Source organism: Tritonibacter scottomollicae, from assembly GCF_032924845.1.
In the GTDB taxonomy this organism is placed as follows: Bacteria; Pseudomonadota; Alphaproteobacteria; order Rhodobacterales; family Rhodobacteraceae; genus Epibacterium; species Epibacterium scottomollicae.
In genome coordinates this window covers 173,014-230,684 of the sequence record NZ_CP136707.1, presented here as the reverse complement: position 1 = coordinate 230,684, position 57,671 = coordinate 173,014, and the positions used below count along the sequence as shown (strand labels likewise).

The following is a 57,671-nucleotide window of genomic DNA, read 5'->3' as shown; positions in this document are numbered from 1 at the left end:
GATTAGCAGGTTGGGCAATGTTGCTCTTCAAAGTTTTACCACCCTCAATATTCATGGCACTTCCAGCAAGTGCGATGGGCGCAAAATCGCAGGATGCAGGCAAATACGTTCAAGATGCGATTGCGAAAATGACAGCAAAGAACAACTACACTGTAATGCACGCAGCTTCCCAATATGATGGACGCAAACGCCTTTCCAACATCACTGCGAACACGCTGATCATGGTTGGGGCTCTAAATAGAAAAACGCATAAGCGAGCTCGGAAGATGGCTAACGCAATTCCAGAGAGTGAATTTTTGGTCATTCCTGCAGCCAGTCACATCGCCAACCTTGATGCGCCGGATTTTTTCAATGCATCCGTACTCTCATTTCTCAGTTAGGGTCAGGACTCGTTATCCTTCATAGCCAGAAGATGACGAGAGCGGCGAGAGCGATAGCTGACAGGAACACTGTTGGTGATCTGTCGTATCGTGTTGCGACCCTTCTCCAGTCTTTCAGCCTGCCGAACATGATCTCGATCTGGTTGCGGCGTTTGTAACGGCGCTTGTCGTACTTGACAGGGGTTTTACGCTGTTTGCGGCCAGGGATGCACGCCTTTATCCCCTTGTCTTCCAACGCTTCTCTGAACCAGTCAGCGTCATAGCCCCGGTCGCCCAGCGGCCATCCGACCGTCGGCAGACTGCTGCACAGAGCCCGTGCTCCGACGTAATCGCTGACTTGGCCGGCAGTGATGAACAAGTTGAGCGGGCGACCACGGCTGTCGCAGATCGCATGCAGCTTCGTGTTCATCCCGCCTTTTGTGCGACCGATCACCCGCCCGCGCTTGTCTCCAGACCCCCTTTTTTCGCCCGTAGGCTGGAAGCCGTACGGTGCGCTTTGAGATACGTCGCATCGATCATGACAGTTTGTTCTTCGCGATGATCTGCGGCCAGACCGACCAGCATTTGTGCGAAAATGCCCTTATCGCTCCACCGCTTCCAGCGGTTGTACAACGTTTTGTGTGGGCCGTATTCATTGGGTGCATCACGCCACCGCAAGCCATTGCGATTGATGAAGATAATGCCACTTAGGACCCGCCGGTCATCAACTCGCGGCTTGCCGCGAGACTTGGGAAAGAAGCGCTCAAGACGCGCCATCTGCGCATCGCTCAACCAGAAAAGATCAGACATCGTCACCGCCCATTTTTGATGCGGTGAATCACGCAGCCAACCGAAAATCAATGGGTCCTGACCCTAGCAAGCTCACGCTCAATCCCGCCCTGCGCGACTACGTGCAGGATCGGCTGTCCGGCCTCATCGCTACACCAGACGGCATCGCCTTCGATGGGCCTGTTGTGGTATGGAAAGGGCGGCGGGCGGTTCACCGGCAAAGCCGTCGCTGGTCGTCTGCCTGGAGCGCGGAACAGATTGCGCAGCGCCTGAAGGTGGACTTCCCCGAGGATCCGACGATGCGCATCAGTCACGAAGCCATTTACTAGGCTCTCTACATCCAAGGACGCGGCGCGCTGAAGCGAGAGCTCTCCGCGTGTCTGCGGTCCGGCCGCGCTCTCAGATTACCGCGCAAACGCGCACGCAATCGCGGCAAGTCTTTCCTCACTGATGCGTTGATGATCAGCGATCGTCCGGCAGAGATCAGCGACAGGGCGGTTTCAGGTCATTGGGAGGGGGACCTCATTCTCGGACTGGGTAGTTCGGCGATCGGCACGCTGGTTGAACGCACAACCCGCTTCACCATGCTCCTGCACCTGCCACGCATGAAGGGGCACGGGACAGCCAAACCAGTCAAGAACGGACCTGCCTTCGCCGGTCACGGTGCCGAAGCGGTCCGCGATGCCATCGCAAAGACGATCAGTAGCCTGCCTGTCCACCTGCGTCGCTCGCTGACCTGGGACCAAGGCACCGAGATGACCCAACACGCGCAGCTTCGTATCGATACCGGTCTCGAGGTCTACTTCTGCGACCCTCAAAGCCCATGGCAGCGTGGCAGCAATGAGAACACCAACGGTTTGCTCCGCCAGTACTTCCCCAAGGGGACAGACCTCAGCAAACACGGCGTCAACGAGCTAAACGCTGTTGCCCATGCTTTGAATACGCGACCACGCAAAACTCTAGGGTGGAAAACACCAGTTGAAGCTATCGACCAGCTGCTCAAAAACGATAAGATAGAAACTGTTGCGACGACCGGTTGAATCCGCCTTGGCTGCCGCGGTCGGAGTGGTGAACAAGCCCCATCGCCTTTGTCGGCCGCCGCTCGTGAACAGCCTGCTCCAGAGCATCGATAACGAACCCGGCATGCGCCGAGGTGCTGAAACGCCAACCAACGATCTTGCGGGCATAGGCATCGATAACGAAGGCGACATAGGCGAACCACTTTCCAAGTGGCGACATAGGTGAAATCGCTGACCTAAAGCATGTTGGGCGCGGGCACACGGAACTGCCGGTTCACCTTGTCCAGCGGGCATGGCGCCTTCTTGTCGGGAACCGTGCAGCGGGCGACGTCAAAACGTTCCCGCAGCAATTGCCGCCAGACCTTCCGCACGCCATAGACCCGCCAGTTCTCTTCGAAAACACGCAGGATCTCGGGCCGCAATGCCTGGTCACGCCGGGCACGGTCCGACAATCGGGCCGGATCAGCCCGCTTCGCCAGGTGCTCATAATACGTGGAAGGGGCAATCGGCAGGACAGTGCAGATCGGCTCGACCCCATTCTCACCGCGATGCATGTCGATAAAGGACACCATCACTTCGACCGGCGGTCGAGCTCCGCCATCGCAAAATACGCCGATGCCTTGCGGAGGATCTCGTTCGCCTGACGCAGCTCGCGGTTCTCCCGCTCCAGCGCCTTCATCTTGTCGGCGACATCTGTTGGGACGCCCGCCCGCTTGCCGCCGTCGACTTCTGCCTTCTTGACCCACTCATTCAACGTGTGCGCCGAACAGCCGATCTTCGCGGAGATCGACATGATCGCCTGCCAGCGGGAACTATGCTGGCCCTGGTTGTCCAGCACCAGCCGCACCGCACGCTCGCGGACCTCAGGAGAATATTTATTTGTTGTCTTGCTCATTGTGGCTTCATCCTACTCAAGAGTTGAAGCCTCCGGCAAACCCGGGGCGGTTCAGATTGTGTCTTTGGTCCACCTGCGCGGTAATCCACAACAGAACCGGCCCCTGTTCGGTCAGCTTGGATTTCAGGAAGTTCCTGCCGCGCATATCCAGGACAAACGCACCGTTGCGCACCAGCCAATCTGTAGCGGTTTCAAGGCGTTCGATAGTGGATTTTTCCAAGGAGCTGGGGTTTTGCGCATGTATCGTACTGGGTTCCAAGAGGAAGAGTGAAAGGGCCATCTGCCAAAGGCGCCGTTGCTGCATCTAGTTTCCCCAATGTGTTGTAGCGATCAAAGCCAGCGTATTTATGACCCAAAAAACGATCCGGACTGAAAAAGTTGAATGCGACCTTATTGGCAGCTGAGTTGTCAAGGGCTTCGGTTGTCTTGTTATTGACCGCTTCAAACTGGCCAGTTTCCAACGCAGCGAAAGGTTGCGTCGAACTACCGATGCGCGGGGACCGCTCTACCAACGCTGAAACCGGTGACTTTGGTCTCGCAGAACAGGCCCGCCGTGACAAGATACGGCGACTTGTCTGATTGATATGACAACGGCGATTTTAGGTGGTGACACCTTGTTTTGTCCATTGACCTTGCGGACATGGGCGCCATCTGGTTCTGGTCTTCCCATTGGGATGGCGATTGCCAACAAGCCCGTCAGTCGGCCCGCGTTCGCAACGGTGGCGTTCCGCACTTTGGTGGTGCAAGTATAGCCCGAAGGCCACTAAATTAAGGCGATCACATGGAAATCACGCTCGATATGGCTTTGTCCCGCTTCAAAAAGGACCCCGATTATGCGCCTGCCACCCTGTTTTGGAACAAGGCGCATTTCGAAAAGCTGTTAGAAAAGACGGGTTGTCGTCTGCCCACCCAGTACAAAGAACTGTTGGAAACGGCTGGCGAATTTGAACATGGGTTTGGCTATTACTTTCTGGCGACTTGGCCAGACGGCGCACAAACCAAACATGAACTACAGGTGCCGTTCCAACCGTTGCAATCTGTCATCGACAACTTCGAGATATTTCGAAAAGGCCGTGAATTTCCCGACCGCTTTCCCCATGATATGGTGTTTATCGGCACAGCAGACGCAGGCCACACCAACCTTTTGGCCAATGGCACCGACCCAACGGACAATGCCGTATATCTTTGGGAAACGGCCAGTGACCCTTGGGGGACAGGCAACAACACTCAGGGTCTGGCCCGCTGCGCGGATACGTTGTTCGGGTTTCTCTACAACCTTGATGACTGGGACAACCTGTAGCGGTGTTTCAACTCTCGAAAAATGGCACGCGACGTATCGCGATGCCTGGCCTGACATGCTGGTCGAGTTTACCCTCACTCGCAGAGCTTACTGCGCTTGGCCATGATGATATGAAGTTCTTGGGCAGCACGAGACTTGCCGTCGGTGATGGCGCTGCTTAAAACCCTAATATGTTGAAACTGTCCGCTATTTTTTTGTTCTTCTTATCGCGCTTGGCGTTGTGGGAGAGACTATTCTTCCATTCTATGGTGGCGACAGAGAGTTGGCAGCGCGAGTCTCAAAAGTTAGTTTTGTTTTGCTGGGTGGAATTGCCTTTGCTTTTGCTCAACCGGCCATCTGGGGCTGGTTTATTCAGGCGGTACAGAACGCCATTCAGCGCAGCGGGACCAAATCCCGTATGGCGCAAACCATTATGCGGCCCGGACTCAAGTCCACCGCGCGGTCCGCTGGGCTGGGTCTTTGCTGTTTCTTTTTGATTATGACTGCGGTTTTGGCATTTCAGCTTTGGCTGCAACGCTGATAAGATAGGCCTTACTGAGAGTGGCTTTGATGATGTGACCGCCCCCCGACGGCATCAATGTGCCAAGGTGGGTCTGCGATGATCCACAAAGGAGGACGGTCATGTCGGAGATTATCACGGTCGGGCTCGATCTGGCGAAGAATGTGTTCCAGGTGCTTTACGAACGGCTGGGAGAGGTTGGTTACTTCTATGCCATCCGGCTCCCCGCCAATAGTATCCTGCGGGAGAAGATCGAGCATCGGCCGCCCCAGCCCGCGGGGCGACCCTCCCAGACAAAGGTCAAACGGCTCTACGAGGACTTTCAGTATCAGGCGGCGTCCTGGTACAAGCAGCGCCTCGCCATCGCCAAGATCGAATGGCATCTGGGCGAGCTGTTCCCGCGTGTCGGCTTCATCGTCACCAACCAGCCGATGGAGCCGGATTGGGTAGTGCGGTTCTACAACCGGCGCGGCACGGCCGAGCAGCACATCAAGGAAAGCAAGCACTCCTTCCACTGGACGCGGCCTATCATGCCGGGAGTTCCGCGACAACAAGGTGCGGCTGCAACTGCACGCGCTGACCTCCAATCTGGCTACCTTCTTGTGCGGCATTGAGCTACCCAAGGCCATGACCGATTGGTCGTTGACCAGACTGCAGCTCAAGCTGATCAAGGTTGGGGCGCGTGTCGTGCGTCACGCCCGCACCATCACTTTCCAGCTGGCCGATTTTGCCGTCACCGGTGCGATGGTGCGAGCCATCTTCGCCGCAATCCACCGACTGCGAGCTCTCCAGTTATGCGCGTGAAGGCGATCTAGGCGCAAGTTGAACGAAGGCGGCAGGCCACTTGGGGAATATCGGGTAAGATCAAATGGCGGGCATTTGTTCGGGGTTGGACTGTTCTCGCTACTATCGAATCATCTATCCCGTTGTGCAAGCGGGAGAGATGAAATGCCGCCACCACTGGCGGGAAAGACGGACAAAAAACTGCCGCAAAAGCCAGGTTGTGCCCAAAAGACATGCAGCCTCCCACATATTTGCGAAATCTTAAATGGTGCCAGCGCCTTCTATCCTGCAGGTTACGCCACTCCGACAGGATCGCACCATGTTTCGCACCAACACCATAAAGATTTCTCGCAAGCTGCCCCTCTTCTTCGCAGGCTTTTGTGCTGTTACCGGCGCTTTACTGATCGCTGCTTCGCTCTTTGAGTTCAGGGGGTTTGCCAAAGACACCACAGAGCGCCAAATGGCGTCCTTGCTGGCAGACAGAAGCGCGTCAATCCGCCGAATGATGAGCGGGGTAGAGGCAGATCTGGTGTCGCTGGCGCGCTCGCCTGCCACAACCTCAGCCCTTGCTGCCTTTGAAGAGAGCTGGTCCGCGTTGGGACCTGACGCGGGCACCACGCTGCAGCGCGCCTATATCGCGGACAACAGCCACCCGGTGGGTGAGAAGCATAAATTACTGCGAGCGGACGGAGACGCGGCCTATCATGACGCCCATGAAACCTTTCATACCGGGCTTCGCACGCTGATCGAGACCAAGGGCTACTATGATGCTTTTCTGATCAGCCCGGCGGGCGACATTGTCTACTCCGTTTTCAAGGAAATGGACTACGCCACAAATCTGATCGATGGCAGTTATGCGAATTCCAACCTGGCGGACGCATTCCGTGCGGCGAATGCAGCAGAGGTCGGCGAGGTGATCTTTGCCGATATGCAACCCTATGCCCCCAGCAATGGAGCGGCAGCCGCCTTCCTGGCCACCCCGGTTTCGGCCCAGGATGGAACACCGCTCGGTGTGGTTGCAGTGCAGGTGCCAGTTGATCTTTTGGGTCTGATCACCAACAACGCCGACGGCCTTGGCGAAACCGCGCAGGTCTACCTTCTGGGCGCAGACCGGAAAACGCGGACCACATCTCGGTTTGAAAACGGTTTCCAAGTTCTCGAGGCGCTGCCGGACAATGAACAGGTGGCGCTGGCGCTCGATGGCGAGCGCCATTTTCTGGACGCTGCAACCGGGATCTCGGGTCATCCGGTTTATGCCTATTCGCAGCCTCTCGGTCTGGACGTCGCCAACTGGGCCTTGGTTGTGGAACAAGACGTCACTGACATCATGGCGCCATTGCGCCAGAAAGCCTGGATGCTGGCTCTGATCGGGTTGGCAATATGTGGGGTGATGTCCATTTTCGGCTGGCGTATCGCGCGCTCGATCACCCAACCGCTGCATCATATTTCCACGGGTATGAACACGGTGGCTGCTGGCGATCTCTCAACCGAAGTTGCCGAGGCGCAGCGTGGCGACGAGATTGGCGACATCGGCAAGGCGCTGCTGTCGCTGCAGGATGACTTGCGCGTGGCGCGCACCGCCGAAGAGGGCCGCGCCGAACAGCAGCGCGAGCAGGAGGTCGTCGTGGAAAATCTCAGCACAGGTCTTCTGCGCCTGTCACAGGGGGATTTCTCGGCCACGATAGATACGCCCTTCTCCGGAGAGCACGAGAAACTGCGTACCGATTTCAACACGACCGTGACCAAGCTCAACGATACACTTGGTCAGGTGGTGACCGCGATCGAGCGCATTCGCAACGGCGCGGCGGAGATCAATCAGTCATCGGATGATCTGTCGCATCGCACCGAAAGTCAGGCTGCCACACTGGAAGAAACAGCCGCTGCGCTGGAAGAGATCACCGCCAGCGTCAAATCAGCAGCCGACGGCGCGCGCAGCGTCGAACAGATCACAGGAGAGGCCAAGCAAGAGGCCGAAGTGAGCGGTCAGGTGGTGCAGAATGCGGTCACCGCCATGACCGAGATCGAGCAGTCCTCCAAGAAGATCGAACAGATCATTTCTGTGATCGACGACATCGCCTTTCAGACCAACCTGCTGGCGCTCAACGCCGGGGTCGAGGCGGCCCGGGCGGGCGAGGCCGGGCGCGGCTTTGCCGTGGTCGCGAGCGAAGTGCGCGGTCTGGCACAGCGGTCTTCCGATGCCGCGATGGAGATCAAGGCGCTGATCGGTGAAAGCTCCAAGCAGGTCGATCAAGGCGTCGATCTGGTCGGTAAGGCCGGCGAGGCGCTTGAGACGATCACAACGCGGGTGAACCATATCTCGCAGCTGATTTCTGGCATTGCCGAGGGCGCGGCGGAGCAGTCAAACGGTATCGAAGAGATCAACACAGGCATGGTGCAGCTGGATCAGGTGACGCAGCAGAATGCCGCCATGGTCGAAGAAGCCTCCGCGGCCTGCCAGATGCTGGACAGCGACGCATCCGAACTGGGCGGCGTGGTGGCGAACTTCCGGCTTGCGGGCAAACCAGTGGCCTCCACTGCGCGTACGTCCCCCCCGGCCCCAACCGCCCATGCCGACGACAGCTGGGACGTTGACGAGGGCTGGGACACCTCGGACAACAGCAGTGATGCAACGCCCAGCAAACCGACGGCCCACGGCAGCGAGGGCAGTGCGGCGCTCAACTACTACGAAGACTTCTAGGGCTCCGGGCTGGACCAGCCCTCTGCGGTCCACTGCATTCAGGATCTTGGACGTTTGACATCGAGGGTGTCGGGTTCGGTGGCATTTCGGGGTCTGTTCCGGCTAGGGGCAGGATGACATCTCTCATGAGCGTTTTTGATTTTCCCGGCACGATAAGACTACCCCGCTGGCGCGAGATGGTCAAAATCTGTAGCCTGTACAGGCGCTGGAGACGGCAGGCCGAACCGATGGTTGTCATTCTCTCATCCGCGGATTGGATACCGCCTGACCAAATTCGATACGGGTGACCTCTCTCTAAGACCGGATATTTGTCCCAAAGCGTAGACTGAGGATTTCCCTATCCATGGCCGCCATCTCCAGCGTGCTGCACAGGCAGTCTGAGTTGGCGTTCAAGCTGTGAGTGGTGTCTTTCGCGCGATATCCCAAATGAACCCAGCCAGTTCCCGGGCGATTGCGGCCAACACTCTGGGCTGCGATTTGCCTGTCCGGCTCAGGTCGCGATACCGTTTGCAAAGCCGCGTCTGAGCTTTCCAGCCAATATCCTTGATCTCCTGCGGCAGATGCGCTGAGCGCTTCAGATACGGATGTCCTTCTTTGGGAGGATGTCGGTATGACCACCCAGCCGGAACAGACCCCATTTCGGCCGATATCTACGGAGTTCGTGAGGGTGGAGAACTTGAAGAGGAGAAAGTTCCAATCGAAGATCAGTGACCTGCTCCCCGTGGAGTCCGCGATTTGAAGTTAGCCTGTTCAGTTTTTGGTCCACTATTGACCGTTGGTGATACTCCCACGGTGTAAGCCCGTCGAGGCTCGTGTGTGGGCGGTGGTGATTGTAGTCGTCGCGCCAAGCAGAGATCAGATCCCGGGCGTGGCGCAAGTTGGCGAACAAATGCTCGTTGAGGCACTCGGTCTTAGGTAGCAAATGCACCAAATGATTGACTGGCAAGATGGATGAGAAGAATATGTGAACATTCACGGTTTTGGATGTTCATATGGCGCAACATTTTCTCTTGTCGGCCGCTGCTCGGACTTTGTCTCTCAAATCGATCTTCTCCGAAGGGGAAGAGGCGGCATACCGTCGGTTCTGCCAACTGCGCTGGCCGGAGACCGATGGCGAGCCGATCTGCCCTGCATGCGGATGTGTTGATGTTTACGACCTGACGACCAGGCGCCGTTTCAAGTGCGCGGCCTGCCATCGGCAATTCAGCGTAACGTCAGGCACGATCTTCGCCTCCCGGAAGCTCGCCTTCGTCGATCTCCTGGGCGCGATCTGTCTGTTCGTGAACGCGGCGAAGGGACTGTCCGCGGTTCAGATGTCACGTGATCTGGATGTGCAGTACAAGACGGCATTCGTGCTCATGCACAAGCTCAGGGAGGCAATGAAGGCGGAGACCCGGGACGCCCGTCTGGACGGCGAGGTCGAGGTTGATGGCGCGGCGTTCGGTGGCCATGTCCGGCCTGCCAATTTAAAGGAGGAGCGTGTCGACCGGCGGCGGCGCGTCAACCGGAGTGGGAAGCGCCGGGTGGTTGTCGTGCTCCGCCAGCGTGGCGGCCGAACGGTGACGAGAATCTTTCTTCGGGAGGCGCAGGGCGTCGAGTTTGCAAGGGAAAGGATCGCCCCAGACACCGTTGTCTCGGCCGATGAAGTCGCGCATTGGGATCTTCTGGAAACAGACTTTGACATGCAAAGGATCAATCATTCAGAAGGTTACAGCGTCGGAGGAGCTCATACCAACCTTGCCGAGAGCTTCTTCTCGCGGCTTAGGCGGATGATTGGCGGACAACATCTGAAAGTCGAAGGAAGGTATCTCGATGCATACGCGGCCCATGCAGCCTGGCTCGAGGATCATCGAGAGGAGAGCAATGGCCACCTGGCGGATTGCTTGATCGGCGGCTCATATGCCTTAATCTGGCCCAGTATCTCGGCCCGCTTCTCTGTTAGGGTATGAATAATCAATGGCTTTGGCATGCACCCATTCCACACGAGAACACGCTGGCCATCCAGACGGCAACTTGGTGCATTTGCTACCTAAGACCGGAGGCACTCGTCGCGCAGACGGCCGTTGAAGCTTTCCACGAAGCCGTTCTGCATGGGTTTGCCTGGTGCGATGTAGTGCCACTCGACCTTCCGGTCTTCCTGCCATCTCAGGATGGCGTTCGATGTCAGCTCCGTTCCGTAACACCTTCGGAATGACGCTGTTTCAGAGGCTATGATTGCCTGCGCAGCCCTTACAAAGCGCAGCAGGTGATCATAGCCGTGTCTCAGGCCTCTACAGTGGTTTTTGCAACAAACCACACCGCAAGGGAGACCGACTATGACCGATAACACCATTGCACAGGACGAGCCTATTTTGGTGGCGATTGATATCGCAAAAGCCCGACATGAAGTTTTGATCGCTGTTCCGGGTAAGAAGCGCCGCCGCCGTCTGACAGTTCCTTCAGCCTCTCTCGCAGCTCGGTGTCCGCAGGTCTGGTTGATCCGCGCCGATAGACGCGCGGATCGATCCCGGCCAGGGCGCAGGCCCGCCGCTGGTTGTAGCTCTTCTCTGTCATGGCCCAGTCCACGGCTTTCCGCCTTGCACCGGGCTTCAGAAGTTTTTTCCCAGCATCTCCTTCAGCATGGCGACATCGAGCATCTGCTCTGCCAGCATCTTTTTCAGCTTTGCATTCTCAACCTCCAGCGCCTTCAGCCGTTTGGCCTCCGACACTTCCATGCCGCCATACTTCGAGCGCCACTTAATGGGATGGATGTCTCTCCCGCAATCAGCAACGCTGCGGGTGTGACGCAGTAGAATGGAGAGAGATATGACAGTCGCATTCATTGGAATTGATTTGGCCAAGAACGTGTTCCAGTTGCATGGAGTCGACGCTAACGGACAGGCCGTATTGAAACGCCGCCTCCGCCGAGAAGGATTACTCGCCGAGATTGCTGAACTGGAGCCCTGTGTCATTGGTGTCGAAGCCTGCACAGGGGCATTTTATTGGCAGAGGCAGTTCGAGGCGCTTGGCCATACGGTCAAGGTGATCGCGCCGCAGTATGTCAAGCCCTTCGTCAAGCATCAAAAGAACGATCAGAACGATGCCGAGGCCATCTGTACCGCCTTGATGCTTCCGAACATGAAGTTCGTGCCGACCAAATCAGAAGAACAACAGGATATTCAGGCCCTGCATCGGGCGCGCCGCCGCCTCGTCAATCACAGGACCGCACTCGTGAGCCAAATGCGGGGCCTGCTGTTAGACCGCGGCATACCTATCGCTTTATCGATCGGACGGGCACGGCGGGCCATCCCAGAGATACTTGAGAACCAGACGAACGGGCTGAGCGCAATGAGCCGAGAGATCATTGGCGACTTGTTCGACTTCTTGGGACAGATTGATGCTCAGATCACAACCTTCGACCGCCGCATTGATGCAGTGTTCAAGTCCAATGAGGATTGCCGCCGGATCGCACGCATCTGCGGTGTCGGCCCAAAGACAGCGACCGCTGTTGTCGCAGCCGTGGGCGATGGCCGTGAGTTCAAGAACGGCCGACATCTGGCCGCATGGATGGGGCTGATTCCACGGCAGCACTCAAGCGGCGACAAGAGGCTACTCATGGGGATCAGCAAACGCGGAGACAGACATCTCCGAACCCTTCTGATCCATGGTGCCCGATCAGTAGTCCGTGTAGCGCAGCGAAAGACGGACCCCTTCAGTCAATGGGTCAACAGCCTTCGCGAACGACGCGGTATGAACCGCGCTATCGTCGCCGTGGCCAACAAAAACGCCCGGATCATCTGGGCCATGCTGAACAGAAACGAAGAGTTCCGCGCCCACGCTTAAGCGCGCAACAAGGATTGCAAGAAGATCAATGAAATGAACCGACCGGCAAACTCCGGTGTGTGAGGAACCTGGCTTTTATAATGGCCTGCTGAGGCCGACCATTTGTTGAGGCTCACCACGCGGAATTCCCATTTGGGCGCACCATCGAAGGGTGACGCCGGATAGATGTTTGCAACCTGGGACCTGGCGGTGGAACAGATCAGCGAAAATCTTGCAAAGGGAGAGACATCCATAGATGTAAAACGTGCCATCGCTGATGCCGTGCTTCCGGCAGAGCTCTTTGGCGCCCATCCCGGCTTGGTGCTCCTTCAGGATCCCAATGATCTGCTCTTCGCTGAAACGGCTCTTCCGCATCGTCTGTCTCCTCGTTTGGAGAACAGGCTAACTTCAAACCGCGGACTTTTCAGGGGAGCAGGTCAGAAGTATTGGAAAGACAATAGTACTTCTGATGAAGACACCCAGAATGAACTATCCCGACAGCTTGCTGAGTATGCGCTGAACAACCAACAAGCTGCGGAATTCAATGCGTTGGCGAAGAACTTTGCTCGATATGCATCAAATGAGTATCGGGTGCGTTGCAATCGGATTTTTGAGTTGGTGAAGAAAAGATCATAAATACAAGCAATACGCTCATGATTTGACTTTTGCTGCCGCCGCAATTCTATGATGCCAACCGGTTTTCATCAGAATTTTCCTTAGGAATGCTTACTGTAAACCGGCTTCCAAGACCCATCGATGAGGAGAGGCCAACGTGGCCGCCCCAATTTTCAACAGTTTTCTTGATGAAGGCCAAACCTAAGCCACTTCCCGCATTTTTCGTCGAGAGCCTTTGGAATGGTTCAAAAATAACCGATTGATATTCTTCAGGAATGCCAACCCCGTCATCAGTGACGTGGATGTATACTGATCCGCTGTCTTCTGCCGCGGTGATCTCGATAGTTCCATTTGTGTTACCGTGATGCTTGATCGCATTCCCGACCAGATTCCTCATCACTGCTTCGAACGCGATGGGATCAACGTTTATGGCGGGCATCGCGGTGGGCTTGGCGATCACAAATGCTTCAGGCGGACGGAGAACCTCCAGCACTCGCTCCAGCCTCTCAACTGGGTCAATCAATTGACGTTGCCCATCTTGCGCTCCGGTGGAAGCATACAAGAGCAGATCATCCACGAGATCCTTCATTAACACTGCTTCTTCCCGGATTAGATCTAGGTATTCACCGACCTGGTCGGGAACACGAATGCCAGCTTCAGAAAGGTCCTCTTGTACGAAATCAACAAGTGGATAGATCCGTGAAAGCGGGCTTCTGAGGTCATGTGCCGCGATTGATGCAAAGGTTTCCAGCTGCTCGTTGGAGTACTGAAGTACTTGTGCTTGTTCACGAATTGTGTCTTGCAAGGTTGCCTGCGCAGTCACGTCAACACGGATCGATGCGAAATATTCATCGCCTAAAGGGAAGTCGCGCGCTTCATATACCAATCCGTTGTTTGCCTTAACCGTTCGCCAGTTGTCATTTCCTTGCTCAACTGCGCTTATTATCTCCTCGACGAATTCCGCAATAGATTTACCGTGGGACGCGAGTGTCGCCAGTTCGGTTTGGTACGAGTGCGAGATCAACTCGCTCATCGTTGCGCCTGAATCCGCCTCATGCACGAGACTAGGGAACGCTCGTGCAAATCCAGCGTTTCGGTGAATCGCGCGCATATCTTTGTCATAGATGACGATTGCGCCATTTATTTCATCCAAGGCGCGAATAAGGAGGTCATTTGCTTTGTTGGCTTTCAAGATGCGCGCCGCCTCTCGCCGATATTGATAGATCCTCCAAGACATAAATCCTATGATTGAACCGCAGAACACCGCCGCTACAAGTGCAAACCAAAAGCCCGCTTTTTCGTACAGGTAGGTTTCTCGACCGAACCATTTCTCGCGCAGCGATGCGACCCTCTTGGGAGGAAGAGCATTCAGCAAAGCTTCGTCAAGCACCGAAACCAGATCGGGGCGCGCATTCGAAACAAGAAGACCGTAGGGCATGGACACCAAGCTGGGGGACAGCGGGACTGCAAGATCCGAAGCCTTCGCGCGGCGTAACCTTGCAGTGAAAGCTGCCTTAGCGGACACTACCGCATCGATTTCACCTACCAATAGTGGAACGATCAGATCGTCAGTCTCTTGGTACTCTACAATCTCTACGAATGGGATCATTTTGGCTGCTGTGATACCCGCACTGCCCTTGACCACTCCAACTCGCCTGCCAGCCAAGTCGAAGTTTTCAGAAGCGTCACTACCTCTAAGGATGAAAGCGGCTAGTTCAAAATTGCCAATATGGCGGGTGGCAAGAGCGCGCTCCAGTCGGTCGGGTGTTGTCGCCAAGAAGGTTGTTAGATCTGCTTCACCTGCTTCAAGCATTTCCAGAGTTCTGGCGGGGTTAACTGAATAAACGAACTCAGTTTCATGTCCTGCGGCCTTCAGAACATGGCGCACCACATCGACCGCGAAGCCCTCAGCTTCTCCCGCCGCATTCGTGAAGCTATATGGGTGAAAGTCACCGTAGGTGACTTTAAGGTTTTCTGCCTTGGACGCGGGTGTCGTGACCAAAGCAGCCAGCACTACATTTGCTAAGGTGAGCAACATACTTCGAACGGAAAGATTCTGACGCATTCATCACCTAAAACCTTAGTGTATTCAAACGGGTACAGATGGGTTGTAAACTTGGGGTTAACGGCGTTCAAGGAGTGCACTGCTTTGGCAGGACTTTTCGCACGTTGGCATGAGTGGTTGCCACATATGTGATCGTCTGGCGAAGATGCTCTGGTAATCCCTCAATCTTAAGGGGGTGCGGAGGTAGAATTTTCTCGGCAGGATGAACGAGGGAATTCCGATGAAGAAGACCCGTATCACAGGAGCCCAGATGATAGGCGCGCTGCGCCAGATGGAGGGCGGTCTGCCTGCAGCCGAGCTGTGCCGAGAGCACGGCATGAGCAGCGCCACGCTGTACAAATCGTGGGCCAAGTATGGCGGGATGGATGCCAGCTTCATCACCGATATGAAGACTATGGCCGAGGAGATGCGGGCCTTGGCGCAATTGCAGCGAAAGAGCGCTCAGTCCGCGTCCCCACCGTTCGAAAGTGGTTGGCAGCTGCATGTGCGGCGAAGGTCAGCTCTTAGTCGTGCGATTGCGGCATGCACCGCTCGCCATGTCGCCAGATCTGCCAAGTTTGCAAAGGGCGCTATCTGCGCTTCGCTGCCCCAGGTGCTGACCGCAGCATCAGCCAGGGCCGCCACCGCTTGCTGAACGGCGGCTTTCGGGAAATCTGTCGCGACTGCAGCAATGCCCCCGCTGCCCCTTGCATAAATGTCGCGTTTGGGCTGGCCTGATGTCATCTGGCACCGGGCACGAGGTGCGGTATCCCTGCAACTCGGCGCCGCGCCGCCGCAAGTCGGCAGTCGAGACCTTTGCGGTCATTGCTCGACATTTACATTGCAGGTAAAAGCTCCGGCATTGAGATCAGTTGAAGGCTAAACGTATGAAAGCCCTATCCATTGTTGCCCCCAGTGGAGCCAGAATTGCGCGTGGCGAAAAAACACTAGAGGTTCGGCGATGGTTTCCAGATCTTCAGCCTGACGAAGATCTCCTGATCGTTGAAAATTCTCGTTTTCTGCACATGGACGGCGAAGTGGATCAAGATGGGAAAGCGGTTGCCATCGTGAGGGTTGCTTCTGTGAGGCCCTTCTGCAGCACAGACATCGCAGCGGCTTGCGCCAGCTACTACGAAGACGGCTGGCTGGCATGGGAACTCACGAACATACGCCCGGTATCATACTTGCTACCCGTGCTCGCGGCGAGGGGAATCTATGAAGTGCCCATCGATCTGCAAATGCTGTGAACGCCCACTTCGCCCCGCTGCGTACAACTTCAGACGGCTAAAGACTTCGTCACGCGGCGAAAGATGGCTTCGTCCGCTTCCCTTCCGTTCGACAGTGGTTGGTGGCTGCATCTGCAGCGAAGGTCTGTTCCCTCCATTGCTCGTGCAGCATGAGACCGTTGCCCAGGTGGCAGATCCTGAGACTTTGCAAATGTCGCTACCTGCGCTTTGCTGACATCTGAGCTGAGCGCGGCATCGCCCTGGTCATCGGAGCTGTTTGAAGGTCCGCTCTCAGGAGATCGTTCGCGCTTGCAGCAAAGGTATCGCTACACCTTGTATGCATGTCGTATTCGGGCTGGATACGGTCATCGATGCGGGTATCAGCACTAGCGGTTCAGTCCCAAACCTGTGAACTCAGTTTTCAATATTGTATGACCGCAACACGGAGGCGGGGCTGATGGCCCCGCCGCTTCTGTTTTGTGGGCCAGCGGGATTTGGACAAGCCACACGCCCCTGGCCGTCAGGGAGAGGGCGCTGCCCTCCCCCTCGGGCAATCCGATTAGACCGGGCCGTGTCCTCGGCTGCGCCTGCGGGCCGCACCAACCCGGTCGAATAGCATTGCCTCGCCCCCTCCCGCGTTCGCCACGTGGCAGATTGGCAGGAACAGGCGGCTTCGCCGACTGAACCTGCAAATCAGCCCTGATTTTCCAAAAGGAAGGTCAGATCAACGAAACAAGCCACACGGCAAAAACAGTGGATTGGGTCAGTTTATGACGCCTAGGTCAATTTCGTCTGACGTTCAACATCCGCTGTGGGACGTCGAACACCTTTGACTCAATCAACGGCCAAAACCTGAGGGAACGGTAGGGCTGCGTCTTCCAATTCTGACCCAAACGTCAAGCATTTCTGACCCAGAAGACTGCGTATATCGATAAGCTCGTTTACCTGCGCCAGAAACTAGCGGCCCAGAGCCGCCTTCTACCTACCACGCCGCTTCCGCGCCGCAGCTTCACCAAACCGGCCGTTCGTCTATGGCGCAGCATTTTCGGAGGACGAAGGTCGGTGAAGCGGGACGGAGTGAACTTTCGCTGCGGTTGCGCCAATGTCCGTAAAGGAGAATCAGCACCAGCGACTACACCCGCACTCGTTGCTTCTTGCGCCAAGCAGCGGGGGTCATTCCATAGATTTTTCGAAACTGGCGGATGAAATGGGTCGTGTCCTGCCATCCGATGTGTGGGGCAATTTGATCGACGGGCATGTCCGTGTGTTGCAAGAGCTGCGCGGCCTTGGCGACGCGGGCGGACGTGATCCAAGTGCCGACCGTAAAACCGGTTTCGGATTTGACGACAGCCGCGACATGAGGCGCGGTGCGGCCAACCGCCGACGCCACATCGCTGAGGGAGATAGGGGAAAGGCTGTGTCGTTGAATGTAGCGCAGCGCTGTGGCGACCAGTGGTGAGCGCTGCCTATCCTCATCTGTATTTGGCATCGCCCGCGAGACCTCTGACAGGATGAGAGTAATCAGGCTGCGTTGCACCTCTGCGGTGAGCTCGGATTGGTCTTCCGCCTCTTGCGCCAAGGTTTCGAACCAGCGCAGCAAACGCGTCTGTGCCACTTCTTCCAAATGAAAAACGGGGGACGCCCCGAGGCGCACCTCAGCAAATGGCCGCATGATGGCCTGTGCCTCGTCAAACCCAAAGCCCCCTGCGGAAAATCCCAAGAGCCAATAGTCAAGGTCTTCGCCAGCCAGGGGCCGATGCGGCACACCGGCAGGAACAATCGTTACGCTTCCTGCCAAGGACAACGTTTCGTATTTCTGCTCCATGGTGAACCAACCCGCAAGGGTAAACATCAACCCGTGATCGGCATGCACGGCGACGGGTGTCGGGTGTGTGCTGACGCCCTTTTCGTGAATCACATAGCAGGAGGGATGCGGCGGTTCGGGTTGCTGAAAGCCTGTCACACGAAATTCCGAAAATCATAAGATCAGCCGATAGTATACAAATCCACGCTCTCAAGCAACACCGCTTGAGGGCCTATGTTGAGGCCAACGAAACCTTCAATATGACTGGAGTGAGACATGGCAAACCCGCACTACGACCTCATCATTATCGGTGGTGGGCCCGCCGGACAATCCGCCGCTTTGATTGCCGGGCGCACCCGCATGAAAACCGCATTTATCAATGCAGAAAACCCCCGTAATTTTGTGACCACGGCCTCGCACGGGTTTTTAACCCGCGATGGCGCACACCCGAGCGAGCTGTTGGCGGTGGCCAAAGATCAGCTGCGAAAATACCCGACCGTGGACTACATCGCCGACAGTGTTTCGGACGTCGCTCGTTTAGCCGAAGAGTTTTCCGCGACGACAGCGCAGGGCACCACAATGACCGCACCTCGCATGTTGATTGCGACAGGTCACCGGGACAACCTCGACCAGTTGGACCTACCTGGCATCGAGGACGTCTACGGAAAATCGGTTTACCCATGCCCGTTCTGCGATGGATACGAGCATGCGGACGCGGCGCTGGCCATTTTCGGCCACGGTGCAATCAAGCATTTCGTGCCGATGATGCGGATTTGGTCGCGCAATATGATCGTGTTCACCAACGGCAATTCGCTCGACGCCAAGGTAAAGGCAGAATTGCAAACCAAGGGTGTTCCGATCGAAGAGGGCAAGGTTGCGAACCTGCGGTCGACAGGCGGCTCGCTCACCCATGTCGTCTTGGACGACGGGCGCGAAATTGCGCGTCAAAGCGGGTTTGTCGTTGAGGAGTTCTCGTCGCCCGCGACCGATTTTGCCGAACGTTTGGGGGTTATCGCACAAGAAGAAAACGATTGGGGCATGTCTGAACTTGCAGCTGCGCCAGGCACCACCAATATCCCAGGTCTCTACGTTGTTGGGGATGCGCGGACGGGTTTTGCGGGCATTGCGGCGGCGGTCTCGGAGGGCGGGTTCTGCGTGGAGATGATGGCCCACGAGGTTGCGATGGAACGTTGGGCGGCCCTGCCGGAGGACTCAAAATGAAGGATAAGACAAAGACGCTGTGGGAAAAGCAGGATCAGCACAAGGGCGACCGTTGGCGGCTGTTTCAGGCGGTGAACGCCGCGCTGCCCGCCCGCCATGTGCTTTATGCGGGCAGCTACGTCGATGTTGCGCCCTCATTCGTTTACGACGACGTCACCTATGCGGACATGGACAAGCGGGCGGCGGCGTTCTTTGCCGATAACGAGGGAGTGCGGCAGATCATCTGCGATCATGGCGGCAACGTCGGTGGGCGGTTCGTGTTCGCGCATGGGGACTATCGGTCCTTGGATTTGGAGCCGGAGAGCTTTGATTTGCTGATCTCGCTCTATGCGGGGTTCATCTCAGAACCCTGCGGCCACTTTCTGCGCATCGGCGGGCATTTGCTGGTGAATTCAAGCCATGGCGACGCAGCGCTTGCAGCGCTCGACCCACGGTTCAAGCTGAAAGCGGTCGTCACGTCTGCAAACGGACGCTACCGGGTCACCGACCAGAACCTCGACGGCTACATGGTGCCGAAGAAAGAGCAAACGATTACACGCGAAAGCTTGATGAAATCAGCGCGAGGCATTGCCTATACCAAATCCCCATTTGCCTACATGTTCGAAAGGGTGCTGTGACGCGCACTCGAAGAGCGCACGGCGAAAGCCGCCGTTGGCCGCGTTGCAGAAAATATGCAAAGAGGGCTCCAAGCCGACTTGCGGCGGTGCGGCTGCAAGGGTGCAGCGGATCCGCACCACATTCAAGCTGCCAGATGACGCCAGCAGCCCAATCACGACATTCGTTCTGCTCTTGCATCCGGTGGCCCTGCCTACTGGCAGGGCGGATTGCGGTCATTCTCTGCACTTGCGAAAGCTTTGGTTCGACAAGGTGGAAGCGGCCATTCAAGCCCAGCGTGAGCGAAACCCAGATGCTGCGCAGCGCATCAAGGTCGGCTGAGCGCAGGAAAGCGACCTTTGCAAAGTCTGGGGGTCTGCCACCAGGGCGGCGGTCCAATGCTGCACGAGCAATGGAAAGAACAGACCTTCGCCGCAGGTGCATCCACCAATCATCATCGAATGGAAGGGCGCGGGACAAAGTTGCCATTGCGTAAAAATCCAATCTGCCGCTTTATGTCCTAATGGAAAATGCAGAAGACATCATAACTACAGTGCTCAGACGCATCCCACTGCCCGAAAACGAGTTCGCGCCAGAATGTAGGTTTTGGCTCACGCTTTATCTTGAAGGCAACCCAATTGCCTACGTGCAGGCAAAGCCTCCACTGCATGCTCTGGGATGGTTAAACCTTTGTGAAAACGACGACTTTGCAGGGTTCGTGTATCCCAAAAAGAAAGTTCTCAATGCTCCAGCTCAAATTGCCGATGCTTTAAGGGACGCCTTGTCAGTCTGCAAAAAAATGGGCATGAAAATTGGCTTGGTTGATGCTGACACAGAATTTGAACCAATTATTTCGAGCTTCCATAATCTCTATAAATCATCGTAGCTGTATATGCTGAAAGATGTAGATTTGGGCTCTGAGCCGCCTTGCGGCGGTGCGGCAGCACTGTTGCAGCAAAACAGCGCTCGGTCCTACCCGCCTGATGACGGCAGCCAGCCCTTTATGGACATTCGTTCTGCACCTGCATCGGATGAGCCCGCCAGCAGGCCGGGCGGGAACCGGAAGTTCGCTGCGCATGCAATCTGCTGAGGCGTCAAGTTAAGAAGGAGACATTCAACCTGACGTGCTCCCCGAGCATGCGAAGGCCGCGTTGCTTGTCCCAATTGTCAAAATTTTTGCTGGCCGCGCATTTGCTATACGTGCATTGAAGAAGCATCTTCAATTTCAAGTTGCCTGTTGCGCGGCGGCTAGCTAGAGGTTTGCAATGATTGGCGTGCAACTGCTCCTTGCGACGGGTGGCCAGATGTACTCCCAGATCTGTTGACCCTTGGGGGCTGAATTGTGAGTCAAGCTAGCTATGATTTTAGTGACAGATTGGCGGCACTGCGAGGCCGCGCACAATCTTTTCGAATTGCTCAGCGCAGCTACATACCCAGTGAATTGAGCTACTTGATCCTCGTGCCAACACTTAGATGCAATTTGGCCTGCTCTTACTGCCAGGTGTCGCGTGTTGCTGAAAGAGCTAGTGGCTTCGATTGGAGTGAAGAAACGCTCAACTCGGTTCTTGAGTTCATTCAAGCCTTAAGAGTGCCAAGGCTTAAGGTGGAGTTCCAGGGGGGCGAGCCGCTTTTGGCACTTTCTCTTCTAAGGCGCGTCAGGGAATTCTGCCGAGCCAACCTCGCTGAGGTCGAATTTGTTATCTGTACGAACCTACAGTCCATTTCTCAGGAAGCTTTCGAGTTTCTGAGCCATGCGGACGTGACCATCAGCACTTCCTTCGATGGCACGCAGGACCTCCACAGAAAGCAGCGCATGAGTTCTGACGAGGAAATGCAAGGTTTCCTTAGCAATGTTCGTCGGTTTTTAGCGAGGTACGGGCCAAATAAGCTTTCTGCATTGCCAACACTTGACCCAGAGTGCCTTCCTAGTGCTGATGAGTTGCTCGACGGCTATTTTGAATGGGGGATGAGCTCCATCTTCCTCCGGCCTGTGGCGAACTATGGATTTGCCAGGAAGGCGCATGATGCCCAAGTAATCTCGGACAACTGGTATCAATTTCACCAGGAAGTTGTGGCTGAGATGATCCAACGCAATTTCCAAAGGGGTACACACTTCGAGGACTATTATCTTTCACTTTGCCTTCGTCGGATGCTTCGTTCTGACGTCAACGGACATGTTGACCTGAGGAACCCGAACCTTCTGGGCAAGGATTACATCGTGATAGACTATGATGGTACGTTTTATCCGACAGATGAGGCCCGGATGCTTACCCGAACAGGGCAAATTGACCTGTCTGTTGGCCATGTAAGCGGGGGTGTTGACCAAAACAAACTGAACACATTGAACGCATACTCCTCGAATTTTGGCGATCCGGATTGCGACAGCTGTAGGCACCAAGCGTATTGCGGCCGTGATGTGATTGATGACTTGAGTAGGTATGGCCGGATTGACCTGCCAAGATCTGAAACTGAGTTCTGTAAACGCCATCTGTACATGTTTGGGCTGGTGGAAGACCTGCTTCAGAGTCCTGATCCTGCTGTCCACCACTCCTTGGCTCTCTGGGCTGGGATCCCAGACTGGGATCCCATTTTGTCTAAGGTCACCCAATGATCGCGCTTCGACTCGCAGCAAAAGGGCACCTGGAGGGTGAAACCCTGGTTGCTCGCCTCGTTACGACGCCTAAAGACGACCGCGCTTCCTTTCTGGGGCGTGACTACCAATTGACATCCCAGGAAGACGCATGGGCGTATTATTCTCGTGACGATCACGCCATTGCTCTAAGGGGAAAGGCCGAGGATCTTGACGGTGACGTGATTATGCTGCCGCCGAACGCGTCGAGCGCACACCGGCTAATCCGAGCCAACTCGCAGCACAATTCTCTTTTGATCACTGAACAGTGCGACCAGCTTTGCGTAATGTGCAGTCAGCCACCTAAGACCAAGCACACAGATATGTTCGCCGCATTTATGCTGGCGTGCGTAATGGCTCCCCAAGATGCCGTCATTGGTATTACGGGCGGTGAGCCGATGCTTTTTAAGGAACAGCTTTTTGCCCTCTTGATGCAAGTCCATGCTGAGCGTCCTGATCTTACTTTCCATGTTCTGACAAACGGTCAGCATTTTGAGCCGGAAGACGTCGAGACACTCAAATCGCCAGCCTTCAACAATGTGCTTTGGGCCATTCCTGTTTTTGCCGATGCACCGGAGGTTCATGACAGGATTGTTGGTAAGGCCGGGGCCTTTGAGCGGCTTCTTAAGACCTTTGAGCTGCTCTCTCACACGTCTGCCCAGATTGAGATTAGAACCGTGGTCATGCAAAGCAATCAGGCGCATCTAGCTGCGTTGGCTGGCTTCTTGACGACCTACATCCCGTTCGCCACGCAATGGTCAATCATGCAGATGGAAAAGATTGGCTATGGGCGGATGAACTGGCGGAAAGAATTCTTCGACACGTCCACTGATTTTGCGATGACGGCCCGGGCTTTGTGTATCGCTCATGGCCGAGGCCTAGATGCACGTCTTTTCAATTTCCCGCTTTGTACGGTGCCCAGTGCCTATCAAAGGTATGCGGTAGCATCGATTTCAGATTGGAAGTGCAAGTTTGAAGATTTTTGCGAGGGTTGCGGCCTTCGTGATCAATGTGGAGGCTTTTTTGAATGGTACGACGTAGGGTCCGGTTTCAAGGCGATAGGCTACTATGAAAAAGCGTAGATACCTGATCCCAACGCTTGCTGCCGCAGGCTTTTTGCCTACGAATTCTGCAGACGCAGCCATCGCGGCCGGTCTGTCATCAAATCCGTTCGGCACCGACAGCGATTTCAATCAGAGGCTTGAGCTGGAGCACAAATACACACTCGCAGGCCATAGAAGCCACAGCAGTCACAGCAGTCACAGAAGCCACCGATCATCTTCCTCCGGCGGTTATACTACCACCCGGCCGGCAGCACCGGTGCAGCCGCGGTCCAACAGCACCAGCCCCAGAACGGTGTTGCCCTCTCTTCCGAACGCTCGGGCGGTAGCCCCTTTGCCCGGAAACTCAGAAAAGTTCAAACAAATAGCGATGCGTGTGCAGCTCGCCCTGATTTCCTATGGGTACTACAATGGCGCAGTAGACGGGGTGATCGGAAAACAATCAAAGGCTGCTCTTTCCAGGTTTCAAAGCGACTATAGTCTGAAAGTCACTGGAACTATCACTCCAGAGGTGTTGAATGCTCTTGGAATTGCTGCTCAATAAGCGTTTCCTATCGGGGATAGTCACGGGTTGCATTCTAGCGATTCCTACGGCATGGCTGGCAGAACCGTTCTATAAAGGCGCTGTAATCTCCATCTATTCAGATGAGTTTGCCAGGCTCACCTTTCAATGCGACCAAGCCATGCGGGAGCATTGGATAGGGAAAATGACCGTGGCGGACGATCCGTCTCCAAGCGCGATTTCCGCACTTAAGGCCGCAGAAATTGCTCTTCTGGATTGCCAGGACTATGACTTGCTCCAAAAGAAGCTCCTTCGCTTGGGACTCAGCGATTCTGAAATTGGCGAACTTGTACTGCAAGCCGCTGAAAAAAAACCGGAAGGCCTGAGAACAGTGATTGGAATTCATGAAATTCGTTATTAGTTCGTTCCTTATCGCTTGTGCGATTAGCACTTCTGTTGCTGCTAGCGACTTGCGTTCAAGTGTCGTTCGGGAAGCTGCAATCGAAGCTGGGCTGGTACCGTCTTCAGCTACACGTCCAAAGACCGATCCTGATCTCGTTTCAGTGGGTAAACTAGCGTTTGAAGCCACGGAGCTTTCGGCAGGCCAAAATATTGCTTGTGCGACATGTCACCGGGACCGTTTTGGATCCGCTGATGGGATTCCAAATGCAGTAGGCATCGGGGGCGATGGAGCTGGTGACATCCGGGTTGCTTCAGGGGGCCGCACTGTCCCCAGAAACACTCTTCCGTTTTGGGGAGTTGGCGGCATCGGCTACGACACCTTCTTTTGGGACGGTAAGGTTTCCGGGCGCGGTGACGACCTCATTAGCCAGTTCGGCGCCCATGCGCTCTCAAGTGATCCGTTGGTGGTTGCCGCAATGATTCCCCCTGTAGAAGTCGATGAAATGGTGGGAGATATTGGTCACCTGACCACTGAGACCGTCGGATCCGCCACTTTCATCTACAACCAGCTTGTTGAGCAGCTAGCTGCTGATCCGGATATCGCAGACGCGGCCCTTAGAGCATTCGGCACTTCTGCCAAGGATCTCAAGTTTGAAAACTATGCTGAAGCCATCGCTGAGTTTATTCGTTTCAACTTTGCAGTCCAGGATACCCGATTTCATGAATTCGTTTTCGGGAAAGGGAAACTCACCGAAGATGAGCTGAATGGCGGGTTGATTTTTTATGGGAAGGGTCGCTGTTCGATGTGCCACAACGGCCCATACTTCAGTGATTTCAACTTCCATTCAATTCCCTCACCCAGCGCGAGTTTTGGAAAAAATGGCTTCGGCATCGACTATGGACGCTTTAACGTAACTAACGATCCAAATGACCGTGGAAAATTTCGGACGCCTCCGCTTTTCAACGTCTTGAGAACAGCTCCATATGGCCACTCTGGAGCATATTCTGAGGTATCCGATATCATCCTGGCTCACAGCGATCCTCTAGCCGTTCTGAACTTCCAGGAACTTTCCAGCCCTCAAAGGCAGGACGTATATCAACAGTTGCGTCATTGGCTTGAAGAGCCCGTCAGCCAAAGCGCGTTGACATTAAAAGAACTGGATCAGTTGATATCGTTTTTGGCAACACTGGAGTTCGATTCCAAACGGGAAGTTAGAAGCCCTTGATCAGCACCTTAACGGACGATCGTGCCTGCCGCTGAATGAAAGAAGGACCCAGACGGCTTTTCAAGTGTTTCGGTTGCGTAGCTTGCGATACACCATGCCCCCGCGCTGTCGCAGCCACCTGGCGATGCCCCACGAAGCTCTCCTCCACGATCCGGATTTTGTCGGCATCGCTCCAGTGCCGCCGACGCGGTGTATCTGCGGAAGAAAGGACTTCGACCTCGGGTCTGTACTTTTGGTCGGCCAAAAGTTCGGACTTATCATCAGCGCTGAAATCTCGTCAGGCGGCCTCCGCCGGAGGCATACCTGCGAGTTCGACCTGATCTTGATTTGCGCTTGCAGCGAATGTCATCTCTGACGGACCGCACCGCAACAAAGGTGATCAAGGCCGGACGACAGCTCTGGGCCGCTAGTGGCAGCACCCTAGATAGTTTTCTCCAAAGCGGCTGAATGCGGCTTCCGCTAGCTGGTCATCTACTTGTTCGTCAATATACAGTCCCCAAGGAAATACATCCACCAGGGCAGGATCGTAATTCGCGTCCTGCTCCGGTTTATTCATCGATAGAAATGAATAGCGTATGTATGCCCACATCTCAAATTCGAGTGGAACTTCCAGCCCGTGGTATGTCGTGTCTGAAGGGTCATCCCAAACGATTGTCTTTGGCTGAGGAAGCAAGGACTCGCGTAGCATAGTAGCGCAGGTATGTGCGACCAGATCAGCCAACTGAACTCCCACCAGTAGCCTAGAGTCCTGCTCAAAAGCGAAGTTGCATCTTTTTAGAGCTGGTATTTTAGATGCCTGCTTCTGCCCTGCACCAGCCGAGGAAAACAAACCTTCATCGAACGCAACTTCGTGATCTTGGTCGTTAAGTGTGGGATGATCAAGAGCGGCGCTCAAGAGCTTCAGGGCTGCTGGGCCAAGCCGCTTATCATCTTCAACAACACAGATAGCGATTTTGCAGTTCCATTGGATAAACTGTTTGAGCTCTGCGCGGAGATCTTGGAGCGCTTGGTTACCGTGCATCTTCATCGACGCTTTGAATTCGAAAGCAACTGGGTCGTATCCATGTCTCAGGTAAATCTGAGACACTTCTTTGGTCGGATCGTTCGGACAAATCACAAAGGTTGCGAGTGAGAAACCGTGTTTATGATGCTTGCTGTCGTCGAGGTAGAAGTATGCCATTTCACATAGATAGGAACATGATGCCTATTGCGAAAGTGGACACACAACATGTTTTTGAAAAGGAGCTTCTTACCTGTAGTGAACGTCGGCTATGCGTGGTGCGATTGCAGCAATCCGAAGGTTAGGCCAACGTCCGGAAAGGGCCGTCCTTGATCATAGTGCAGGCGACGCGCCGCGACTTTGCAAAGGTCGCTATCTGCGCTTTGCTGACATCTGAGCTGAGCGCGGCATCGCCCTGGTTATCGGAGCCGTTCGAAGGTCCGCTCTCAGGAGATCGTTCGCGCTTGCAGCAAAGGTATCGCTGCACCTTGCATGAGTGTCGTATTCGGGCTGGCTACGGTCATCGATGCGGGTATCAGCACTAGCGGTTCCGTCCGAAACCTGTGAACTCAGTTTTCAATATTGAATGACCGCAACAAGGAGGCGGGGCTGATGGCCCCGCCGCTTTTATTTTGCGGGCCAGCGGGATTTGGACAAGCCAAACGCCCCTGGCCGTCAGGGAGAGGGCGCTGCCCTCCCCCTCGGGCAATCCGATTAGACCGGGCCGTGTCCTCGGCTACGCCTGCGGGCCGCACCAACCCGGTCGAATAGCATTGCCTCGCCCCCTCCCGCGTTCGCCACGTGGCAGATCAGCAGGAACAGGCGGCTTCGCCGACTGAACCTGCAAATCAGCCCTGATTTTCCGAATGGAAGGTCAGATCAACGCAACAAGCCACACGGCAAAAACAGCGGATTGGGTCAGTTTATGACGCCGAGGTCAATTTCGTCCGACGTTCAACATCCGCTGCAGGGCCGTGGGTCGGGCTTCGCCCTCTCCACTCTGTTCCGCCGAAAACATGGTTTTCGTCAAATCAGATTGGCGAGGCCAAGCCCAACTGCGGAAGGAAGGCACCAAGCCCCACCGCGTCACCACAAAGGATTTGGATATGAACATGCAGAACACCGAAGCTAAAATGTACATCGGTCAGCCTCTTGTCTTCGGGGACATGGCAAACCCGCAAAAAGCAGGATGGATCGTAGAAATTTCGCCTGAAACTGGCCGGGTCTTCACCATTGGCGCGGGCGGCATGACAAAGCAAGTTTGGCGCGTCAGCATTGTTTGGGAGGACTCTACACTTTCAAAAGTGGGTGACGAGATCGCGAGCCCATGGATTGAGAAGGCCGCAATTCTTGGGGTTGAAGCGAAAGGCGCGGATGAGGTCGCCGAACTTCAGGCGATTGCACTGGAAGCGCAGGAACGCCAACGCCAGCAAGTGGCAAAGGAGCGAGAAGATCGCGAGCAAGAAATCTCGGATTGGCGCGACAGCATCCGTGCCAAGGTTCCAGCAGACGCGAAAGCCGTGATCGTCGCTGAATTTGAGAAAAACGAGTCCGACAGCATGACGGATTATTTCGCGACCAGCACCAGCAAAACTGTGATTTTGGCCTTTTCTCGAAACACCCGCGACATGTTCCCAGAAATGCGGAAGGCAGCGCGCAACTATGAGCAGACCGCATATCTTGCTGATGCCGAGTCCGACGCAGAGCACCGCGAAAAGTACAGCATGGGGGCGGGATACTATCTCAAGGCCTCGCATCACTACTCCGACGGTTGGAAGATCAGCAAACGCCGGATCACAGGGCCGAGCGATGACCCAGCGGCGTATATCCCGTTTGGCGAGTGGTCTGTGCCGGATGGCGCCCCCTTTGTTTCGGGACCTAGCAACAAAGCAACGCCAAAGACCGATGGCGACAGCCATGCGAAGGATGCGGGCGGTTTCACTATCGAAGAACACATGCACACGAAACGCCACTTTCAAATGTGGGTCGTAAGTCCAAAGGAACGCGCGAGCCGGGAGGTTTTCTCAATGTGGCTTGAAAAGGCCAAAGAGCGGAAGGGCTGGTATTCTCGCAAGTGGGGAAACACTCCTGCCGGTTTCGCGTTCAAGTGCCCGGAAGAGGCCCAGACCTTTGCGGACGAGCTGACGAAGTGAGAATCGGCCGAAAGTGGTGGTGCTCAGGCTGCAAGGCCTGGCACCCGATTAGCCGCGACATCGAAGGGCAGACGCAGACCGGGCACTGGTGCGCGGCGTCTATCAAAAAAGCCCTCAAAGAACGTCGCAACGACATTCCATATACACATGAGGCCGAGCATGAACGCCCATAACTCCCCAGTAAGTGACTTTGATGTGCCTGCAATGCAGCGCAGCTTGCGTGAGGTTGTCGAAGAGTATGACCAGAAAGCAAAGCGCATTCCTGAAGAATTACAGTGTTTCAAAGATGCGATCACTGCACTTGAACTGTCCTCATGCATTGAGGGCGTGTTTGGTGGTAGCATTTGGTCTAATGGTCGCTATGGGTCTGCACCTTCTGTGCGTGAAGCGATCATTCAAGATGCTCTCCTAAAATCTGCATGGCAACATGTCTATCGTGGCTTGAACGTCAACCGCATTGCGAGTGCAAAGGACCGGAAGCGCTTCGAGATGTCTATGGAGAACCCGCCAGAGTTCACCATGGAGAACATTGGCGCGACATTTGAGGACTACTGGATAAACCAGCGGCATCACATCCTTAAAGGGCTGGCTGAGTGCTTCTGCGATCTCGATCCGGCCTATCGCAGCCATACTAAGGTTAAAATCGGCGTCGAAGGACTACCGAAACGCATCATAATCCAATCAACAACAAGCTATGGCTCCTGGGGGTGGGAGCGTACGCGAGACACGTTGAACGCTCTCAATGTGTTTCGGGATAAACCTCACATCGAACAGCAAGAATATTACGAGCTTCTGGATGCGGCAGAGGAGCATGGCGCCAGCTATCACGACGGAATCGAGATCCGCCGCTTTCAGAATGGGAACGCTCATCTTCACTTTGATCCGGAGACGCTGAGAGAAATCAATCTCGCACTGGCCGAATTCTACGGTGACACGCTTCCAGACAGTCCGGAGGCGGCACAAAAACCGAGACCTGGAACGGCAGTTTCAAAGGATCTTGCATATTACCCGACACCGAGACCGGTTATCGAAGAGGTTATGCGCCGGCTGTATTTAGACGGAGATCTGACAATTCTGGAGCCCTCCTGCGGTTGCGGTCGCATCATGCATGCGATCAGAGAAAAAAATCCCTGCGCGCGTGTCACTGGTGTTGAGTATCATGGCGGCCGAGCCATGGAGTGCAGAGCAAAGGGCCATCATGTCCATAAGGCAAACTTTCTGGAAACAGCAGCAAACCCGATTTTTGATGTGGTGTTTATGAACCCGCCGTTTAACGGACAGCATTGGCGCAAGCATCTCGATCATGCTCGGAAGTTCCTGAAAGCGCGCCGCAACGGTGATGAAACTGACGGGGTTTTGGCCTGCATCCTGCCTGCAAGTGCGCTCTATGACGGCCACCTAAAGGATCTAGGTTTGACATCGCCCCGCGATCACGGATGGTACGATTTGCCGGTGGCCAGCTTCGCAGAAAGCGGAACCAACATTCCAACCGGGTTTCTTATTATCGGCCCCGATTGATTGAGGATCTGAATTTTCCTTTGTGGTGAAGGAACCAACTGGCCCCGCTTCGGTGGGGCCGTTTTTTTGCCTTCTAGAGAGGGCTGCGCGACAGATGGTGACCGGTGTTCCCGTGAAACGCCAGGGCGCTCCACGAGATCACCGGCCCTGCGCTGCCGCGCAGCCTTACGCTTCGCGTAACTGTCCTATTGCGACTTCAGCTGAACTAACAAGGACGAGCTTCAGTATCCAAAATGCTTGTGTCCCTTTATTAGAGAAAACCGCTGACAAAACAGGTCGCGGCCTTCTGGTCAGCCAAGATCTCTGCAACATCAATACCTCGGCTTCATCGGTGCCACCTTGCGTTTCAAACAGTGAGGATCGAAAGAGTTGAACTGTGTACACGTCTAGTGTACACTTCAAGTGTCCATCATGGCTTAATGTCATGGGACGGAGTGAGAACTAGCCAAACAACGTGAAGGACCGAAGCAATGGATACAACACTCAAAATAACCGCAAGGATCGAACATGCAGATCGACTACGACCCCAAAAAACGGGACAGCAACCTTGAAAAACACGGCGTAGACTTCCTCGTTGCTGCTCTCATCTTTGAGAACAAAACACTCACCAAGGAAGACACACGCAAAGACTATGGAGAACAGCGGTTCATATCGCTTGGGAGCGTAGACGGCGACGTCTACTCCGTAACTCATACCGAAAGAGACGGTCGGATACGCTTAATCTCAGCGTGGAAAGGCGGTCGAAAGGAACATGACGAATATCAAAAACATATCGCTCGATGATATCAGAGCAATGAAAGACAGTGGGCAGCTCAAGGATACTCCTGAAGATGCACCCACTAAAGACATGCCAGATGGATTCTGGGATGACGCTAAAGTCGTAAAGCGTACAAAAAAGAAATCTGTTCACCTGCGCATCGATCCTGATGTGCTGGAGTTCTTTCAGGCTGATGGACCAGGACACCTCACACGCATGAACGATGTCTTGAGATCCTACATGATCGCAAAAAAAGAGAAGAGCCACCACCAACATAGTGGTGATTAAATTCCGCAAACGTCAGTCGTCGTGTCGAATAGATACGGCAAATCCTCATCATGGATGAGGACCGGGCCCTAGTCTGACACCGGCAGAGCCGGCGCCAGACCTGAGCCGATATTTCCTGAACTCCTGAGGCCCAGGTGCGACGCAGACTGTCTCAAAGAGCCAGCCCGCGCCGCGGCCTCATCTCGCTCAGAAAACATAGTCTCAGCCCTGCGGGACGGTCTTCCCTCGCCTTCAGCTCGGCCTTTTGCGGCGCCACGTCTGCAAATGCTGTGCTTGGGGCCGTCCGTATGCGGTTGATGAGTCCCCTGCCCTTCTAAAGTCCTATGAAAGCGGTATATCGGCCTCCAGAAGCTCTCGTTCAGCTCTGAGGATAAATCTTCCCACAGGCTGCTCACATCCCTTCGCTCTATGATGGGCGCGGGCAGCTCGCAGCATGCAAGGTCCACATCGGCTCCTGAGCCTCATGCGGACTGGAAAGTTTTAACCTTAGAGTCAGTTGAGAGCCGCGCTTAACGCGCGGCTCGCTTTGTTTCAGGTGACAGAGCAGGGGATCGACGGGCTGCGCCCGCTCACCCCAGCCCTGACATCTTTCATTTGTTTATCCGCCCAACATCCCTGCATCGGAAAGTCAAAAGACAAGCGCCGCCTGCGGCGTCGTCTCCACCGAGGGCCGTGTCCTCGCGCTGCGCGCTGCGGGCCGCACCACCCCTCGGTTCCGATCCTTTGACTGTCCGCTGCAGGGCCGTGGGTCGGGCTTCGCCCTCTCCACTCTGTTCCGCCGAAAACATGGTTTTCGTCAAATCAGATTGGCGAGGCCAAGCCCAACTGCGGAAGGAAGGCACCAAGCCCCCACCGCGTCACCACAAAGGAGGCCAAAAATGGCTGAAATTCAAAATATCGAAAACACAGAGGCGGCAATCGAAGCAGCACGCACCGCACTGATCGCAGAGCAAAACGACCTGTTCCGCACCAGCTGGGCGATGGACCCATCAGTTCCGGGGCAGATCGTCATGACGCAGGGTGTCGCGGCGCTGTCTCCCGAAGCCCTGAACGCTATCGGTGTTTCAGTGATCGCATTCGACGAGTTCACCGAAGAAAACGACCCATACGGCACCCGAGATTTTGGGGTCATCAAGGTCTTGAACGATGGTGAAGAGGTGCCCCTGTACTGGAAAATCGACCTCTACGATACGAGCTACGGCTACGGGTCCGATGACTGCGCTGACCCCACCAAGACGCGCCGCGTTATGACCCTCCTTCTCCCCTCAGAATACTGAGTTCGGTTGCGGGGTATCCTCCCTGGCCCGCGCCGAGGCTGGCCTGTCGAGCAGGCCCACAGGGAGGGGCGGTCAACGCCTCTCCCGACAACACCAGTACACCGAAAGGGGGTGAGACAGATGGACAATGAAACGATGAAGCGCCGAATTGCCGAGGCTTGGGCGCTAGTCAGGAAGGGCGATCAATTTGGGATAGGCCGCCGCTTCCTGATGCAAAACGGGGCCAGATAAGGCCACACGCCTCAGCCCAAAAGGGCTGGGGCACCAATAACACGATACTTCACCACGTTACAAGGATAAGACCCATGACCAAACAGACCGAAATCATCGCAGCAGAGGCTCGTTTCCCGCTCACATCCCTGATCCTGTCGCCAATGAATCCGCGTCAGAACGTACCAGAGGCCGACATTATCGAACTGGCGGAAAGCATCTGGACCGCTGGCTTGATCCAGAACCTTTCTGGCCTGTCTGATGGGAACGGCGGTGCTGAAATTGTTGCAGGTGGTCGTCGCCTTCGCGCCCTGCAGTATCTTTCCGAGCAGCATCCCGACATGTCGGCAACCAAGCCCGAGCTGGCGAACCCGCTTGTGAATATCGCTCCTGATCGCGCCACCGCCGAGATTTGGGCACACACAGAAAACATCGCCCGCAAGGATCTGGAAGCCGTCGATGAGATCCGCGCCTATGGCAAAATGGAGACCGGAGGGGCATCGGTTTCCACCATCGCCCGCGCCTTTGCCGTGACTGAGAAACATGTTTATCGCCGCCTTGCCCTGTCTGGACTGCCCGAGGCGGTACTGGATGCCCTCGGTGCTGGTGAAATCAGCCTCAGCTCCGCTGCATGTTTCACCATCAGCGATGACGAGGACCGAAGCCTTGAAGTGCTGGAACAGGTTCGCGGGCGTAGTCACTATTCCGACCACCAAATCAAAAACCTGCTGAAACCCGATAGCGTCAAAGGCACCGACCGCCGTATTAAGTTCGTCGGAGTGGACGCTTACAAAGAAGCCGGTGGGCGTTTGAGCGGCGATCTATTCAGCGAGGTGACGCTGTTTGATGATCCTGCGCTTTTGGAAACGCTGTTTATCGCAAATCTGGAAGAGACCGCAGAGGAACTGCGCGCAACGGAGGGATGGAAGTGGGTCGAAATCTCAACCGACAACTACATCGGGTATTGGGATATGGATCAGCGTAAGATTTCCAATTTGCGCCCGGTGGCCGGTGAGCTGACGGACGAGCAGGCAGAGCGGTGCGAAGAACTTGAGTACAAGCTGGAATTCAACGCCGATGAAATCACTGATGAGGAACAATCCGAACTGGATGGATTTGAAGCTATCCTGAAAACTGATTTCACTGCCGACCAGAAAGAGCATGCTGGTTTGATCGTGTTTCTGAACCATGACGGGGAAGTCGATAGCTTCAAGGGACTGGTATTGCCCGAAGACAAGGCGGCAGCGGTGGAAGCAGGCGTGTTGAGCAAAGATGCTGTTGGCAAAGCAGATGCGCCCAAATCGCCCATATCTCAGAAACTCGCGGATGATCTGTCTCGTGTCGTCACCGGAGCGCGGCAGCACGCAGCATTGCGCGATCCTGATCTGATCCTTGCGCTGCTGGCATTCCAACTGTCATGTGGGTCATATTTCGCTGATCCGATCGGGCTGTCGAAGCAGGACGTGCCGAATTTCCCGTCAACCGAAGGTGCTGGCTACGTTCTGGATGAGCGACTGACAACGGCCTCTTACCTGTCGGAGGATCGGGTCACGAACCGCGATGATGAAGTGAAGAAATTCCAGACTTTCCGCAAGAAGGGAAAGGAGTTCATCGAGGCTGAGTTGGTTCGTCATTTGGCGGCGCTCATGAAGGGCGGAAACATGGAAATGCGGGCGCTGGTTGACCGGGAGGTGAAAACCGACATCCGCGAAAACTGGACACCGAACGCGGAAAACTTCTTCAAGCGCGTTTGTTGGTCCCTACCTCAATGCCCTCTGGTGCGATCTGCTTGACCTGAAACAGGACGACGAAAAGGCCAAGGCCTTCGCCAAATTGACCAAAGGTAAAAAGGTCGAGGCACTGGAAAAGTTGTTCGCGGACCCAGAAGCGCGAAAGGCGCAGGGTGTGACCAAGAAGCAAGCGGCGAAAATCGCCAAATGGCTCCCCGAAGGCATGAAGTGATCCAGAGGCGGGGCGCACAAGCGCCCTGCCCTACCGATGAGACTAGCGAAAACCCTCGCGCCATGATTGAATCGAAACATGAACCGGAGGCCATGCCATGACGAAAAAGAGCGAAAACATTGCCCGCGTATGGCGTTCGGCACAGCTGTTCATCGGGTTCCACCGTGATCAAAATGGGCGAAAGCGTGAGGTCGCAAAAGTCTGGTCCCCAAAGAACGCTAACGCCAGCATCCATGCAGATCCGTCAGAGCAGGAGGCGTTCTTGGTTGTCAAAGCAGCTGATGAGAGCGCACCGCGTGACGTTCAGATCAAACTACGACAGGAGCAAATTGTATTGCGCCGAGATCCTGGCATCGGCTGGGATGGCATCATCGCCGAAGAAGACGGCTTAACGGTATCCGTCAACGGTATGAGAATTCAGATCAAGGCAGACGGGTCAGTTACCCATGCCACCGATCACGGCATAACCTATCTGGAGGCAGATGGCAGCGTGCTGAAGAAGACAAGCAGTGTTGAAGCGATGATGTCCGGTGATGGCGTCGAAATGAGCCGACGCACAGAAACGACGATTGCTGCAATCCGACATGATGGTGTAATTGCCAAGGCGAGAGATCCAGAGCGGATCCCACCTGAGTAGAGTTTTCCTTTGTGGTGAAGGAATTAACTGGCCCCGCTTCGGTGGGGCCTTTCTTATGTGGACAACTGTCAAGTGCAGCTGGCAATGCTGCGAGTGCTCAACCCAGCTCCCAATGGCGGCTTGGAGCCCGAAGTGACCGATGCTGCGCAATGCACGGATGACCGCTATGCTGGACTTTGGCGAAGCTGAACTCTCGTCTGGGTCTTGAGCCACTTGCGGATACGGCTACGCGCGTTTGCATAAGGCGATGACGTGTTGAACTGGATCATCCGACCCTTCGGCCATTTGCCATGCCACGGCCCGCCATAGAGTTCATTATCCGAACGTGCCGAGATTGTTTCGACGAGGTTTTCCTTGGCTTTTTTCAAGCGGTCCAAAAGGTCGTGGTAGTCGACGCCATCGCAGTCTTTGTAAAATTTCTGCGCGAGCTGTCCCAGCTCATTCCACTTAAAACCCGTTGCGGGAAAATCGACATCCTGTCCTTTGTCATCCTGATCCAGCCAACTCAAAACAAGCTCGTTCCAGCCAATGAGATAAGACACAAGATCGGCGGCACTCATGGTTGTTCCTTTTACGTGACCTTCGAGTGAGCATTCTCGCGCACGATCCTTCGGCACCTTCAACAAGTCGACTATCAACTTGTCAAACGTCTCAGAAATTGCATCTAGCAACTCTGACTTTGAGGCTGGAATTGCCATAATATTCTCCTTCATCGCAAAGAGAATATAAGCTTTCTCAATTGGTCAAGAGGGGACGTCTAGCGGCAAGTTGGGTTGTATCAGCCGATGACCTCGTAACGAGTACCCAGTCTCGAACTGGCACACTATACAATCACGCCGTCCCCGCCAAAAGGATCGTTTGACGAACGATTCTTGCTAGAGCAGACATTGGCGCACGTTCAGGCAAAGTCCGAAAAGTCCGCACTGCCGACCTTGCCTATAGCCACAAAAACCCATCCTGCGTGCGTGTCACGCCACAGAATTGAGGCCATGCCAGAGCTATTACCGGCTTGCGTAAGCCTTTTCTTATTCGTGCCTGTCAAGATGCAGGATCACCAAGTACCGCTTTCGGTACGCGCCGGTAGATGAGGGTGCCGCCCTTTTCTACTGTCGGTTATCCCGACCAGGCCCCGCGCGCGGCACCCTCCATTGACACGGGCGGTATCTCTACCGCCATGCGCCAAAGCTTGATCGCGAGCTTGCGGGCGACGGCCACGATGGCCTTCTGCCCGATCCCATGCTTCGCAAAATGTCGATTGTAGAGTTCCTTCGCTTCGGGGTCTCGCCACGTCCATTGCCATGCGGCTTCGATGAGGATGCCGCGTAAGCGTTTCTGACCCACGGGTCTGATCCTGGCCCGGGCTTGACTGCCACCACTCTGGCTGACCACAGGTGCGAGACCGAGATAGGAGGTCACTTCCTCGGGGCGGTTGAACCGTTCGGGAGAGAACAGCTCGGCCAAGAAGTTCGATGCGGCGGTCTCGCCGACCCCGACGACAGATGTCAGGTGCGCGAACCGCTCTGCGTGCATCCGTTTCGTTGCCGTCCTGATCTCGGCGCGCAGCATCTTGTCTTCGGAAAGCAAGAAAAGGTACTCACGCACCATCGAGGCCAGCGACATGCGATGTTCCGGCGGCATATCCAATGCCGACAGGTCTGCCGAAGCGGCCAGAGACCACTTCTGGATACTCTGCGGTTCGCCGATGCCGGACGCGAGCAGGAAGCCCTTGATCTTCTGCTTGATCTTGCCCCGGCTCTCCGCGACACGCTTCCGCCGCCGCACGAGCGCCCGGTAGCCTTCCTGTTCGACGGTTGGAATGGCGACGGAATGCAGCAATCCCCGCGCGAAGTAGGTCGCCAGCTTCACCGCATCCAGCCGATCGTTCTTCGCCGCCGCTGCGTAGCCGCGCGGGATGCGCGAGGCGGCGATCACCGATACCTTAAATCCTGCGGCCATCAATGTGCGGGCCAAGGCGAAGCCGGTTGGCCCGGTCTCATAGACGATATGCTCGATGGAGCAGCCCAGGCCCGAAAGCTGCGCGGCGAGCGCCGCCTCTCCGGCTGGACAGGTATAGCTCTCGACCTGACCGTCTTGCGACGAGAACAGGGCGACGGAATAGGTCTTTTTGTGAACGTCGAGACCGACGACGACAGGTTGATCCTCGACGGCTTCCGCGAAGCGGGCGAGGCGCGTTGCTTTCTTGACCATGCTGGAATCTCCTCTGTTCGAAGAACTCCGGCATTGCAGCAGCCACGTGCAACGCCGTCCAGCATGGTATTTTCTTTGCCCCCTGCCCTGCCCTCTGGTGTCACTGGACGACAGGACCTGAAGGCCCTGGCGACCAGGACTGGCGCTATTCGCGCCAAAGCCGCTGCGCGACCCATAACACATAACATTTACGGGTTATGTGTTATTATCTGCGGCGACCGTCAATTTCATCTAACGGAGGGACCTCGATCCCACCAGCTCGTAAGCAATCATATAGAAGCTCTTTTTGCGTTATACCTCTAGAAGCGGCTTCCTTGACGAACGCTTCCTTGATCGGGAGTGGAACGTTCGAGAAAGCAAATTGAACACGTTGAGCGTACTTCAAAGATCCAGACTTAGCTCGATGCGGACTTGGAAGCGAAGACGACAGCTGCCTGAGTTTATGATCCTCTGGCTGAGGTTGCGTTACATCATCAACGTCAAGATTGACTTTAAGCTTTGCCATTATGCCCTCCGTAATAGTCCAACAAACCTTTGATCTGAAGCTCTGCAAGAACGCTCTGTGCTGATCGCTTCGCCGAGCCTTCTGGCCCACGGCCTGTACTCATCATTTCCTTGAACCCGGTGCGATGTGCACACATCGCGTTCAGGCGAGGTACTTCCTGCTCTTCAAGGGATGCCAAAATCGCTTCGGTTATGTTGGTATTGGGATCAACATCCATCATCACAACATACGCGCCAATGTCTTTGTCCATCGAATCTGCGACACCGTGAACATGGCGATATGTTTTGATCGCGCCTTTCGCATCAGATTCATTCGCCTTTGATGGAATGAGCACGAGACCAGCCGCGTTGATCGCATAGACAGCCATAGCCGACTTAAAACCAGCCGTGTCAACTAGGATGACATCGTATGCTGGAGAGGCCTTCTTTAGAGCTCTGATCGTAGGGATGAGTTTCTCGTCGTTGTCCTCAAAAATCCAATCAAGGTCTATTTCTTCCTTCTTGGCCCAGTCTTCGAGGTTGTGCTGAGGATCAGTATCAATAACCGCCACCCTGGCACCATCAGCTACCATCAACGATGCAAGGGTGATTAATAGGGTGGTTTTGCCTGCTCCACCTTTTTCTTGAACTACGCTTATCACTTGGGTCACTGCTCTCTCCCGTATCAATCTTACTTCAACTAACCTGTTATAGGTTATGGGTAAAGCGTTATGTGTTATGGGGGTTGCTAGGTGCTGGGATGTGCTAGGTAGTGGCGCTAACTATTTGATATATCAGTAGTCGTTTATCTACGGCTCAACAGTTAACAGTGAACAGTTAACAGTGAACAGTTATGTGGTATCCGAATAAGGTCGGGTATTTGTGTGTTGTAGATCATAGTTACGGGTTATGGGTTATGAGTTACAGGTTAAGAGTTAAGGGTTATGTGGTGGTGGAGTGCCCCCACTGAAGTGGTCCATCTTTTGGGATAGGAATATCCCGTTTTCAGGAGGACGACGAGATGGCAGGCAAACGAGAGAAGCCCGAGGACATCGTGTTGAAGCTGCGACAGGTTGAGGTGCTGCAAGGGCAAGGGAGCTCGGTTCAGGAAGCCGTTCGGCAAATCGGTGTGACGGTTCAGACTTACTACCGGTGGCGCAAGCAATATGGCGGGATGAGCCGCGATCAGCTCAAGCGGCTGAAGGAGTTGGAGACCGAGAATAGCCGGCTCCGTCGCGCCGTGTCTGATCTTACCTTGGACAAGATGATCCTTGCCGAGGCCGCACGGGGAAACTTCTAAGCCCTTCCCGCCGCAGGCAATGCATTGACCATGTGCGGCAAACCCTCAGCGTATCGGAGCGCAGGGTCTGCCGCACATTGGGTCAGCATCGCTCGACGCAGCGCAAAGTGCCTTGTGGCCGACCGGATGAAGCCCGGCTGACCGAGGATATCATTGCGCTGGCCGAAGAGTATGGGCGCTATGGATACCGCACGATCACAGGAATGCTGAACAACAGCGGCTGGCACGTAAATCACAAGCGTGTCGAACGGATCTGGCGGCAGGAAGGGCTGAAAGTCCCGCAGAAACAGCCCAAGAAGGGCCGGCTCTGGCTGAACGACGGTTCGTGCGTGAGGCTGCGGCCAGAACGCCCGAACCACGTTTGGTCCTATGACTTCGTTCAGGATCGCACGCATGACGGACGGGTCTTCCGCACCCTGAACATCATAGATGAGTTCACGAAGGAGGCGCTGGTGATCAAAGTCAAACGCAAGCTCAACTCAGTTGACGTGGTCGATGCCCTGACCGACCTGTTTATCCTGCGCGGCCCGCCGGAATACATCAGATCGGACAATGGAGCCGAGTTCATTGCCAAGAAGGTGCGCGCCTGGATCGGTGCCGTGGGCGCGAAGACCGCATTCATTGCCCCGGGATCACCTTGGGAGAACGGCTACTGCGAGAGCTTCAACGCCCGCTTCCGGGATGAGTTACTAAACGGCGAGGTCTTCACCACGCTGCGTGAAGCACAGATCCTCATCGAACGCTGGCGTCGCCACTACAAAACGGTTAGGCCCCACAGCGCCTTAGGATACCGGCCCCCAGCGCCCAAAAGCATCGTCCCGATAGACCAAAGACCGACGATGCATTAACATTCAAATTGGACCACTCGATGGGGGCACATCAGTGGAGGTGTGTGGTAGGGGAGGTATGTGTTGCGTGGTAATGGCTATTGAGAGCGCATCCCATGTAAACATGGGACCACTCACTACTCAGCACCGCAAGCGGTGCTTCCCCGAACCGAACATGCGGCACTCCCTGGGCCAATAGCCTAGCATCTGTCCCATCCGGGCCAGCTGATAGGCTTTGGACCATGGTCGTTTCCGAATGTCCGGATCGGCCCTGCGGGTGACGATCACTTGCGCGGCGCTTCAGATCTATTCTTGGCTCTGTCCATGGGCGGGGGAGGGGGAACACAAATGGCGGGGTCGCAGCCGGCAACATCCTTGTTTGGGATAGTGTCCAGATTTCTCCATGAGTATTGGAGCTGGCTAAGATCGGGGTAAGGTTGCCCGTGATCTGTCGGTAGCTTGGAGACTTGGCGGCCGCGGTCCTAGAACGTCTTGCCGGCCCTTCATCACTGCGCACTTTCAGGCTGTAGCCATGTCGATCCTCGCAAGGCCGTGTTTCTCTCTGATGAACATAAGCGGGCAGTCGGGGATGGTCGCTTTACTTCAACTGGAAATTTCCCCTGTGCCTGCGGCCCATTCCTCGCGCACCAAATTTCCAGCTGACATCCCCTTGGAGCCCGCTTCCGCAATGTTCATCGAAACACTCAAGGCGAGGATCAAATCATGGCTACTCAAACTCTGAAACTGAACGTCAAATCCGGCGAAAAAGATGGCAAGACATTCTGGGACCGCTGCGGTGCCCTATTCGTCCGGACCGATGAACAGGGCAACATCACCTCGATCAGCGTCAAGCACAGCATGTTCCCCAACGTTGATATGGTCGCTTTCCCAAACAAGGATGACGTCACCGAATGAGCTACGGCACGGGCGGCTTTGGTCGTCCGTTCGTCTGATCCGGGCCGTTGCGAAGATCTAAGAAGATCCGCGCCTGCGGCGCGGATCACATCATCCAGTAGGGCAGGGGGCATCTTAGTGGGACGCGCCATAGGCACGTCCGTATGAAGGCGGGGTTCCCCGCCTCTTTCCAAGTGGTGGGTCCTCGCCGTGCTCGCTTCCTTCACAGCCCTGAGGGGGCTGTTTCGTGCAGCTGCGCGCGGGTCCGGTCCCGCTTCGCGCACTTGGAAATTCACCACTCCAGTTCGGCACTTGCCAAGGTTTCAGGATCAGGCGCCTGCGGCGCATGACCAGAAACCTGCCGCAATTTTACGGTGCCACACGATAACGGAGAGACAGAATGACAACCTACCGCCTTGGATCGTCTTCGATGGTTCACACACCCGGCATTATTGCTTGGGCCATCAATGGCTACGCATTCGAAGACGACCAACCCCAGCTGCTGAAGACACTCTGCAATACTTGGTCCGGTATTCCAGAAGAGGCATTCAAGCAGCTCTTGGCCAAGGAAGTGCCATACACAATCGAAGATGAGACTGTGGTGTTCAGCGCCGAGGTAGACCAATGACGACGCCACATTGGGAAACACACCTCTATACCTTCGCGGTCGCTCTCACGGCTGGTGATGTGATCAAACCCGAAAATCTGGCAGGGACGCGCAAAAAAGCACTCCACCACGGGCACACCGAGGGGGAATGCCAGATCGTCGAGAAGAATCCAGAGCGATACGTGCGGACCGGGAAGCTAGGGTCAGGACCCATTGATTTTCGGTTGGCTGCGTGATTCACCGCATCAAAAATGGGCGGTGACGATGTCTGATCTTTTCTGGTTGAGCGATGCGCAGATGGCGCGTCTTGAGCGCTTCTTTCCCAAGTCTCACGGCAAGCCGCGAGTTGATGACCGGCGGGTCCTAAGTGGCATTATCTTCATCAATCGCAATGGCTTGCGGTGGCGTGATGCACCGAAGGAATACGGCCCACACAAAACGTTGTACAACCGCTGGAAGCGGTGGAGCGATAAGGGCATTTTCGCACAAATGCTGGTCGGTCTGGCCGCAGATCATCGCGAAGAACAAACTGTCATGATCGATGCGACGTATCTCAAAGCGCACCGTACGGCTTCCAGCCTACGGGCGAAAAAGGGGGCCTGGAGACAAGCGCGGGCGGGTGATCGGTCGCACAAAAGGCGGGATGAACACGAAGCTGCATGCGATCTGCGACAGCCGTGGTCGCCCGCTCAACTTGTTCATCACTGCCGGCCAAGTCAGCGATTACGTCGGAGCACGGGCTCTGTGCAGCAGCCTGCCGACGGTCGGATGGCTGCTGGGCGACCGGGGCTATGACGCTGACTGGTTGCGTTAATGGCGAGCTCGTCATTACAGCAGTTATCACGAGGACCGGATAATGCGAAGTACGTTGGCCCCACCCTTATTTTCCAGGATGTTCATAGCTTTTTTGCTGCACATTATTCGGATAAGATAGTTTGACACTTAGCCAGCGCACTGTCACCAAGATCTCTAGATTGCAGACCTACGCTGCGCTCGGACTGAACCGGAAAATTGCGGACGTACCTGCCATTCGTTTTTCGCCCCTCGCTAACGCAGCATTCGTTCGCAATCGCGGCACGCTCGTCGCTGCGTTGCAACCAAGGTCACCAGAGCGGTCGTTAAAAGCTCTGCTGAGCCACGAAATTCAAGCCATGCTTTCGGCTTAGGTGGTTCTAACGATTCAGTCGCGGACGAAGCCGACCTTGGCAACTTCCCATCCGCCGGCTGCATTTTCTTTTTTGCGGCAACCGCCGAGAAACACATCCTTGGTGAGATGTAGACCTTTGCTGCGGGCGAGGCGCGATATAGAGATGAAGACCGCAGTCGGCATTCGGGATGTGGATGTTGATACCCCTCTCCCAAGTCCCAGTAGATCCGATTCAATTAAGGAAGCAAAGAAATTGCAGGACGCGGATCCCTAAAAACCTAACGGGACACGCGCCCCTAGCGTGTCCACCTGGTTACGCGCTTGGCCGTGCCGCCCATCGACAAGAGGTTGCCTGACATGATCCCGTACATGGTCGCTTGATCGAGTACAAAGAGGTAGACCTCAAAATCGACCTGCCCTTCGGCGTCCTCGAATGTGCCCGAGACCTGAAGTTGAGGCAACATTTGCCCTGTTCCGCAGCCTGCTACGATGGCCAGCTCTTCATCGGTGATAATTTCAGGATGCTCGCCGAACCAAGCTTCGCCCTGGTCCAGAATGGTCTGGCTTGGCGCGTCCAACACAAATCGGGCGTCTTCGATAAAATCCATATCGTAGGTTCCAGGCGCGGCGCCGCCCGTGACCGCAAGGCCGTTTTCTGTCGGAACAATCTTGGCTGACGTGCTGTTTCCAGAGGGAAGCGGCATAGTGCGCCCATTGAAGCTAAGCGTGCCAAATCCGTTAGACACCTGCCAATCGCCAATGAGAGAGATCTTGAGTTCTTCACTGCTGATGCCACAGGCTGCAGCAGGTGTTGAGAGGTGAACAATCAGGCCGATGGCGGCCAAGACATTTCGGATCATAAAAGGTCCTTTCAGTTTTTAGTGTAGCTGCCTTCAATGGTCGCAAGGCAAGTCGTCGTGGCGCCCGCAACTGCGGCAAGGGCCGGAGCAAGGTCCATTTGAATTTGCGCCCAAACGTCTATTTGCCGGTCTGACTTTGCGTTGAGCGCTATGGTGACCACCAAAGAGACACCTGACCCAGCAGCCTGCACGCCCGTCGTATAAGGCTCTGATTGAAATCCATTGGTGCCAACGGGCGTCCAAGAATAAAGCCCGTAATCGGGATTAAGATCGGCAGGCACCCAGCCGGGTTCGCTGAAAACGATGTCTCTGGCCCCTGACTTACCAAGCTGCGCTGACGCCAGTTCTGCAATGCCAGGTGGGCAGCCGACGGCATCGGACCGTGACAGTGCGATGCTCCAAATCCCATGGGCTGGCTGTAAGAAATCTGGTTGTGTGCCAGAGAAAATATTCGGAACGGATAGACCTTCATTTTCCGCGAAGGTCATATCATTCCCGGTCTCCGCCACGTCGCTTTCACTAAAGTCAATATCTTCGCGCAGGTCTTCAGTCTCGGCTTCGTCAAACACCAAGTCCTCTTGGTTGTCCTCGGCGTCGCTCTCGTCAAAGACCAGATCATCGTGACGGTTTTCGATCATGCCATCACCATCGTGAATAATCTCGTAGTCCGCGAGATCGGCCCAGACCGGCTTGACGGTTCCAGTACGTTCATTGCGGGCGACAAATTTAGGTGGGCCAAATGTATCAAAAGCATCGGCCCCGCCGAGCAACTCTGTCAGCTGAGCGTCGCCAAGATAGTCACCCGTGAACGCCAGCTGCCCATCAGTTTCAGTGTAGAGCGGCACATTTTGTGCAATCACGGCTATCGGGGAACAGACCACCAAGCTTGCGATAATCCAAGCGCTTTTCATATCTCTCGTCCTCAATAGAGGTTCACAAGAACGGCACGGCCGTTGGCAGGGTTTGCGATATTGCCGACCCAAACGTCGCTGGTGCCATCCCAACCACCGGGACGAGCCAGCAGCAAGAATAGGGTACCGTCACCCACGGGAATTTCGCCGTCAATCGCATTTACAATCAGATTTTGATCCCAGATGAGCCCCAGTTGAGTTTGCACAATACCGCTTTCATCCAAACCAAATTGGTCGGGGTTGTCCAAGTGGATCGATGCAGAGACGGTCTCGGCACGCTCAATAGGCTCGTCGAATTTAATGAGCCCAACGCGGACACCCAAATTCCGGTCTTCGACTGTCCAGCTGCGCCCGATGGGCAACCAACCCTCGGGTTTGGGAAAATCCCCATTCAGGCTGTTACGTATCAGTTCATAGTCTGTCTGATCTTTCAGAACGTCCGATGTCTCGCGGCACAACAGACCCTGTTGGATCTCTTCGCAGGGGCCAAGCTGTGCATCCCATTGCCGTGGGTTCAGCACGATGCTAAACGCACCGCCTGTTGCGCGCGCCATTTGCATCGTGGGGTGATCAGCCTGTGCACCAGAGGCGGTCGTATAGTAAAATGGTTCTTCGCTGGCCCAGCCGGATGGCATCATCCATTCGAGGCCAACGCGCCGATCAGCGACGCGGCAAGCTGCGTCTTCCTCGCAGGTTTTCCACGCCACAAAGCTCAGCGATTGTGGCCCTGTTTCGGCAGCGTGCTCCTGGGCACTGAGCATCGTTTCGCTGGGTTCTCCGCCCGTTGAGTGATTGCCCATGTCTTGCGCGGAGGCGGGCAGAATATCGACCAATCCAAGGTGAATATCGGATCCATCTTGCCGCACCAATTGGACCCTGAAGGCGCCTTCGGAAATCTGGGACGGCACGGCGACAAGGCCGCTTTGTGGCACTGCAAGCAATTGTGTGTCTTGCCCATCCAGACCAATGAACATCACCTGATCTCCCGATTCCGCGGGGCCTTCGAGCAAAAACGCCCCTGATACCCCAGGGCTCAGTGGCTCTACGATCTGTGAGAGTGCAAAGCTCGGTGGGGCAGTCAGCTCTTCAGTTTGGGCCGCGTTTGCCTGTGGCGCGCTGTCTTCAATTGTTGCGACAAGCTGCACAGGGAACCGGCCAAGATTTTCTCCAAGGTCATAGCTGTCGCCCATGATCACGACCTCATAGGCTCCAACGGGCAAATCGAATTCCCAAGGATAGAAGGCATGTTCCGTGGTCTCGGGGTCGCTACCAAAGCGGTAGGTGAAAGTAATGTTCTCGTCAAAGGTGGTGGCACCGTCTGGGAACAACATGACGCTGTAGGTCGCGTTTTGTTGCAAGGGTTCGCGACTGCGCAGTTGGAAGGCAATAGTACCGTCCGTCGTGAAGGCATCCGCGCCTATGAACTCAAAGGTGGCATTACTGGCCGCAAAAGGTATGGAAATTTCTTGCTGGATCTCCGTGAGGTTCACAGCGATTTCGCCAGCGCCGCCGTCTCCTGCTGCAGTAAATGTCCAGTCGCCTCGGGGAAGATCAAGGGTCACGCCTGAAATGATCTGATCCGCACCTTCCAAAACGCCCAGATCCCACGTCTCTCCGGTTCCTGCGCCCGCTGCCGACAAGCGGACAGTTGCCGGACGTGCACTTCCATCTGCAACTGCAATGTTGAGGTTAACTTCGGTCGTTCCTGTCTCTGTATCGGCCGGAGCTGTGGTCACATCCCGGCCCGTCACCTCAGTCAGCGCCGTGGTGAGAGTAGCCGCATCACGCGCATCCACGTAGGTGCCGCCTGTGTTTTGCGCGAGGCATTGCAATTGCGCCCTATCGGCCTCTTCCTGAATGTCAAAGCCGATCACATGGGCCGTGAAATCGACGCCAAGTTGTTCAAGCTCTGCACCAACCGCACAGGGATCCAGATCGCAGGTTTCTTTGCCATCTGACAAAAGAACGACGGTGGCCGCGTTTTCGGTAAAGCGCAGCGTCTCGGCGGCCAAGCGCACTGCCTGACTCAATGGGGTTTTGCCCCGCGGGGAAAGGTCCGTAACAACATCTGCCAAGGATGCGGCTCCCTCGATCGAAGGCTCTGCCAGCAGCTCAATATCGCCGCAATCACCCTTGCGGCGATGGCCATAGGCAATCAGCCCGACCGCCCGATCACCTGAAGTCCAGTCTTGGGACATGTCCGCAAAGACGGCACGGGCAATTTCGATCTTGGCTATGCCGTCAACTTGACCCCACATCGATCCCGAGGCATCAAAAACCACCATCAGATCATCAGGTTGTGCGTCCTGAGCAAACGCCCCCGGCGCGCAAACGATGCCCATGACGGCTGCCGTATTGCAGAAAAAGTGGCGTATCTTCCGCCCGTAAAACGCAAGCTTCATCGTATTATCCCAGCACATTCTAAGCGGAATGTTCGGGATAAACGGTCACCTTGCAATACATTGAAAGTGATATATCAATAATCTCATGAACAGAGAGCTACTTGAAGCGGCCTACCGGTTGGAAACCCGAAAATCGGTTTCCGAAACCTGGGCCGTAATCGTTGACGTCTTGGCGACACACAATATCGACCGCATCTTATATGCGGTGCGAGACGAAGGCGTGGTTCCAAATTGGTTTGTTCTGTCCAACCTACCCAATCAATGGCCATTGGCCGAGACAACGAACGCCGATTTTCATGAACCATTTGTGACCTATTGCTGTGCGACGTTTGAGGTCACCAAGCTTGGCGTCGTGTTTCTGGACCAAAATGAAGGATATATCGATGACTATACCCGCGAATATTTGTCCAAATTAGTCCGGTTTGACTGGCAGGCGGGATTGGGCATTCCATGCTCTCTTGTCGGCTCTGGACGGTACGGCGGCTTTGTGGTTGGGAACAACATGGCACGGCATGGCTTTGAGCGCAGCGTCATGCCATTGGCGGACCAGTTACAGACTTTCTGTTTGATAGCACACCGCAAAATCGAAAGCTGCCGGCGGCTCGATGGCGGCCCATCCACGCACCGGCGCCTCAGCGCGCGTGAATACCAGGTGCTGGAGCTGATCTCAAGCGGCCATCGCCCCAAAACGATTGCAGAGCTGCTTGAGTTGAGCTTGTCCAGCGTCCGCCTTTATATAAAGAATGCACGCCTCAAACTGGGGGTTGCAACCAACGAAGAAGCGGTGGTCCGCTTTCTGCAAGACCACAGATGACGTGATTTCTTAAGTTCGCCTCGGTTCGGTGCTCATCGTATGTTAGCAGACTTTCACCAGATGTCAGCAAAGTCCCACAACCTGTGTATGCGCCTCGCCCGAGTCTATGCTGGGGCTTGTATGAATGACTGGTTTTCTAGCTGCGTAGTAGCATCAGAATTTTCGCTCATGGAGCATCTGTGACGCTGCGAGCGCACGCAGCGTGAATTTGCTAGGTCTTCTGTGGGCTCTTTGTCCTCTTTCGCAAAGATCTGGGAAAAGCTGCTCTGGCGTAGTTTGTAAAGCCTCGGCCAAAGCCTGCTCGATCTTTGCAGACCGGCACATTCTCTTGCCCACCAAGGTGACAGCAGAGTCAGTCACGCCCAATTCGCGGGCGATCTTTGCGAGAGAGCTTCCCCGGACTCGAAGATCACTGCCGACATTGAAGGCAAAAAGCCGCGTTTGACAGCTTGAATGTCCGGTTCCGGGAAGTCGAGGCGCGATTTGTGCATGTGCGGCAACGAGAGCCAACCTTGCTTCGCATCGGTCACTTTGGGCTGGCGTCCTCTGAGGACCGGGAACATGTGAGCGCACGCTGCAACTCTGCTGGTGCATCGCCGCAAGCCAGAAACGAGCCCATTTTACCGGATGCTGCGCTTTGCATGAAAGTCTACTTTTGCAATCATCAGCGCTGGGTTAAATGATTGGGGAAACCGATAAGGATAATATTGTGGTCCTTCTTACGTCAAAACATCTCGTCGATTCCGACTTCAATAGTGCAACCGTACAACTCATTCATGCTGACTGGGCCAAATGCATCGGTCGCGATGTTTCAGATTATGAAGGGATGTTCCAAGACCACTTAGTCAACCTGCGTGCTGTTCTGGGGTCTGAGCCTGCGCCCAGGCCAAGGGGTCTTTTCAACAGGCTTTTCGGTAGCTCCAACGTTGACGGAAACAGCACCGACGTGTCGGTCTACCGCTTTGCGATCTGCTTCGCCTCTGGCAAGTACCTGACTGGCCACGGTGCACGGCAAGCGACGCAACAGCAGCTTAACCTGATCCACGCTGAACACCTGAAGTTGATCCGCGCCCTGTTGGATGTGCCCGACCGGGTCATGACAAACACGCCCTTGCCGGGCGCTAAAGGCACCCTTGGCGAGGTGGCTGGGGCCGCGCTGCTCAGCTACTTCCATCATACGGATTTTGGCCCCCAGGGCAGACGCCTGAGGGCGGAGGCCGCACACCTAGTTCCGAAGCTGTTGAGGCGCTTTGCTTACCTCGACTCCAACTTGATCGTCTCGATCCTAGGGGATCATCCCAGTCTCGTCGATGAGGCCGGGAGTTTGATCCAAGATATTTTCCGAGATCCCGGCCACGATCCCGAACGCGGTCCCTATGGTTGGATCGGGCAAAACATGACAGGTTTTTACGCGTTGCGCGAAGATCCGTTTCAGAAGTACGGTCCAAAGATTATGGCGCATGTGTTGGCGGACGCGGCAGTCTGGCCGCGTGAAAACCTTTCCAACCTAGCACGGGTTTTTGCCTTTGATCCTTTGGACCTGACAATCGGCACGGCAGAAGAAGAGGCTCAAAAGGCGCTGGACGGCATCGCACGTGAAGAGGCCAGAATTGCCGAGGGCTTTGACGGGCCGGACAATTCGATCTCCCCTCAGCAGGCAGAGCAATTCAGCCGCGAAAGACTTAAAGCGGCGAAGGCGCGGCTCAAACAGATTGAAACCGGATTTGACTCGGTCCGAGCGGAGCATTTCACCGCCGCTGCCAAGCACCTCGCCAAAGCCAACGGCGCGCGTAAAACGGTAGAGATAATCGCAAGGGCCTTGCCCGTGGACCTTGCCGCGCCCCTGAAGGAGGCTTTGGCGAAGGCTGACGCCATCAAGATGCAACCGGTTGCCTTTCCAATGCCCAAGGCGTCTGACAACCGCTTCAAAGATATTGGCTTGAAGTTCATGGTGATTGACGAATTGATGTATGTCCAAAAGCGCCTGCTCCCGCTCTTTGACATCCGGCAATTTGCAGAAGAATGGACGAAACGCGAAATCTCCATTGAGGATGATGGCTACGACGTTATCCCTGAAGCCATGACCTACTTCAAAAACCTCGCGATTCCAGGTGAGTTGCTCTCCCATGTCGAGGTGTTGACCCAAAAATCGGGCCTTGATGGGGGGGGAGGTGGCGTGATCGAGCAGATGGTGCCCTTCTGGGATCCAGGGGGCGGTGATGGCCCGGTTCCAGTTACAAACAAGGCTGCGGTCGACCTAGACCTATTGCCAAATCTCACATGCATCGTCGGGCTAGAACATGAGGTTAATGAACCGAAACCCCGAAAGTTGCTGCAAGAATTGGAAAAGCGAGGGATCAACACAATCCCTGAAAGTCTTGCCATCTGGGGCAAGGATTAAGACTGATCCCCGTAAGCAGCCATTGGAGCAACCGCAGCGAAATGGCGCTTTGTCCGCATCCCGTCCGTTCGATGATGGTTAGTGGCTGCACTTGCGGCGAAGGTCTGCTCCATCCGTTGCTCGTGTAGCATGGGACCGCCGCCTGGCTGGCAGATTCCACTACTTTGCAAAGGTTGCTATCTCCGCGTCGCTGACGTCTACACTGATCGCAGTATCGCCTGGATCAATTTTACAGGCTTGAAGGTCCGCTTTCGGGAGGCTTTCGCGCTCGCAGCGGCGCTTGCGCTGCGCCCTGCCTGAATGTCGTGATTGGGCTGCGAGCGACCCGGGCCAAGGTGAACCCAACCGGCATCAAGTCCGAACTGGCAGGCGAAGGTTGATCACTAGCGTCACCCACCGCCTCAGTGCAACACTCACAACCAGCTTCAACATGCTTGTCCCATCATTGCCGCGGCGCCAACTATAGCCTTGAGGCGTGTTCGCTCGAAAGGATGCTCCATTAGCAAGGGCTTCATCAAGGTTACGGTCCCCGGTCATCTTGATATCGACAACATTTGGACGCCCTAAATGCATATATTGTGCCATGTAAAGTTGTGAGGTACTTCTCAATGGTTAGTGCAACAGCCTCCTTCAAAGGATGTCGCTGGAGCAGTCGTCAGCCTGCCTTGTGCATCATGGGTGACTTCGTTCTTAGATAAATCTGTTCCGGAAAAACACATTGGAAAGCGCCATGCCTGCAGTTTATAGAGGATGTCCAGATCATCCTGCGGCAAGGCAAAGACCACCCCTTTGGCGGTTTTATATGACGGAATAAACCGTTCTGATGACAGCAGTACAATCTGTTTGCCATCATCTTGCGGTGTGCTGATATGGAAACGGCAACCGCGCAGCGGGGTTACCCAGTCTTGTGCGGTGATATGGGTGACCCAATAGACAATTTTTTGATCGTTCAGGGTTTCGCGGTAGATGGCTTCGATATCGTAGTTATATCCGCCTGCTTTGATACGGAACTGGGCAATTGTGTCTTTGGTATCCACCTGCGGGGTAACCCACAAAAGAACCGGCCCCTGTTCAGTCAGCTTGGATTTCAGGAATTCCTTGCCGCGCATATCCAGGACAAACGCACCGTTGCGCACCAGCCAATCTGTAGCGATTTCAAGACGTTCGATAGTGGATTTTTCCAAGGAGCTGGGGTTTTGCGCATGTATCGTACTGGGTACCAAGAGGAAGAGTGATAGGGCCATCTGCCAAAGGCGCCGTTGCTGCATCTAGTTTCCCCAATGTGTTGTAGCGATCAAAGTCAGCGTATTTATGACCCAAAAAACGATCCGGACTGAAAACGTTGAATGCGACCTTATTGGCACCTTAGTCGTCAAGGGCTTCGGTTGTCTTGTTATTGACCGCTTCAAACTGGCCAGTTTCCAACGCAGCGAAAGGTTGCGTCGAACTACCGATGCGCGGGGACCGCTCTACCGACGCTGAAACCGGTGACTTTGGTCTTGCAGAACAGGCCCGCCGTGACAAGATACAGCGACTTGTCTGATTGATATGACAACGGCGATTTTAGGTGGTGACACCTTGTTCTGTCCATTGACCCTGCGGACATGGGCGCCATCTGGTTCTGGTCTTCCCATTGGGATGGCGATTGCCAACAAGACCGTCAGTCGGCCCGCGTTCGCAACGGTGGCGTTCCGCACTTTGGTGGTGCAAGTATAGCCCGAAGGCCACTAAATTAAGGCGATCACATGGAAATCACGCTCGATATGGCTTTGTCCCGCTTCAAAAAGGACCCCGATTATGCGCCTGCCACCCTGTTTTGGAACAAGGCGCATTTCGAAAAGCTGTTAGAAAAGACGGGTTGTCGTCTGCCCACCCAGTACAAAGAGCTGTTGGAAACGGCTGGCGAATTTGAACATGGGTTTGGCTATTACTTTCTGGCGACTTGGCCAGACGGCGCACAGACCAAACATGAACTACAGGTGCCGTTCCAACCGTTGCAATCTGTCATCGACAACTTCGAGATATTTCGAAAAGGCCGTGAATTTCCCGACCGCTTTCCCCATGATATGGTGTTTATCGGCACAGCAGACGCAGGCCACACCAACCTTTTGGCCAATGGCACCGACCCAACGGACAATGCCGTATATCTTTGGGAAACGGCCAGTGACCCTTGGGGGACAGGCAACAACACTCAGGGTCTGGCCCGCTGCGCGGATACGTTGTTCGGGTTTCTCTACAACCTTGATGACTGGGACAACCTGTAGCGGTGTTTCAACTCTCGAAAAATGGCACGCGACGTATCGCGATGCCTGGCCTGACATGCTGGTCGAGTTTACCCTCACTCGCAGAGCTTACTGCGCTTGGCCATGATGATATGAAGTTCTTGGGCAGCACGAGACTTGCCGTCGGTGATGGCGCTGCTTAAAACCCTAATATGTTGAAACTGTCCGCTATTTTTTTTGTTCTTCTTATCGCGCTTGGCGTTGTGGGAGAGACTATTCTTCCATTCTATGGTGGCGACAGAGAGTTGGCAGCGCGAGTCTCAAAAGTTAGTTTTGTTTTGCTGGGTGGAATTGCCTTTGCTTTTGCTCAACCGGCCATCTGGGGCTGGTTTATTCAGGCGGTACAGAACGCCATTCAGCGCAGCGGGACCAAATCCCGTATGGCGCAAACCATTATGCGGCCCGGACTCAAGTCCACCGCGCGGTCCGCTGGGCTGGGTCTTTGCTGTTTCTTTTTGATTATGACTGCGGTTTTGGCATTTCAGCTTTGGCTGCAACGCTGATAAGACAGGCCTTACTGAGAGGGCTAAACCGAATATCATGGCCTCAGCCCAAATCGATCTCACTACCCGCGCAAACTTGATGTGACTGGGTACCTTTGGTTGGCGCAGACGGTGGAGCATTTCAGCCTCTCCGTATTTTTGAATGCATCTAAGAAGCTACTACTTTCGATGTCATCAGCGCCAGCCTTAACGAGCAAATTTTCGATTGCTCACCATTTGGCCTAAGCGAAACTTACAAAATAAGAAGGTCATCCCGCCGAATAGCCCTAATCCGCCACCAGCGCTGATCAGCTTAATGTACTCGAGCACGCGTGACCCGGAGAACCAAGTCGAGAAAAATACGACGAACAATCCGGCACCCAGAAAAAATCCCACCATAGCCGCCAAGTGGTAACTGACCATGTTATGGTGGGTCGCAACAGCGTAAACTGCCAAGACCGGAACGGCGCTAGCGGTGGTTACAAGCCCAAAAATCGTGCCAGTCTGCACCATAAACGCGGTAAAGCCTATGTCCCGCGGCGACCCAAGCGCCGCGACAATTGACCACAATGTTGCAACGGCTAGGCAAGCCAGTAAAAAAGCAATAACCGTAACAACTGCCTTCATGGAGGGCGACTCCTGTTAAGAGCAAAATGGTGCTAATAAGATTTTTGCTCGGATAAATAGCATAATGATCCTTTATCGCGTGGTGGTCAAACACGTTAGATGCAACTGGTCGCCTCCTGCTCAACATTCAGGGCGCTATCCATTCAGCGGCTGCTAGCTCATGATTTTTTGGCGCTAGAACTGCTTTGTTGGCCCAACTGGACCGAACGTGCATATTTGGGCGTCTTGGAGAACAATAGGGGAACGCAACTGAGTATTGGGCAAAACACCTATGAAGTCTAGTGTCTTGGCCCGAACCGCATGTTGAACTCTCGCAAATGCTCCTGTGTCAATTTTACTATTGATCTCTATGATGGCCATCCCTTGGTAAATTTCGCCCTGCAACAGAACCTTTAAGTTGCTGGAATCAATGCCAAAATGTGAACCATCTTTTGCCGCAGCGATTTGGCTTTCGATCAAGGGAAGTCCATCTCTGATCTGGTAGCTTAAGTGCCATCTATCTGCCTCCTAAGCTGCGCAACAAAACGCTCAAAGTACATAGCATGGTAAACTGAGGTGGAAAATCAGATAAGCCTTTGTATCTTCAATTCCTTGGCTACCGCACGGTCTGCTTTGGGCTGTGACCGACCTCGTGCGTCTGCAGCATCCCACCTGCTGGGGGATGGCGGCTGAGGGCTCTTTCGTTGGATTTGCTGCGCTTTGCGCGAACGGCGGTTGTTTACAGGATCAGTCGAGGGCAATTTGCTTTCGAACTTTAGCTAGGGGCTTCTTGGTTGGGTTAACCAACCCAAGGAGAACCCGATGTTATCATCACCCCCCAAAGCACTTCTGAAACTTCGCGAGGCTTTGCAAGAACAGCGCTACAGTCCGACTGTCGTGCGCAATTATTGTCTTTATGCAGGCCAGTTCCTGTCTTGGTTGCAAGCGAAAGAGACTGCGCTGTGCGATGTAACGCCAGACCTTGTAGCGCACTATCTAGATCATGCGGTGCGACAATTTGAGAAGGATCGCGGGCGACCACCTGCATCTAGATGGTCTTCGATTCCTCGATCCAGCATCCACGCCTTGATGCGGTCTGCTCTAGCAGAATGGCCACCGAATCCACCTGCCGCAAGCGCAGCGGAACGACACAGCCGGGCTGTCTGCGCCGCCTACAAACTGTGGCTGAGCCAAGAACGCGGATTGGCGGAGCCGTCAATCAAAGCGCTTATGTGGGAGGCGCACTACTTCTGTAAATGGCTCTTAGAGCAAACTGGAAAAGCCGATTTTGCCGATCTGAGCGTGCGCGACATTGATGCATATATGGATAACCGGGCACCGGGCCTGACTCGCAAATCGCTCAAGGATGTGGCGGAACGGTTGCGTGGCTTCCTGCGGCATCTACACCGGAGCAAGCTGCATGCAGATGATCTCTCGGGTCATGTGATCGCTCCGCTTCTCTATGCCTATGAGGGCATTCCGTCGATTCTGACCGCAGAACAGATTGCGGCGGTTCTTGAACTTGCGGGACAGGACAGCTCGCCCTTGGGGTTGCGTGATCACGCGATCCTGCAGCTGTTTGCCAGTTACGGCTTTCGGTCCGGCGAGGTCGGCAGCCTGCAGATCGAGGATATCAACTGGCGGGCAGATACCATTCGGGTGCAGCGGTCCAAGACCAATGCCACGGCGGTGCTGCCGTTGATGGAACCCGTTGGAGAAGCAATCCTGCTATACCTTCGCGAAGGTCGTCCACAGGCACATTCGCGCACCGTATTTTTGCGGAGCCGGGCTCCCTATCAAGCCATGAAATCGGGTGGGCTCTATTGCGTGGTCAAACGCCGTCTGGAAAATGCCGGGATAGAGCCAATCGGCAAACGTGGACCACATATCTTCCGCCATGCCCGTGCCGTCAGCATGCTGCGCGCCGCCACACCGCGCAAGGTCATCGGCGATGTGCTGGGACACCGATCCCCGGAATCGACAGCTCCCTATCTGAAGCTTGCCACCGAGGACCTGCGTGCAATTGCCATCGACCTACCGGGCTGGGAGGTGAGACAATGACACGCCGGCCCGAGGATGGCGATGAGATGATCGAGAACTACATCGCGCGGCTTCCATTGAACTACGCGATAACGCCGATCTACTACCGGCAAGCACTGAACAGCTTCCGACAGGTGGCGGTGTGGTTTGGCGTGACTGACCGACAAACGCTTGAATACTGGTTGCGTGAGCGTGGCGAGGTCTGGGCCCGCTCAACAGTGCAGCACCGCGCCCGGATTGTCGCCCGCTTTCTGGATGCCTTGGCGGATGACAGAAGGATTGAGAGCAACCCGATCTCCGACCTTCGCCGTGACTATAATGCCCACAGTGACACGGGCATCATACGGGCTTTGATGTCCCCTGATCCCAATCAGGCACTCGAGGCGTTGCGGCAACCCCGACCGTTCGAGAGTTCATTGGGAGAGCTGATGCGCGACCATGTCGAGCGGATGCAGCGCAGGGGCTACCGGTATGAGGCGGCCGACGTCATTTGCCGCCGGTTCGACCGCTTTCTGCAGCAACGACCCGATCTCGATGGCCAGCCACTGGAGACCCTGCTTGAGCACTACCGCTGGACAAAGACGACCGCGAACCATCCGGCCGAATGCGAGAAATTGGCCCGTATCCTGAACAAGGCACTGTGCCATGACGATCCATCACGCCCCAAACGGCAACCGGACAACTGGCCAGCGAAACAGGTCGCTCGCGGCTGGCGGCGCCCGTATATCTACAGCTCTGAGGATATCCAGAAGCTGCTTGCAATCGCCCGGGTCTATCCGTCACCGCGTTCGCCCTCGCGTGCGATCAATCTCTATACCATGCTGGTTCTAGCCTATTGCGCCGGGCTGCGGATCGGCGAGATTGCAAGGCTGACGCTTGGCGACGTTGACATGCGGGCGGGAACCATCGCGATCCGGGAGACGAAGTTCTTCAAGTCCCGTATTCTGCCGCTGTCGGACAGCGCGATGGATGCGTTGCGCGCGATTCTCGAAGCGCGGCAGAGGGCCAACGTGTCTCGCAGCCTTGATGCTGGCTTGTTCTGGCACGATCAAAAGAACCGCTATTACTGTCAGGCAACTATCAGCAATCATCTGGTTGCCATTCTGCGCATGGCAAGCCTCAAACCGGCCACGGGCAAGACCGGGCCGCGCATCCATGACCTGCGCCATACCTTTGTCGTTCACCGGATCCTCGAATGGTACCGACAAGGTGAGAATCCCCAGGAAAAGCTGCCGTATCTTGCAACATATCTAGGTCACCGTGACATCAACTCCACGCTGGTCTACATCACCGTGACCCAGGAACTTTTGCATGAAGCGAGTGAGCGGTTCCGGGCCTTTGCCACGCCGGGCAACGTTGAATCAGTTGAGGTGGCGTCATGAAATCTGATCCGCTTCCCCAATTGCTGCGCATGTTCTTCACCGACTGGATGGTCCAGCAGCGCAACGCCTCGGTGAATACCGTCAAGTCTTATCGGGATACGTGGCGGCTCTTTTTGCGTTTTGTCGCGACGCGATGTGGCAAGCCGGTTGTTGGTCTAACTCTGAACGAATTGACTGCTGTAGAGGTCATCGCATTTTTGCACCATCTTGAGGTCGAGCGCGGTGACACCATCGGCACCCGGAACTGCCGTCTCGCGGCCCTGCGTAGCTTCTTCGGCTTCGTGGCGACGCGCGAGCCAGCGCTCATGTCGCAATGTACGGAGGTTCTGAACGTGCCGACGAAAAAGGCACCGATCCGCGCGCCAGACTACCTCGAACCCGAAGAGGTGCAGGCGATCCTGGCTCAACCCGACCGCTCCATCTTGATCGGCCAGCGGGACCATACCTTGCTGTCGTTCCTCTACAATACTGGGGCCCGCATCCAGGAAGCGCTCGATCTTTGTCCGCAAGCGATCAGGTTCGATGCTCCGGCCTGCGTGCGATTGTACGGAAAAGGCCGGAAAGAACGGATCAGCCCGCTTTGGCCCGAGACGGTGGCCTTGCTGAAGTCGCTGCTTGAGCGAACACCAAGGCCGGTCGATGCGCCACTCTTCGTGAACCGCTATGGCAAACCGCTGAGCGCCTCGGGGGTGCGGTTCAAACTGGCGGACTATGTCAGGGCGGCTGAAAAGGTCACACCGTCGCTGGCAACAAAAC

At 55.3% G+C, this 57,671-nt stretch carries 49 protein-coding genes, 10 pseudogenes and 1 other annotated feature (2 of these 60 only partly in view); of the genes and pseudogenes, 37 read left to right on the top strand and 22 right to left on the bottom strand.

All coding sequences use genetic code 11. The features are described from left to right. Positions 1-380: the 3' portion of an alpha/beta fold hydrolase gene (locus tag R1T40_RS22195; RefSeq protein ID WP_317387135.1), read on the top strand. Its footprint begins 361 nt before the window's first position; 380 of the gene's 741 nt are visible here — the last part of the coding sequence; the start codon falls outside the window, past its left edge; the stop codon is at positions 378-380. Between the two features lie 19 nt (positions 381-399). On the opposite strand, the gene R1T40_RS22190 is transcribed toward R1T40_RS22195, so the two are convergent. Further along, a protein-coding gene (locus R1T40_RS22190) for an IS5 family transposase (RefSeq protein ID WP_317387134.1) occupies positions 400-1,169 on the bottom strand; the annotation gives its coding sequence in 2 pieces (ribosomal slippage) (positions 400-833 and positions 833-1,169; 771 coding nt in all). Between the two features lie 56 nt (positions 1,170-1,225). On the opposite strand from R1T40_RS22190, the pseudogene R1T40_RS22185 reads away from it, so the two are divergent. Beyond that, positions 1,226-2,188 (top strand): annotated as a pseudogene (locus R1T40_RS22185) (IS30 family transposase); the annotation flags it as partial. A gap of 7 nt (positions 2,189-2,195) precedes the next feature. Here the strand turns inward: R1T40_RS22185 and R1T40_RS22180 are convergent. Then, a pseudogene (locus tag R1T40_RS22180) lies at positions 2,196-3,062 on the bottom strand (DDE-type integrase/transposase/recombinase); the annotation flags it as partial. Further along, positions 2,665-2,781 (bottom strand) — a sequence feature (AL1L pseudoknot). (Overlaps the previous pseudogene by 117 nt.) A gap of 16 nt (positions 3,063-3,078) precedes the next feature. Continuing rightward, positions 3,079-3,342 (bottom strand): hypothetical protein, encoded by a 264-nt coding sequence (locus tag R1T40_RS22175; protein WP_317387133.1) that lies wholly within the window; start codon positions 3,340-3,342, stop codon positions 3,079-3,081. A 501-nt stretch (positions 3,343-3,843) separates the two neighbouring features. Between R1T40_RS22175 and R1T40_RS22170 the strand changes: the two genes are divergently transcribed. From R1T40_RS22170 to R1T40_RS22155, 4 genes and pseudogenes are all read left to right on the top strand, one after another. Then, a complete protein-coding gene (locus R1T40_RS22170; RefSeq protein ID WP_072506814.1) occupies positions 3,844-4,362 on the top strand; it encodes an SMI1/KNR4 family protein in 519 nt (172 codons plus the stop codon). 262 nt (positions 4,363-4,624) lie between these two features. Next, positions 4,625-4,882 (top strand): hypothetical protein, encoded by a 258-nt coding sequence (locus tag R1T40_RS22165; protein ID WP_317387132.1) that lies wholly within the window; start codon positions 4,625-4,627, stop codon positions 4,880-4,882. A 155-nt stretch (positions 4,883-5,037) separates the two neighbouring features. After that, a pseudogene (locus tag R1T40_RS22160) lies at positions 5,038-5,665 on the top strand (transposase); the annotation flags it as partial. 298 nt (positions 5,666-5,963) lie between these two features. Then, on the top strand, positions 5,964-8,342 hold the full coding sequence (locus tag R1T40_RS22155) for a methyl-accepting chemotaxis protein (RefSeq protein WP_317387131.1): 2,379 nt from the start codon (positions 5,964-5,966) through the stop codon (positions 8,340-8,342). A gap of 745 nt (positions 8,343-9,087) precedes the next feature. On the opposite strand, the pseudogene R1T40_RS22145 reads toward R1T40_RS22155, so the two are convergent. After that, positions 9,088-9,255, bottom strand: a pseudogene (locus R1T40_RS22145) (integrase core domain-containing protein); the annotation flags it as partial. Between the two features lie 79 nt (positions 9,256-9,334). Here R1T40_RS22145 and R1T40_RS22140 point away from each other — a divergent pair. After that, positions 9,335-10,291, top strand: coding sequence for an IS1595 family transposase (locus R1T40_RS22140; protein ID WP_317387130.1), 957 nt, complete (start codon positions 9,335-9,337; stop codon positions 10,289-10,291). 89 nt (positions 10,292-10,380) lie between these two features. Here R1T40_RS22140 and R1T40_RS22135 read toward each other — a convergent pair. Together R1T40_RS22135 and R1T40_RS22130 are read right to left on the bottom strand one after the other, a co-directional pair. Continuing rightward, positions 10,381-10,521, bottom strand: a pseudogene (locus R1T40_RS22135) (integrase core domain-containing protein); the annotation flags it as partial. 231 nt (positions 10,522-10,752) lie between these two features. After that, positions 10,753-11,080 (bottom strand): annotated as a pseudogene (locus tag R1T40_RS22130) (transposase); the annotation flags it as partial. Positions 11,081-11,147: 67 nt separating this feature from the next. Here R1T40_RS22130 and R1T40_RS22125 point away from each other — a divergent pair. Further along, on the top strand, positions 11,148-12,164 hold the full coding sequence (locus tag R1T40_RS22125) for an IS110 family RNA-guided transposase (protein ID WP_317387129.1): 1,017 nt from the start codon (positions 11,148-11,150) through the stop codon (positions 12,162-12,164). A gap of 237 nt (positions 12,165-12,401) precedes the next feature. Here the strand turns inward: R1T40_RS22125 and R1T40_RS22120 are convergent. Beyond that, a pseudogene (locus R1T40_RS22120) lies at positions 12,402-12,518 on the bottom strand (transposase); the annotation flags it as partial. Positions 12,519-12,825: 307 nt separating this feature from the next. After that, positions 12,826-14,823, bottom strand: coding sequence for an ATP-binding protein (locus R1T40_RS22115; RefSeq protein ID WP_317387128.1), 1,998 nt, complete (start codon positions 14,821-14,823; stop codon positions 12,826-12,828). A gap of 220 nt (positions 14,824-15,043) precedes the next feature. On the opposite strand from R1T40_RS22115, the pseudogene R1T40_RS22110 reads away from it, so the two are divergent. Both R1T40_RS22110 and R1T40_RS22105 read left to right on the top strand, forming a co-directional pair. After that, positions 15,044-15,250: pseudogene (locus R1T40_RS22110) on the top strand (transposase); the annotation flags it as partial. A 439-nt stretch (positions 15,251-15,689) separates the two neighbouring features. Continuing rightward, positions 15,690-16,049 carry an ASCH domain-containing protein gene (locus R1T40_RS22105; RefSeq protein ID WP_317387127.1) on the top strand — a complete coding sequence of 120 codons (360 nt, stop codon included), beginning with the start codon at positions 15,690-15,692 and terminating at the stop codon, positions 16,047-16,049. Positions 16,050-17,160: 1,111 nt separating this feature from the next. Here R1T40_RS22105 and R1T40_RS22100 read toward each other — a convergent pair. Further along, positions 17,161-17,991, bottom strand: coding sequence for an AraC family transcriptional regulator (locus R1T40_RS22100; protein WP_317387126.1), 831 nt, complete (start codon positions 17,989-17,991; stop codon positions 17,161-17,163). 117 nt (positions 17,992-18,108) lie between these two features. On the opposite strand from R1T40_RS22100, the gene R1T40_RS22095 reads away from it, so the two are divergent. From R1T40_RS22095 to R1T40_RS22060, 8 genes are all read left to right on the top strand, one after another. Beyond that, positions 18,109-19,053, top strand: coding sequence for an NAD(P)/FAD-dependent oxidoreductase (locus tag R1T40_RS22095; RefSeq protein ID WP_317387125.1), 945 nt, complete (start codon positions 18,109-18,111; stop codon positions 19,051-19,053). Continuing rightward, a complete protein-coding gene (locus R1T40_RS22090; RefSeq protein WP_317387124.1) occupies positions 19,050-19,670 on the top strand; it encodes a hypothetical protein in 621 nt (206 codons plus the stop codon). The genes R1T40_RS22095 and R1T40_RS22090 overlap by 4 nt, the downstream gene beginning before the upstream one ends. Positions 19,671-20,170: 500 nt before the next feature. Then, the gene (locus R1T40_RS22085) at positions 20,171-20,533 is read left to right on the top strand and encodes a hypothetical protein (protein ID WP_317387123.1); all 363 of its coding nucleotides are present in this window, start codon (positions 20,171-20,173) and stop codon (positions 20,531-20,533) included. A 456-nt stretch (positions 20,534-20,989) separates the two neighbouring features. Continuing rightward, positions 20,990-22,258 carry a His-Xaa-Ser system radical SAM maturase HxsB gene (gene hxsB / locus R1T40_RS22080; protein WP_317387122.1) on the top strand — a complete coding sequence of 423 codons (1,269 nt, stop codon included), beginning with the start codon at positions 20,990-20,992 and terminating at the stop codon, positions 22,256-22,258. Beyond that, positions 22,255-23,358, top strand: a complete 1,104-nt coding sequence (hxsC, locus tag R1T40_RS22075; RefSeq protein ID WP_317387121.1) for a His-Xaa-Ser system radical SAM maturase HxsC — start codon at positions 22,255-22,257, stop codon at positions 23,356-23,358. The genes hxsB and hxsC overlap by 4 nt, the downstream gene beginning before the upstream one ends. Continuing rightward, complete coding sequence (gene hxsA / locus R1T40_RS22070; RefSeq protein WP_317387120.1) at positions 23,345-23,881, top strand: His-Xaa-Ser repeat protein HxsA; 537 nt, start codon at positions 23,345-23,347, stop codon at positions 23,879-23,881. Before hxsC ends, hxsA begins: the two co-directional genes overlap by 14 nt. Then, entirely contained in the window at positions 23,856-24,260 is a 405-nt protein-coding gene (locus R1T40_RS22065) for a TIGR03982 family His-Xaa-Ser system protein (RefSeq protein WP_317387119.1), read from the top strand. Before hxsA ends, R1T40_RS22065 begins: the two co-directional genes overlap by 26 nt. Further along, on the top strand, positions 24,244-25,467 hold the full coding sequence (locus R1T40_RS22060) for a His-Xaa-Ser system-associated MauG-like protein (protein ID WP_317387118.1): 1,224 nt from the start codon (positions 24,244-24,246) through the stop codon (positions 25,465-25,467). Before R1T40_RS22065 ends, R1T40_RS22060 begins: the two co-directional genes overlap by 17 nt. Here R1T40_RS22060 and R1T40_RS22055 read toward each other — a convergent pair. Further along, positions 25,454-25,615 carry a hypothetical protein gene (locus R1T40_RS22055; RefSeq protein WP_317387195.1) on the bottom strand — a complete coding sequence of 54 codons (162 nt, stop codon included), beginning with the start codon at positions 25,613-25,615 and terminating at the stop codon, positions 25,454-25,456. The genes R1T40_RS22060 and R1T40_RS22055 overlap by 14 nt on opposite strands. A 258-nt stretch (positions 25,616-25,873) precedes the next feature. Next, complete coding sequence (locus tag R1T40_RS22050) at positions 25,874-26,647, bottom strand: DUF3800 domain-containing protein (RefSeq protein WP_317387117.1); 774 nt, start codon at positions 26,645-26,647, stop codon at positions 25,874-25,876. Between the two features lie 926 nt (positions 26,648-27,573). Between R1T40_RS22050 and R1T40_RS22045 the strand changes: the two genes are divergently transcribed. From R1T40_RS22045 to R1T40_RS22010, 8 genes are all read left to right on the top strand, one after another. Further along, entirely contained in the window at positions 27,574-28,620 is a 1,047-nt protein-coding gene (locus R1T40_RS22045; RefSeq protein ID WP_317387116.1) for a hypothetical protein, read from the top strand. A gap of 159 nt (positions 28,621-28,779) precedes the next feature. After that, positions 28,780-30,138, top strand: a complete 1,359-nt coding sequence (locus R1T40_RS22040; RefSeq protein ID WP_317387115.1) for a DUF4942 domain-containing protein — start codon at positions 28,780-28,782, stop codon at positions 30,136-30,138. A 507-nt stretch (positions 30,139-30,645) separates the two neighbouring features. Continuing rightward, positions 30,646-30,921, top strand: coding sequence for a BrnT family toxin (locus tag R1T40_RS22035; protein ID WP_317387114.1), 276 nt, complete (start codon positions 30,646-30,648; stop codon positions 30,919-30,921). Continuing rightward, positions 30,890-31,183: a BrnA antitoxin family protein gene (locus R1T40_RS22030; RefSeq protein ID WP_317387113.1), complete on the top strand. Its 294-nt coding sequence runs from the start codon at positions 30,890-30,892 to the stop codon at positions 31,181-31,183. Before R1T40_RS22035 ends, R1T40_RS22030 begins: the two co-directional genes overlap by 32 nt. 878 nt (positions 31,184-32,061) lie before the next feature. Then, on the top strand, positions 32,062-32,460 hold the full coding sequence (locus R1T40_RS22025; RefSeq protein ID WP_317387112.1) for a DUF3768 domain-containing protein: 399 nt from the start codon (positions 32,062-32,064) through the stop codon (positions 32,458-32,460). Positions 32,461-32,618: 158 nt separating this feature from the next. Then, the gene (locus tag R1T40_RS22020) at positions 32,619-34,463 is read left to right on the top strand and encodes a ParB/RepB/Spo0J family partition protein (protein WP_317387111.1); all 1,845 of its coding nucleotides are present in this window, start codon (positions 32,619-32,621) and stop codon (positions 34,461-34,463) included. A gap of 40 nt (positions 34,464-34,503) precedes the next feature. After that, positions 34,504-34,632: a hypothetical protein gene (locus R1T40_RS22015; protein ID WP_317387110.1), complete on the top strand. Its 129-nt coding sequence runs from the start codon at positions 34,504-34,506 to the stop codon at positions 34,630-34,632. 97 nt (positions 34,633-34,729) lie between these two features. Next, the gene (locus tag R1T40_RS22010; RefSeq protein ID WP_106165533.1) at positions 34,730-35,269 is read left to right on the top strand and encodes a hypothetical protein; all 540 of its coding nucleotides are present in this window, start codon (positions 34,730-34,732) and stop codon (positions 35,267-35,269) included. 164 nt (positions 35,270-35,433) lie between these two features. Here R1T40_RS22010 and R1T40_RS22005 read toward each other — a convergent pair whose 3' ends face one another. The 3 genes from R1T40_RS22005 to R1T40_RS21995 form a co-directional block, all read right to left on the bottom strand. After that, positions 35,434-35,967, bottom strand: coding sequence for a ClbS/DfsB family four-helix bundle protein (locus R1T40_RS22005; RefSeq protein ID WP_317385469.1), 534 nt, complete (start codon positions 35,965-35,967; stop codon positions 35,434-35,436). A 415-nt stretch (positions 35,968-36,382) separates the two neighbouring features. Then, a complete protein-coding gene (locus tag R1T40_RS22000; protein WP_165798175.1) occupies positions 36,383-37,477 on the bottom strand; it encodes an IS110 family RNA-guided transposase in 1,095 nt (364 codons plus the stop codon). 491 nt (positions 37,478-37,968) lie between these two features. Next, positions 37,969-38,631, bottom strand: coding sequence for a ParA family protein (locus R1T40_RS21995; protein WP_106165530.1), 663 nt, complete (start codon positions 38,629-38,631; stop codon positions 37,969-37,971). A 350-nt stretch (positions 38,632-38,981) separates the two neighbouring features. Between R1T40_RS21995 and R1T40_RS21990 the strand changes: the two genes are divergently transcribed. The 4 genes and pseudogenes from R1T40_RS21990 to R1T40_RS21975 form a co-directional block, all read left to right on the top strand. Next, positions 38,982-40,108 (top strand): IS3 family transposase gene (locus R1T40_RS21990; protein WP_317387109.1). Its coding sequence is split into 2 segments (ribosomal slippage): positions 38,982-39,246 and positions 39,246-40,108, totalling 1,128 coding nucleotides; the frame shifts between segments, so codons are not numbered across the junction. Between the two features lie 702 nt (positions 40,109-40,810). Beyond that, positions 40,811-41,002, top strand: a complete 192-nt coding sequence (locus R1T40_RS21985) for a hypothetical protein (RefSeq protein WP_106165047.1) — start codon at positions 40,811-40,813, stop codon at positions 41,000-41,002. Positions 41,003-41,381: 379 nt separating this feature from the next. Further along, on the top strand, positions 41,382-41,609 hold the full coding sequence (locus R1T40_RS21980) for a hypothetical protein (protein WP_106165046.1): 228 nt from the start codon (positions 41,382-41,384) through the stop codon (positions 41,607-41,609). Positions 41,610-41,852: 243 nt separating this feature from the next. Next, positions 41,853-42,399, top strand: a pseudogene (locus R1T40_RS21975) (IS5 family transposase); the annotation flags it as partial. 632 nt (positions 42,400-43,031) lie between these two features. Here R1T40_RS21975 and R1T40_RS21970 read toward each other — a convergent pair. From R1T40_RS21970 to R1T40_RS22330, 4 genes and pseudogenes are all read right to left on the bottom strand, one after another. Beyond that, the gene (locus R1T40_RS21970; RefSeq protein WP_106165044.1) at positions 43,032-43,595 is read right to left on the bottom strand and encodes a hypothetical protein; all 564 of its coding nucleotides are present in this window, start codon (positions 43,593-43,595) and stop codon (positions 43,032-43,034) included. Between the two features lie 11 nt (positions 43,596-43,606). Beyond that, positions 43,607-44,506 carry a hypothetical protein gene (locus R1T40_RS21965; protein ID WP_317387108.1) on the bottom strand — a complete coding sequence of 300 codons (900 nt, stop codon included), beginning with the start codon at positions 44,504-44,506 and terminating at the stop codon, positions 43,607-43,609. 11 nt (positions 44,507-44,517) lie between these two features. After that, positions 44,518-46,302: a hypothetical protein gene (locus R1T40_RS21960; RefSeq protein WP_317387107.1), complete on the bottom strand. Its 1,785-nt coding sequence runs from the start codon at positions 46,300-46,302 to the stop codon at positions 44,518-44,520. Positions 46,303-46,329: 27 nt separating this feature from the next. Further along, positions 46,330-46,764: pseudogene (locus tag R1T40_RS22330) on the bottom strand (vWA domain-containing protein); the annotation flags it as partial. Between the two features lie 229 nt (positions 46,765-46,993). On the opposite strand from R1T40_RS22330, the gene R1T40_RS21950 reads away from it, so the two are divergent. Further along, positions 46,994-47,722: a response regulator transcription factor gene (locus R1T40_RS21950; RefSeq protein WP_106165041.1), complete on the top strand. Its 729-nt coding sequence runs from the start codon at positions 46,994-46,996 to the stop codon at positions 47,720-47,722. Positions 47,723-47,875: 153 nt separating this feature from the next. Here the strand turns inward: R1T40_RS21950 and R1T40_RS21945 are convergent, their stop codons facing one another. Then, positions 47,876-48,316, bottom strand: coding sequence for a helix-turn-helix domain-containing protein (locus R1T40_RS21945; protein ID WP_317387105.1), 441 nt, complete (start codon positions 48,314-48,316; stop codon positions 47,876-47,878). An 85-nt stretch (positions 48,317-48,401) separates the two neighbouring features. On the opposite strand from R1T40_RS21945, the gene R1T40_RS21940 reads away from it, so the two are divergent. Then, complete coding sequence (locus R1T40_RS21940) at positions 48,402-50,123, top strand: DUF6892 domain-containing protein (protein ID WP_106165039.1); 1,722 nt, start codon at positions 48,402-48,404, stop codon at positions 50,121-50,123. A gap of 605 nt (positions 50,124-50,728) precedes the next feature. On the opposite strand, the gene R1T40_RS21935 is transcribed toward R1T40_RS21940, so the two are convergent. Beyond that, on the bottom strand, positions 50,729-51,391 hold the full coding sequence (locus R1T40_RS21935; protein WP_133166745.1) for a hypothetical protein: 663 nt from the start codon (positions 51,389-51,391) through the stop codon (positions 50,729-50,731). Positions 51,392-51,868: 477 nt separating this feature from the next. Here R1T40_RS21935 and R1T40_RS21930 point away from each other — a divergent pair, with 477 nt between their 5' ends. Beyond that, positions 51,869-52,387, top strand: a complete 519-nt coding sequence (locus tag R1T40_RS21930; protein ID WP_072506814.1) for an SMI1/KNR4 family protein — start codon at positions 51,869-51,871, stop codon at positions 52,385-52,387. 170 nt (positions 52,388-52,557) lie between these two features. After that, the gene (locus R1T40_RS21925) at positions 52,558-52,908 is read left to right on the top strand and encodes a hypothetical protein (RefSeq protein ID WP_072506813.1); all 351 of its coding nucleotides are present in this window, start codon (positions 52,558-52,560) and stop codon (positions 52,906-52,908) included. Between the two features lie 186 nt (positions 52,909-53,094). Here R1T40_RS21925 and R1T40_RS21920 read toward each other — a convergent pair whose 3' ends face one another. Both R1T40_RS21920 and R1T40_RS21915 read right to left on the bottom strand, forming a co-directional pair. Further along, positions 53,095-53,514 carry a hypothetical protein gene (locus R1T40_RS21920; protein WP_072506812.1) on the bottom strand — a complete coding sequence of 140 codons (420 nt, stop codon included), beginning with the start codon at positions 53,512-53,514 and terminating at the stop codon, positions 53,095-53,097. A 174-nt stretch (positions 53,515-53,688) separates the two neighbouring features. Next, positions 53,689-53,973 carry a hypothetical protein gene (locus R1T40_RS21915; RefSeq protein ID WP_072506811.1) on the bottom strand — a complete coding sequence of 95 codons (285 nt, stop codon included), beginning with the start codon at positions 53,971-53,973 and terminating at the stop codon, positions 53,689-53,691. A gap of 342 nt (positions 53,974-54,315) precedes the next feature. Here R1T40_RS21915 and R1T40_RS21910 point away from each other — a divergent pair, with 342 nt between their 5' ends. The 3 genes in view from R1T40_RS21910 to R1T40_RS21900 are tightly spaced (each overlapping or abutting the next) and all read left to right on the top strand, a layout consistent with a single transcriptional unit that may run on beyond the window. Further along, complete coding sequence (locus R1T40_RS21910; RefSeq protein WP_106165038.1) at positions 54,316-55,554, top strand: site-specific integrase; 1,239 nt, start codon at positions 54,316-54,318, stop codon at positions 55,552-55,554. Further along, positions 55,551-56,915: a tyrosine-type recombinase/integrase gene (locus tag R1T40_RS21905; protein WP_106165037.1), complete on the top strand. Its 1,365-nt coding sequence runs from the start codon at positions 55,551-55,553 to the stop codon at positions 56,913-56,915. The genes R1T40_RS21910 and R1T40_RS21905 overlap by 4 nt, the downstream gene beginning before the upstream one ends. Then, on the top strand, positions 56,912-57,671 hold the 5' portion of the coding sequence (locus R1T40_RS21900; protein WP_317387104.1) for a site-specific integrase. 239 nt of this gene lie beyond the right edge of the window; the window shows 760 of its 999 coding nt (coding positions 1-760); its start codon is at positions 56,912-56,914; the stop codon falls past the right edge of the window. Before R1T40_RS21905 ends, R1T40_RS21900 begins: the two co-directional genes overlap by 4 nt.

What these genes read in the sequence shown, in the direction of transcription:
- R1T40_RS21985 (WP_106165047.1), top strand. Translation starts at nt 40,811, where the DNA reads ATGGCTACTCAAACTCTGAAACTGAACGTCAAATCCGGCGAAAAAGAT.
- R1T40_RS22030 (WP_317387113.1), top strand. Translation starts at nt 30,890, where the DNA reads ATGACGAATATCAAAAACATATCGCTCGATGATATCAGAGCAATGAAA.
- R1T40_RS22000 (WP_165798175.1), bottom strand. Translation starts at nt 37,477, where the DNA reads ATGGTCAAGAAAGCAACGCGCCTCGCCCGCTTCGCGGAAGCCGTCGAG.
- R1T40_RS22040 (WP_317387115.1), top strand. Translation starts at nt 28,780, where the DNA reads ATGAACGCCCATAACTCCCCAGTAAGTGACTTTGATGTGCCTGCAATG.
- R1T40_RS22050 (WP_317387117.1), bottom strand. Translation starts at nt 26,647, where the DNA reads ATGGCATACTTCTACCTCGACGACAGCAAGCATCATAAACACGGTTTC.
- R1T40_RS21940 (WP_106165039.1), top strand. Translation starts at nt 48,402, where the DNA reads ATGATTGGGGAAACCGATAAGGATAATATTGTGGTCCTTCTTACGTCA.
- R1T40_RS21920 (WP_072506812.1), bottom strand. Translation starts at nt 53,514, where the DNA reads ATGAAGGCAGTTGTTACGGTTATTGCTTTTTTACTGGCTTGCCTAGCC.
- R1T40_RS22170 (WP_072506814.1), top strand. Translation starts at nt 3,844, where the DNA reads ATGGAAATCACGCTCGATATGGCTTTGTCCCGCTTCAAAAAGGACCCC.
- R1T40_RS22095 (WP_317387125.1), top strand. Translation starts at nt 18,109, where the DNA reads ATGGCAAACCCGCACTACGACCTCATCATTATCGGTGGTGGGCCCGCC.
- R1T40_RS22090 (WP_317387124.1), top strand. Translation starts at nt 19,050, where the DNA reads ATGAAGGATAAGACAAAGACGCTGTGGGAAAAGCAGGATCAGCACAAG.
- R1T40_RS22125 (WP_317387129.1), top strand. Translation starts at nt 11,148, where the DNA reads ATGACAGTCGCATTCATTGGAATTGATTTGGCCAAGAACGTGTTCCAG.
- hxsC (WP_317387121.1), top strand. Translation starts at nt 22,255, where the DNA reads ATGATCGCGCTTCGACTCGCAGCAAAAGGGCACCTGGAGGGTGAAACC.
- R1T40_RS21950 (WP_106165041.1), top strand. Translation starts at nt 46,994, where the DNA reads ATGAACAGAGAGCTACTTGAAGCGGCCTACCGGTTGGAAACCCGAAAA.
- R1T40_RS22140 (WP_317387130.1), top strand. Translation starts at nt 9,335, where the DNA reads ATGGCGCAACATTTTCTCTTGTCGGCCGCTGCTCGGACTTTGTCTCTC.
- R1T40_RS21910 (WP_106165038.1), top strand. Translation starts at nt 54,316, where the DNA reads ATGTTATCATCACCCCCCAAAGCACTTCTGAAACTTCGCGAGGCTTTG.
- R1T40_RS21930 (WP_072506814.1), top strand. Translation starts at nt 51,869, where the DNA reads ATGGAAATCACGCTCGATATGGCTTTGTCCCGCTTCAAAAAGGACCCC.
- R1T40_RS22060 (WP_317387118.1), top strand. Translation starts at nt 24,244, where the DNA reads ATGAAATTCGTTATTAGTTCGTTCCTTATCGCTTGTGCGATTAGCACT.
- R1T40_RS22025 (WP_317387112.1), top strand. Translation starts at nt 32,062, where the DNA reads ATGGCTGAAATTCAAAATATCGAAAACACAGAGGCGGCAATCGAAGCA.
- R1T40_RS21935 (WP_133166745.1), bottom strand. Translation starts at nt 51,391, where the DNA reads ATGCAGCAACGGCGCCTTTGGCAGATGGCCCTATCACTCTTCCTCTTG.
- R1T40_RS21970 (WP_106165044.1), bottom strand. Translation starts at nt 43,595, where the DNA reads ATGATCCGAAATGTCTTGGCCGCCATCGGCCTGATTGTTCACCTCTCA.
- R1T40_RS21980 (WP_106165046.1), top strand. Translation starts at nt 41,382, where the DNA reads ATGACAACCTACCGCCTTGGATCGTCTTCGATGGTTCACACACCCGGC.
- R1T40_RS22035 (WP_317387114.1), top strand. Translation starts at nt 30,646, where the DNA reads ATGCAGATCGACTACGACCCCAAAAAACGGGACAGCAACCTTGAAAAA.
- R1T40_RS21925 (WP_072506813.1), top strand. Translation starts at nt 52,558, where the DNA reads ATGTTGAAACTGTCCGCTATTTTTTTTGTTCTTCTTATCGCGCTTGGC.
- R1T40_RS22045 (WP_317387116.1), top strand. Translation starts at nt 27,574, where the DNA reads ATGAACATGCAGAACACCGAAGCTAAAATGTACATCGGTCAGCCTCTT.
- R1T40_RS22005 (WP_317385469.1), bottom strand. Translation starts at nt 35,967, where the DNA reads ATGGCAATTCCAGCCTCAAAGTCAGAGTTGCTAGATGCAATTTCTGAG.
- R1T40_RS22105 (WP_317387127.1), top strand. Translation starts at nt 15,690, where the DNA reads ATGAAAGCCCTATCCATTGTTGCCCCCAGTGGAGCCAGAATTGCGCGT.
- R1T40_RS22175 (WP_317387133.1), bottom strand. Translation starts at nt 3,342, where the DNA reads ATGGCCCTTTCACTCTTCCTCTTGGAACCCAGTACGATACATGCGCAA.
- R1T40_RS22155 (WP_317387131.1), top strand. Translation starts at nt 5,964, where the DNA reads ATGTTTCGCACCAACACCATAAAGATTTCTCGCAAGCTGCCCCTCTTC.
- R1T40_RS22065 (WP_317387119.1), top strand. Translation starts at nt 23,856, where the DNA reads ATGCTCTTGGAATTGCTGCTCAATAAGCGTTTCCTATCGGGGATAGTC.
- R1T40_RS22115 (WP_317387128.1), bottom strand. Translation starts at nt 14,823, where the DNA reads ATGCGTCAGAATCTTTCCGTTCGAAGTATGTTGCTCACCTTAGCAAAT.
- hxsA (WP_317387120.1), top strand. Translation starts at nt 23,345, where the DNA reads ATGAAAAAGCGTAGATACCTGATCCCAACGCTTGCTGCCGCAGGCTTT.
- R1T40_RS22010 (WP_106165533.1), top strand. Translation starts at nt 34,730, where the DNA reads ATGACGAAAAAGAGCGAAAACATTGCCCGCGTATGGCGTTCGGCACAG.
- R1T40_RS21965 (WP_317387108.1), bottom strand. Translation starts at nt 44,506, where the DNA reads ATGAAAAGCGCTTGGATTATCGCAAGCTTGGTGGTCTGTTCCCCGATA.
- R1T40_RS22085 (WP_317387123.1), top strand. Translation starts at nt 20,171, where the DNA reads ATGGAAAATGCAGAAGACATCATAACTACAGTGCTCAGACGCATCCCA.
- R1T40_RS21945 (WP_317387105.1), bottom strand. Translation starts at nt 48,316, where the DNA reads ATGCACCAGCAGAGTTGCAGCGTGCGCTCACATGTTCCCGGTCCTCAG.
- R1T40_RS21905 (WP_106165037.1), top strand. Translation starts at nt 55,551, where the DNA reads ATGACACGCCGGCCCGAGGATGGCGATGAGATGATCGAGAACTACATC.